At 38.9% G+C, this 57,671-nt stretch carries 54 protein-coding genes, 1 other RNA gene and 1 pseudogene (2 of these 56 cut by a window edge); 39 read left to right on the top strand and 17 right to left on the bottom strand.

The annotated features are described in order from the left end of the window. The 13 genes from pcaF to L3V46_RS15145 all read left to right on the top strand — a co-directional run. Window positions 1-348 carry the 3' end of a 3-oxoadipyl-CoA thiolase gene (pcaF, locus tag L3V46_RS15205; protein WP_239046156.1) on the top strand. The gene continues 861 nt to the left of window position 1, outside the view, so 348 of the gene's 1,209 nt are visible here — the last part of the coding sequence; its start codon lies off the left edge, out of view; its stop codon occupies window positions 346-348. Between the two features lie 8 nt (window positions 349-356). Beyond that, complete coding sequence (gene pcaB / locus L3V46_RS15200; protein ID WP_239046155.1) at window positions 357-1,715, top strand: 3-carboxy-cis,cis-muconate cycloisomerase; 1,359 nt, start codon at window positions 357-359, stop codon at window positions 1,713-1,715. Window positions 1,716-1,723: 8 nt separating this feature from the next. Further along, a complete protein-coding gene (gene pcaD, locus L3V46_RS15195; protein ID WP_034617775.1) occupies window positions 1,724-2,503 on the top strand; it encodes a 3-oxoadipate enol-lactonase in 780 nt (259 codons plus the stop codon). 42 nt (window positions 2,504-2,545) lie between these two features. Further along, window positions 2,546-3,898, top strand: coding sequence for an MFS transporter (locus L3V46_RS15190; protein WP_004819915.1), 1,353 nt, complete (start codon window positions 2,546-2,548; stop codon window positions 3,896-3,898). 44 nt (window positions 3,899-3,942) lie between these two features. Further along, window positions 3,943-4,356 carry a 4-carboxymuconolactone decarboxylase gene (gene pcaC, locus L3V46_RS15185; protein WP_004722141.1) on the top strand — a complete coding sequence of 138 codons (414 nt, stop codon included), beginning with the start codon at window positions 3,943-3,945 and terminating at the stop codon, window positions 4,354-4,356. Window positions 4,357-4,366: 10 nt separating this feature from the next. Further along, on the top strand, window positions 4,367-5,092 hold the full coding sequence (pcaH, locus tag L3V46_RS15180; RefSeq protein WP_239046154.1) for a protocatechuate 3,4-dioxygenase subunit beta: 726 nt from the start codon (window positions 4,367-4,369) through the stop codon (window positions 5,090-5,092). A gap of 12 nt (window positions 5,093-5,104) precedes the next feature. Further along, the gene (gene pcaG / locus L3V46_RS15175) at window positions 5,105-5,734 is read left to right on the top strand and encodes a protocatechuate 3,4-dioxygenase subunit alpha (protein WP_034617756.1); all 630 of its coding nucleotides are present in this window, start codon (window positions 5,105-5,107) and stop codon (window positions 5,732-5,734) included. Between the two features lie 203 nt (window positions 5,735-5,937). Further along, window positions 5,938-6,777, top strand: coding sequence for a type I 3-dehydroquinate dehydratase (gene aroD / locus L3V46_RS15170; protein WP_239046153.1), 840 nt, complete (start codon window positions 5,938-5,940; stop codon window positions 6,775-6,777). A gap of 26 nt (window positions 6,778-6,803) precedes the next feature. After that, window positions 6,804-8,258: a right-handed parallel beta-helix repeat-containing protein gene (locus L3V46_RS15165; RefSeq protein WP_239046783.1), complete on the top strand. Its 1,455-nt coding sequence runs from the start codon at window positions 6,804-6,806 to the stop codon at window positions 8,256-8,258. A 19-nt stretch (window positions 8,259-8,277) separates the two neighbouring features. After that, window positions 8,278-9,603 carry a carbohydrate porin gene (locus L3V46_RS15160; RefSeq protein ID WP_239046152.1) on the top strand — a complete coding sequence of 442 codons (1,326 nt, stop codon included), beginning with the start codon at window positions 8,278-8,280 and terminating at the stop codon, window positions 9,601-9,603. Window positions 9,604-9,619: 16 nt separating this feature from the next. After that, window positions 9,620-12,043, top strand: coding sequence for a glucose/quinate/shikimate family membrane-bound PQQ-dependent dehydrogenase (locus tag L3V46_RS15155; protein ID WP_239046151.1), 2,424 nt, complete (start codon window positions 9,620-9,622; stop codon window positions 12,041-12,043). A 692-nt stretch (window positions 12,044-12,735) separates the two neighbouring features. Continuing rightward, complete coding sequence (locus L3V46_RS15150) at window positions 12,736-13,371, top strand: hypothetical protein (RefSeq protein WP_239046150.1); 636 nt, start codon at window positions 12,736-12,738, stop codon at window positions 13,369-13,371. Further along, entirely contained in the window at window positions 13,368-14,204 is an 837-nt protein-coding gene (locus tag L3V46_RS15145; RefSeq protein ID WP_239046149.1) for a nucleotidyl transferase AbiEii/AbiGii toxin family protein, read from the top strand. Before L3V46_RS15150 ends, L3V46_RS15145 begins: the two co-directional genes overlap by 4 nt. 1,165 nt (window positions 14,205-15,369) lie before the next feature. Here L3V46_RS15145 and cueR read toward each other — a convergent pair. From cueR to L3V46_RS15115, 6 genes are all read right to left on the bottom strand, one after another. Continuing rightward, window positions 15,370-15,834, bottom strand: coding sequence for a Cu(I)-responsive transcriptional regulator (gene cueR / locus L3V46_RS15140; protein WP_034618209.1), 465 nt, complete (start codon window positions 15,832-15,834; stop codon window positions 15,370-15,372). A 21-nt stretch (window positions 15,835-15,855) separates the two neighbouring features. Next, entirely contained in the window at window positions 15,856-18,339 is a 2,484-nt protein-coding gene (locus tag L3V46_RS15135) for a heavy metal translocating P-type ATPase (protein ID WP_239046148.1), read from the bottom strand. Between the two features lie 405 nt (window positions 18,340-18,744). Next, entirely contained in the window at window positions 18,745-19,626 is an 882-nt protein-coding gene (locus tag L3V46_RS15130) for a CopD family protein (RefSeq protein ID WP_239046782.1), read from the bottom strand. Between the two features lie 138 nt (window positions 19,627-19,764). Next, entirely contained in the window at window positions 19,765-20,136 is a 372-nt protein-coding gene (locus L3V46_RS15125; RefSeq protein ID WP_239046147.1) for a copper resistance CopC family protein, read from the bottom strand. 263 nt (window positions 20,137-20,399) lie between these two features. Further along, on the bottom strand, window positions 20,400-21,791 hold the full coding sequence (locus tag L3V46_RS15120) for a heavy metal sensor histidine kinase (RefSeq protein ID WP_239046146.1): 1,392 nt from the start codon (window positions 21,789-21,791) through the stop codon (window positions 20,400-20,402). After that, window positions 21,781-22,464, bottom strand: a complete 684-nt coding sequence (locus L3V46_RS15115) for a heavy metal response regulator transcription factor (RefSeq protein WP_004722117.1) — start codon at window positions 22,462-22,464, stop codon at window positions 21,781-21,783. Before L3V46_RS15115 ends, L3V46_RS15120 begins: the two co-directional genes overlap by 11 nt. A gap of 151 nt (window positions 22,465-22,615) precedes the next feature. On the opposite strand from L3V46_RS15115, the gene L3V46_RS15110 reads away from it, so the two are divergent. After that, window positions 22,616-22,948, top strand: a complete 333-nt coding sequence (locus tag L3V46_RS15110) for a hypothetical protein (protein WP_239046145.1) — start codon at window positions 22,616-22,618, stop codon at window positions 22,946-22,948. A gap of 159 nt (window positions 22,949-23,107) precedes the next feature. Continuing rightward, a pseudogene (gene hfq, locus L3V46_RS15105) lies at window positions 23,108-23,320 on the top strand (RNA chaperone Hfq); the annotation flags it as partial. Between the two features lie 56 nt (window positions 23,321-23,376). Here hfq and L3V46_RS15100 read toward each other — a convergent pair. Beyond that, window positions 23,377-24,509 (bottom strand): IS3 family transposase gene (locus L3V46_RS15100; RefSeq protein WP_225367773.1). Its coding sequence is split into 2 segments (ribosomal slippage): window positions 23,377-24,257 and window positions 24,257-24,509, totalling 1,134 coding nucleotides; the frame shifts between segments, so codons are not numbered across the junction. A gap of 59 nt (window positions 24,510-24,568) precedes the next feature. On the opposite strand from L3V46_RS15100, the gene L3V46_RS15095 reads away from it, so the two are divergent. Then, window positions 24,569-24,757 (top strand): hypothetical protein, encoded by a 189-nt coding sequence (locus L3V46_RS15095; RefSeq protein ID WP_239046144.1) that lies wholly within the window; start codon window positions 24,569-24,571, stop codon window positions 24,755-24,757. 864 nt (window positions 24,758-25,621) lie between these two features. Here the strand turns inward: L3V46_RS15095 and L3V46_RS15090 are convergent. Next, window positions 25,622-26,422 (bottom strand): undecaprenyl-diphosphate phosphatase, encoded by an 801-nt coding sequence (locus tag L3V46_RS15090; RefSeq protein ID WP_004819927.1) that lies wholly within the window; start codon window positions 26,420-26,422, stop codon window positions 25,622-25,624. Between the two features lie 306 nt (window positions 26,423-26,728). Here L3V46_RS15090 and kdpA point away from each other — a divergent pair, with 306 nt between their 5' ends. The 5 genes from kdpA (at window position 26,729) to L3V46_RS15065 (ending at window position 34,763) form a co-directional block, all read left to right on the top strand. Continuing rightward, complete coding sequence (gene kdpA / locus L3V46_RS15085; RefSeq protein WP_239046143.1) at window positions 26,729-28,453, top strand: potassium-transporting ATPase subunit KdpA; 1,725 nt, start codon at window positions 26,729-26,731, stop codon at window positions 28,451-28,453. 10 nt (window positions 28,454-28,463) lie between these two features. After that, complete coding sequence (kdpB, locus tag L3V46_RS15080) at window positions 28,464-30,494, top strand: potassium-transporting ATPase subunit KdpB (RefSeq protein WP_239046142.1); 2,031 nt, start codon at window positions 28,464-28,466, stop codon at window positions 30,492-30,494. A gap of 20 nt (window positions 30,495-30,514) precedes the next feature. Further along, window positions 30,515-31,120 carry a potassium-transporting ATPase subunit KdpC gene (kdpC, locus tag L3V46_RS15075; protein WP_239046141.1) on the top strand — a complete coding sequence of 202 codons (606 nt, stop codon included), beginning with the start codon at window positions 30,515-30,517 and terminating at the stop codon, window positions 31,118-31,120. Window positions 31,121-31,373: 253 nt separating this feature from the next. Continuing rightward, on the top strand, window positions 31,374-34,028 hold the full coding sequence (locus L3V46_RS15070; RefSeq protein WP_239046140.1) for a sensor histidine kinase KdpD: 2,655 nt from the start codon (window positions 31,374-31,376) through the stop codon (window positions 34,026-34,028). Between the two features lie 27 nt (window positions 34,029-34,055). Beyond that, a complete protein-coding gene (locus tag L3V46_RS15065; RefSeq protein ID WP_034618127.1) occupies window positions 34,056-34,763 on the top strand; it encodes a response regulator in 708 nt (235 codons plus the stop codon). A 915-nt stretch (window positions 34,764-35,678) separates the two neighbouring features. Here L3V46_RS15065 and L3V46_RS15060 read toward each other — a convergent pair. Then, window positions 35,679-35,849, bottom strand: a complete 171-nt coding sequence (locus tag L3V46_RS15060) for a hypothetical protein (RefSeq protein ID WP_171077820.1) — start codon at window positions 35,847-35,849, stop codon at window positions 35,679-35,681. Window positions 35,850-36,354: 505 nt separating this feature from the next. On the opposite strand from L3V46_RS15060, the gene L3V46_RS15055 reads away from it, so the two are divergent. Continuing rightward, window positions 36,355-36,576 carry a hypothetical protein gene (locus L3V46_RS15055; RefSeq protein ID WP_004722098.1) on the top strand — a complete coding sequence of 74 codons (222 nt, stop codon included), beginning with the start codon at window positions 36,355-36,357 and terminating at the stop codon, window positions 36,574-36,576. 378 nt (window positions 36,577-36,954) lie between these two features. Beyond that, a complete protein-coding gene (locus tag L3V46_RS15050; RefSeq protein ID WP_004819938.1) occupies window positions 36,955-37,107 on the top strand; it encodes a hypothetical protein in 153 nt (50 codons plus the stop codon). A 59-nt stretch (window positions 37,108-37,166) separates the two neighbouring features. Here the strand turns inward: L3V46_RS15050 and L3V46_RS15045 are convergent, their stop codons facing one another. Next, window positions 37,167-37,931, bottom strand: coding sequence for a helix-turn-helix transcriptional regulator (locus tag L3V46_RS15045; protein ID WP_239046139.1), 765 nt, complete (start codon window positions 37,929-37,931; stop codon window positions 37,167-37,169). 144 nt (window positions 37,932-38,075) lie between these two features. On the opposite strand from L3V46_RS15045, the gene L3V46_RS15040 reads away from it, so the two are divergent. The 3 genes from L3V46_RS15040 (at window position 38,076) to L3V46_RS15030 (ending at window position 40,633) form a co-directional block, all read left to right on the top strand. Then, a complete protein-coding gene (locus L3V46_RS15040) occupies window positions 38,076-39,266 on the top strand; it encodes an MFS transporter (RefSeq protein ID WP_239046781.1) in 1,191 nt (396 codons plus the stop codon). A 456-nt stretch (window positions 39,267-39,722) separates the two neighbouring features. Further along, window positions 39,723-39,938 (top strand): hypothetical protein, encoded by a 216-nt coding sequence (locus L3V46_RS15035; RefSeq protein WP_004819941.1) that lies wholly within the window; start codon window positions 39,723-39,725, stop codon window positions 39,936-39,938. A gap of 230 nt (window positions 39,939-40,168) precedes the next feature. Further along, window positions 40,169-40,633 carry a hypothetical protein gene (locus L3V46_RS15030; protein ID WP_239046138.1) on the top strand — a complete coding sequence of 155 codons (465 nt, stop codon included), beginning with the start codon at window positions 40,169-40,171 and terminating at the stop codon, window positions 40,631-40,633. Window positions 40,634-40,938: 305 nt separating this feature from the next. On the opposite strand, the gene L3V46_RS15025 is transcribed toward L3V46_RS15030, so the two are convergent. After that, window positions 40,939-42,071 (bottom strand): IS3 family transposase gene (locus tag L3V46_RS15025; protein WP_225367773.1). Its coding sequence is split into 2 segments (ribosomal slippage): window positions 40,939-41,819 and window positions 41,819-42,071, totalling 1,134 coding nucleotides; the frame shifts between segments, so codons are not numbered across the junction. Between the two features lie 376 nt (window positions 42,072-42,447). Here L3V46_RS15025 and L3V46_RS15020 point away from each other — a divergent pair. Next, window positions 42,448-42,774, top strand: coding sequence for a hypothetical protein (locus tag L3V46_RS15020; RefSeq protein ID WP_239046137.1), 327 nt, complete (start codon window positions 42,448-42,450; stop codon window positions 42,772-42,774). Window positions 42,775-42,905: 131 nt separating this feature from the next. Here L3V46_RS15020 and ssrS read toward each other — a convergent pair. The 3 genes from ssrS to L3V46_RS15005 all read right to left on the bottom strand — a co-directional run bounded on the left by ssrS (window position 42,906) and on the right by L3V46_RS15005 (window position 44,026). After that, a non-coding RNA gene (gene ssrS, locus L3V46_RS15015) (6S RNA) lies at window positions 42,906-43,087 on the bottom strand. 100 nt (window positions 43,088-43,187) lie between these two features. Continuing rightward, window positions 43,188-43,472, bottom strand: a complete 285-nt coding sequence (locus tag L3V46_RS15010) for a cell division protein ZapA (protein ID WP_004819948.1) — start codon at window positions 43,470-43,472, stop codon at window positions 43,188-43,190. A gap of 2 nt (window positions 43,473-43,474) precedes the next feature. Beyond that, window positions 43,475-44,026, bottom strand: a complete 552-nt coding sequence (locus L3V46_RS15005; protein ID WP_004722081.1) for a hypothetical protein — start codon at window positions 44,024-44,026, stop codon at window positions 43,475-43,477. Window positions 44,027-44,090: 64 nt separating this feature from the next. On the opposite strand from L3V46_RS15005, the gene L3V46_RS15000 reads away from it, so the two are divergent. From L3V46_RS15000 to L3V46_RS14965, 8 genes are all read left to right on the top strand, one after another. After that, window positions 44,091-44,723, top strand: coding sequence for a UPF0149 family protein (locus L3V46_RS15000; protein WP_004819950.1), 633 nt, complete (start codon window positions 44,091-44,093; stop codon window positions 44,721-44,723). A gap of 322 nt (window positions 44,724-45,045) precedes the next feature. Then, window positions 45,046-46,368, top strand: coding sequence for a Xaa-Pro aminopeptidase (gene pepP, locus L3V46_RS14995; RefSeq protein WP_239046136.1), 1,323 nt, complete (start codon window positions 45,046-45,048; stop codon window positions 46,366-46,368). A gap of 26 nt (window positions 46,369-46,394) precedes the next feature. After that, window positions 46,395-46,958, top strand: a complete 564-nt coding sequence (locus L3V46_RS14990) for a GNAT family N-acetyltransferase (protein WP_239046135.1) — start codon at window positions 46,395-46,397, stop codon at window positions 46,956-46,958. Between the two features lie 67 nt (window positions 46,959-47,025). Further along, window positions 47,026-47,877 (top strand): hypothetical protein, encoded by an 852-nt coding sequence (locus L3V46_RS14985; RefSeq protein WP_239046134.1) that lies wholly within the window; start codon window positions 47,026-47,028, stop codon window positions 47,875-47,877. 26 nt (window positions 47,878-47,903) lie between these two features. Further along, window positions 47,904-48,248 (top strand): helix-turn-helix domain-containing protein, encoded by a 345-nt coding sequence (locus L3V46_RS14980; RefSeq protein WP_343212687.1) that lies wholly within the window; start codon window positions 47,904-47,906, stop codon window positions 48,246-48,248. Window positions 48,249-48,557: 309 nt separating this feature from the next. Beyond that, on the top strand, window positions 48,558-49,769 hold the full coding sequence (gene ubiH / locus L3V46_RS14975) for a 2-octaprenyl-6-methoxyphenyl hydroxylase (protein WP_034614245.1): 1,212 nt from the start codon (window positions 48,558-48,560) through the stop codon (window positions 49,767-49,769). Further along, window positions 49,766-51,004, top strand: a complete 1,239-nt coding sequence (locus tag L3V46_RS14970; protein WP_239046133.1) for an FAD-dependent monooxygenase — start codon at window positions 49,766-49,768, stop codon at window positions 51,002-51,004. The genes ubiH and L3V46_RS14970 overlap by 4 nt, the downstream gene beginning before the upstream one ends. A gap of 175 nt (window positions 51,005-51,179) precedes the next feature. Further along, window positions 51,180-51,431, top strand: a complete 252-nt coding sequence (locus L3V46_RS14965) for a hypothetical protein (protein WP_004722066.1) — start codon at window positions 51,180-51,182, stop codon at window positions 51,429-51,431. Between the two features lie 371 nt (window positions 51,432-51,802). Here the strand turns inward: L3V46_RS14965 and rsmI are convergent, their stop codons facing one another. Further along, window positions 51,803-52,648 carry a 16S rRNA (cytidine(1402)-2'-O)-methyltransferase gene (gene rsmI / locus L3V46_RS14960; protein ID WP_004819970.1) on the bottom strand — a complete coding sequence of 282 codons (846 nt, stop codon included), beginning with the start codon at window positions 52,646-52,648 and terminating at the stop codon, window positions 51,803-51,805. Between the two features lie 10 nt (window positions 52,649-52,658). Here rsmI and L3V46_RS14955 point away from each other — a divergent pair, with 10 nt between their 5' ends. From L3V46_RS14955 to L3V46_RS14940, 4 genes are all read left to right on the top strand, one after another. After that, window positions 52,659-53,609 (top strand): penicillin-binding protein activator, encoded by a 951-nt coding sequence (locus L3V46_RS14955; RefSeq protein ID WP_096733564.1) that lies wholly within the window; start codon window positions 52,659-52,661, stop codon window positions 53,607-53,609. 13 nt (window positions 53,610-53,622) lie between these two features. Further along, window positions 53,623-54,039, top strand: a complete 417-nt coding sequence (locus tag L3V46_RS14950) for a YraN family protein (protein WP_239046132.1) — start codon at window positions 53,623-53,625, stop codon at window positions 54,037-54,039. A 105-nt stretch (window positions 54,040-54,144) separates the two neighbouring features. Then, window positions 54,145-54,852 carry a BON domain-containing protein gene (locus L3V46_RS14945; protein WP_239046131.1) on the top strand — a complete coding sequence of 236 codons (708 nt, stop codon included), beginning with the start codon at window positions 54,145-54,147 and terminating at the stop codon, window positions 54,850-54,852. Further along, the gene (locus tag L3V46_RS14940; protein ID WP_034614258.1) at window positions 54,836-55,738 is read left to right on the top strand and encodes an alpha/beta hydrolase; all 903 of its coding nucleotides are present in this window, start codon (window positions 54,836-54,838) and stop codon (window positions 55,736-55,738) included. The genes L3V46_RS14945 and L3V46_RS14940 overlap by 17 nt, the downstream gene beginning before the upstream one ends. A gap of 42 nt (window positions 55,739-55,780) precedes the next feature. Here L3V46_RS14940 and nudC read toward each other — a convergent pair whose 3' ends face one another. Continuing rightward, on the bottom strand, window positions 55,781-56,539 hold the full coding sequence (gene nudC / locus L3V46_RS14935; RefSeq protein ID WP_034614261.1) for an NAD(+) diphosphatase: 759 nt from the start codon (window positions 56,537-56,539) through the stop codon (window positions 55,781-55,783). Further along, on the bottom strand, window positions 56,539-57,671 hold the 3' portion of the coding sequence (locus L3V46_RS14930; protein WP_034614264.1) for a hypothetical protein. The gene runs 511 nt beyond the window's last position; 1,133 of the gene's 1,644 nt are visible here — the last part of the coding sequence; its start codon lies off the right edge, out of view; the stop codon is at window positions 56,539-56,541. Before L3V46_RS14930 ends, nudC begins: the two co-directional genes overlap by 1 nt.

Here is a 57,671-nt window from a genome sequence, read left to right as displayed (position 1 = left end):
GTGGGTGTTGAACCAAGAATTATGGGCTTTGCACCAGCGCCTGCAATCAAGAAACTGCTTAAACAAGCCGATCTTAGTTTAGCGCAAATGGATGTGATTGAACTGAATGAAGCCTTTGCTGCCCAAGCTTTGGCGGTAACCCGTGATTTAGGTTTGGCAGATGATGATGCACGTGTAAATCCCAATGGTGGTGCGATTGCTTTAGGTCATCCTTTGGGTGCATCAGGTGCCAGACTGGTGACCACAGCCTTAAATCAACTTGAACAGATCAAAGGTGAATATGCCCTATGTTCAATGTGTATTGGGGTAGGTCAGGGTATTGCATTAATTATTCAACGTGTTGAGTGAGGTATCTGATGAGCCAGTTATACGCCAGCTTATTTTATCAGCCTGATGTCACAGCAATCTTTAGCGATCATGCCTTATTGGCTTATATGATCCAAGCCGAAGTGGCTTTGGCAAAAGCACAGGCGCAAATGGGTGTGATTCCACCATCCGCTGCCAGCATCATTGAACAAGTTGGACAACAGGCCTTAGCAAAAATTGATTTTGAAGCATTGGCAACCGCCACAGCACTTGCGGGAAATATTGCGATTCCTTTGGTTAAGCAATTTACTGCGATAGTAAAACAACAGGATGAAGACGCAGCGCGTTATGTACATTGGGGCGCAACCAGCCAAGACATTATTGATACAGCCACGATTCTGCAATGCCGTGATGCATTAGGGCTGATTGAAAAACAATTACAACAGGCTTATCAAGTTTCATTAGACCAAGCACAACAGTATCGTGCCCAAGTCATGATTGGTCGGACTTGGTTGCAACAAGCCTTACCAATTACTTTAGGGCATAAGTTTGCGCGTTGGGCTGCGGCATTTAAACGTGATCTTGATCGTCTAAGCGAGATGAAAAGCCGCGTTCTTACCGCTCAACTCGGTGGGGCCGTGGGTTCATTGGCATCATTACAAGACCAAGGTTCCGCGGTGGTTAAAGCCTATGCTGCGGCGTTGAATTTAACCTCACCTGAGTGTACATGGCACGGTGAGCGTGACCGTATCGTTGAAATTGCCAGTGTACTTGCCCTGATCGTCGGTAATGTTGGCAAGATGGCAAAAGACTGGTCTTTGCTGATGCAAACTGAAATTGCTGAAGTTTTTGAACCCACTGCAAAAGGCCGTGGTGGCTCATCCACCATGCCACACAAACGTAATCCAGTTGCAGCCGCTTGCGTCCTTGCAGCAGCCAACCGTGTGCCTGCATTAATGGCGAGTGTCTACCAAAACATGTTGCAAGAACATGAACGTGCTTTAGGTACTTGGCATGCAGAATGGTTGGTGATTCCTGAAATTTTCCAGTTATGCGCAGGTGCTTTAGAACGCACGACAGATGTACTTGAACATATGCAAGTCGATGCAGAAGCGATGCAGCGCAACCTTGAGTGTACTCAGGGCTTGATCATGGCAGAAGCTGCAATGATGGCATTGGCAGCTAAAATTGGACGCTTAAATGCGCATCATTTGGTTGAGCAAGCTTGTCAGCAGGCTATTGCGCAACAGCAGCATTTAAAAACAGTGTTGTCAGCAATGGCTGAGGTGAATGTTCATCTAAGTGCACAGGAATTAGCAGAGATTTTTAAACCAGCCGCTTACTTGGGCAATATTCAGGCACAAATTGATGCCGTACTACAAGCAGCACAAGGAGTGTCTAAATCATGAAAGTCAGTATGAAAATTAAAAATCGTCAAGGACAGCAACTTGCCGTTCAAATCCAAGGCGTAAAAAATGCACCCGTGATTATATTTTCTAACTCACTTGGAACAGATCATGGGATGTGGCAAGCGCAAGTAGATGCTTTGGCACAACACTATCAGATCATTACTTATGATACTCGTGGGCATGGTGCAAGTGATGTGATTGCCAACAGTACGCTGCAAAACTTTGCCGACGATGTGATTGATATCTTAGATACATGGCATATTGAAAAAGCACATTTTTGTGGAATTTCAATGGGTGGCATCACTGCACTCACACTGGCTATTCAATACCCTGAACGCTTTTATAGCATCACTGTGGCAAACTCAGCCGCGAAAATTGGTACAGCTGAAGCATGGAATAGTCGTGCTGATAGCGTAGAGCAAGATGGGCTGGCTGAAATTGTTAAAACCACACATACCCGTTGGTTTAGTGGGCATTTTGATTATGCACATGATGTGCTTGCTCAAAAAACCATACAAAGTTTAGCGGTGACACCTGCACAAGGCTATGCCAATGCCTGTCGAGCTTTGGCAGATGCTGATGTTCGAGATCAGCTCAATCAAATTCAAATCCCAACTTTAATTATCGCAGGTCAATATGACCCTGTAACGACGGTTCAAGATGCAGAATTTATGCATCAATCCATTCCAACGAGTCAACTTGAAATCTTGGCAGCGTCTCATTTGTCCAATATTGAACAACCACAAGTGTTTAGTCAGGCATTGTCTAAGTTTATTCAGAACATATAACCGTCTAGGGTTAGAAAGGAATTCGCCTACAAGGAGGCAACTATGGCACAGGAATTTGCTGCCCCAAAAAACAGTATGGATGCTCAGGCACTCATTAATGATGCACCGATCAGCAAGTATCAATGGATGATTGCAATCATTTGTTTTCTGATTGTATTTGTTGATGGAATCGATACGGCTGCAATGGGCTTTATTGCACCAGCTCTGGCACAGGATTGGGGGATTGATCGCTCTCAACTTGGGCCTGTGATGAGTGCAGCACTGGGTGGAATGATCATTGGTGCATTGGTTTCAGGACCTACTGCGGATCGTTTTGGACGCAAGATTGTATTAACTATTTCAATGTTGATCTTTGGTGGCTTTACCTTGGCATCAGCTTATGCGCCAAACTTAGACAGTTTGGTTGTACTGCGCTTTTTAACCGGTATCGGCCTAGGCGCAGCAATGCCAAATGCCACCACATTGTTTTCAGAATACTGCCCGAATCGTGTTCGTTCACTGCTCGTGACCTGTATGTTTTGTGGCTATAACTTGGGTATGGCAACGGGTGGTTTTGTCAGTAGTTGGCTGATTCCTACCTTTGGATGGCACAGCTTATTTTTGCTCGGTGGTATTTCACCGTTGATCCTGATGCTGTTGGTGATTGTACTGTTACCTGAGTCATATCGCTTCTTGATTGTTAAAGGTCGAGATGCTGCAAAAGTTCGCAAAATTCTAAGCCATATTGCACCTGAAAAAGTACAGCTTGCTGACAGCTTTTATATCCCAGAAGAACAGTCTGCTGTGGCACAAAAGAAAAATGTATTTGGCATGTTGTTTTCGCAAAAATTTGCCAAAGGCACAGTGTTGTTATGGTCAACCTACTTTATGGGTTTGGTAGTGATTTATCTACTGACCAGCTGGTTACCAACCTTGATGCGTGAAACTGGCGCAACCATGGAACGCGCAGCATTTATTGGCGGTCTATTCCAGTTTGGTGGTGTGTTGAGTGCGTTATTTATTGGTTGGGCAATGGATCGTTTTAACCCGAACCGCATTATTTCAGCATTCTATTTTATCGCAGGCTTATTTGCTGTTGCCGTAGGTCAAAGCCTCAGCAACCCAACATTATTGGCCATTTTGGTGTTATGTGCAGGGGTTGCAATCAATGGTGCGCAATCTGCAATGCCAGCATTAAGTGCCCGTTTTTACCCAACTCAATGTCGTGCAACTGGTGTGGCGTGGATGACAGGGATCGGTCGTTTTGGCGCAGTGTTTGGGGCTTGGATTGGTGCTGTTTTACTCGGCAATGATTGGTCTTTTACCGCAATTTTAAGCTTATTGATGATTCCTGCAACCGCTGCGGCTGTGGCAATTTTTGTTAAATCCTTAGTGGCGCATACTGATGCTAGCTAACTTTCTCAAGATCAGAAATAAGATCATAAAGAGGGACAATTTCCATGAATGATGAACAACGTTACCAACAAGGACTACAGGTCCGCACCGAAGTATTGGGTGAAAAACATGTCGGTCGTTCTTTAGAAAACTTGAATGACTTTAACCAAGATTTTCAAAACTTTATTAGTCGTTTTGCTTGGGGTGAGGTGTGGTCACGTGAAGGTTTACCACGGCATACCCGCAGTTTAGTCACCATTGCCATCTTATTGGCATTGGGACGAGAAGATGAACTCAGAATGCATCTACGTGCTTGCTTTAACAATGGTGTTACCAAGGACGAACTCAAAGAACTGATTTTACACAGCTCACTGTATGCAGGACTACCAGCCGCAAATGCAGCAATGCACATGGCTGAAGATGTTTTTAAAGAACTCGGAATAGAAGTGCAACCTGTCGCTGCACAACAACAGGATTAAGGAGATAGGCATGTTAAGTCATACATTGGGTGCATATCCGCAACGGAATACAGAAGATCACCCGCCAGCATATACACCAAGCTATAAAACCAGTGTATTACGCTCGCCCAAAAATGCATTGATCTCGATTAATGAAACATTAACTGAAGTCACTTCACCGCATTTTTCACCTGAAATTTTTGGTGCAAAAGACAATGATTTGATTTTGAACTATGCCAAAGAAGGGCTCCCAGTCGGTGAGCGAATTATTGTGCATGGTTATGTACGTGACCAGTTTGGTCGCCCTGTAAAAAATGCCTTATTGGAAGTTTGGCAAGCCAACGCATCAGGTCGTTATCGCCATCCAAATGACAAATTTATTGGCGCAATGGATCCTAACTTTGGTGGCTGTGGTCGTACCTTAACCGATGAAAATGGTTTTTATATTTTCCGTACCATTAAACCGGGGCCATATCCTTGGCGTAACCGAATCAATGAATGGCGTCCAGCGCATATCCATTTTTCATTGATTGCCGATGGTTGGGCACAACGTTTGATTTCGCAATTCTATTTTGAGGGCGATACCCTGATAGATACTTGCCCGATTTTAAAAACCATTCCATCTGAAGATCAGCGTCGTGCCTTGATCGCATTAGAAGATAAAAACAATTTCATTGAATCAGATAGTCGTTGTTACCGCTTTGATATTCATCTGCGTGGTCGTCGTGCGACTTATTTTGAAAATGATTTGACTTAAGGAACTCAGACAATGAATGCATGGAATTTTCAGGAAATTAAGGAAACCCCATCACAAACAGGTGGTCCTTATGTGCATATCGGTTTATTGCCACAACAAGCCAATATTGAAGTATTTGAACATAGCTTCGATAACCAGTTGGTGAAACAACACACCCAAGGTCAACGTATCCGTATTGAAGGTCAAGTGTTTGATGGACTGGGTTTACCATTAAGAGATGTATTGCTGGAAATCTGGCAAGCCGATGCCAATGGGGTTTATCCAAGTCAGGCCGATACCCAAGGCAAAACAGCCGATGCTCATTTTCAGGGCTGGGGGCGTACAGGCGCAAATTTTGAAACAGGTTTTTGGAGTTTTGACACCATTAAACCGGGGGCTGTCGCAGGGCGTAAAGGTTCAACTCAAGCACCACATATTGCAGTCGCACTCTTTGCTCGTGGAATCAACATTGGTTTGCATACCCGTATTTATTTTGACGATGAAGTTGAAGCAAACGCCAATGATCCGGTACTCAACAGTATTGAGTGGGCAGTCCGCCGCCAAACCCTGATTGCAAAACGCAGTGAAGTAGACGGTGAAATCGTGTATCGCTTTGATATTCGAATTCAAGGTGAAGACGAAACCGTGTTTTTTGATATTTAACAATCCTCAAGATCTCTCTTTTTGAAAGAGAGGTCTTGTTTTGGAATCATCTCAGTCTTGAGATTCGCGATACTCCTCTTTTTTAAAAGGTAAGGAACGATTGAGGTTCCGCAAGGGAGGGATGAGGAGGGATTAAGATCGACGAAAAGCACTTAAATGAAATCGCAATATACAAACGGATAATTTATTCAGGAAGATGAAAAATGAAACTACAAAAACTTGCAGCATTGACGCTTGCACTTAGCTCCATATTTACCTTTCAAATGACACAGGCAGAATCTATTTCACAAAGCCCAGTTGAACTTGCAGAACTGGCAAAACTCCCAGTAAAGACCATCGTCCCAATTACAGCAAAAACCAAAGAACAAGCCTTAGCACAGGCAAAAATCATTGCTAATAATCCAGATGCGGATTTGGCTGAGTTCCGCATAGATCTGCTCAACTTTGCCAGTGACACTAAGCAAGTGATTGCTTTAGGACATGAGCTTAAACAGATTTTAGGGTCTAAACCAGTGATTGCCACTATTCGTACGCATAACGAAGGCGGGCAACTGACCATCAGCGATGCGGATTATGGCAAAACTTATCAGGCCTATTTACGCAAACCCTTTATGGACATGCTGGATGTGGAAATGTTCCGAGATCCGCAAGTGGTGAAAAACATCGTTAAATTGGCACATGAACAAAAAGTATTGATTGTGATGTCCAATCACGATTTTAAAAAGACCCCTGATGAAGCAGAAATCGTTCAACGCTTGCTTAAACAAGATCAGCTTGGCGCAGATATTCTTAAAATCGCAGTGATGCCACAAAGCAAACAAGATGTATTTACTTTGATGAATGCCACTTTAAAAGTCAGCCAGCAATCAAAAAAACCATTGCTCACCATGTCGATGGGCAAACTCGGGACGATTTCTCGAATTGCCACAGCCAATATGGGCGGCAGCTTTAGTTTTGGCATGATCGGTGAGGCTTCTGCGCCCGGTCAAATTGATGTGACCCAACTCAAACAGTTATTAAAAACCGTTCAACCTACACCATAAATTAAAAGGAATTTTTAGACATGAAAATGATTTCATTACGTTTAACGACATTGGCACTTGGCTTAGCGATTTCTGGTTTGGCAATGGCGGAAAGCTATGTGGTAGACCGTTATCAAGATGATCATGAAAAAGGTTCATTACGTTGGGCGATTGAGCAAGCCAACAGTAAGCCAAGTGAAGCCAGTGAGATTTTGATTCAAGCGGTTGGGCAAGCGCCTTATGCCATTAAGGTCAACAGCCCACTGCCAGAAATTAAAGCACCAGTAAAAATCATCGGTACACAGTGGGCAAAAACCGGTGAGTTTATCGCGATTGATGGCTCAAATTATATTAAAGGTACAGGGGTTGAAGCTTGCCCGGGTGCGGTTGAAGGGCAGTTCGGAACCAATGTTCGTACCACAACTTTGCCGGGAATTGTATTACGTGACATCAACGGCGTCAGCATTCAAGGGCTAGAGATTCGTCGTTTTTGTATTGGGATCTTGATGAATCGCGCCAGCAATAACCTGATCCAAAATAACCGTATTATGCACAACTATGGTGGTGCAGGGGTGATGTTGACAGGGGATGATGGTAAAGGTAATCCAACTGCGACCACCACCAATAACAACAAAGTGCTGAATAACTATTTCCAAGACAATGGTGATGGACTTGAGTTAACTCGTGGTGCTGCATTTAACTTGGTTGCCAATAATCACTTTATTTCAACTGCTGCAAACCCAGAGCCATCACAAGGCATTGAAATTTTATGGGGCAATGACAATGCGGTGATTGGCAACAAGTTTGAAAATTATTCAGATGGTTTACAGATCAACTGGGGTAAACGCAATTATATTGCCTATAACGAACTGACCAATAACTCCAACGGTTTTAACCTGACGGGTGATGGCAATATTTTTGACAGCAATAAAGTCCATGGTAACCGAGTCGGTGTTGCGATTCGTTCAGAAAAAGACGCCAATGCGCATATCACATTAACCAAAAATCAAATTTGGAATAATGGCAAAGACATTAAGCGCTGTGAAGCGGGTGGAAGCTGTGTGCCAAATCAACGATTAGGCGCAATTATTTTTGATATTCCGGGATTAGAACATGCGCACTTTGTTGGTTCACGGGGTCATGGCGTAAAAATTGATCCAGCAAACTTACAAAAGACCTGCCAGCAACCCAATGAACAAGGCTGTAATCCACAACCAAATCAAAATATTCAAGCACCTAAATTGACCTTAGCAAAAGGTCAAATTGCGGTAGAAGTAAAAGGACAACCAAATCAACGTTATCAAGTTGAATTTTTTGGCAACTCACAAGCAAGCGCAAATGAAGCCGAGTTTTATTTAGGCTCAAGCACTGTTGCAACCAATGCCCAAGGCACAGCAAGCGTGACTTGGAAACCGACAATGAAAGTTGCATCGATCACAGCCAATATCACAGATCGTCTAGGTGCAACATCTGAACTTAGCTCAGCGGTAAAACTGAAATAACAAATAATAAGGAAGTAATATGAGTTTAAATGGATTATCGATCAAACTGAGCTGTTTAGCCGTTGCATTTTGTATGGCTCAGAGTAGTTTTGCTGAGCAAGCTTGGTCACAAGATCGTCAATGGTTATTGGGCGATTGGAATGGGCAACGCCAACAACTGGAAAAAGACGGTTATAAATTTACGGCCTCTATTATGAGCCAAGCTGCAACCAATTTAGACGGGGGCTATCACGACAACAACAGCTTTGAAAATGCAGCGCAATTGGCGTTGGGTGCAAATTTTGATTTAAATAAAATCGCGGGCTGGAAAGACACCACAGCCAATATCTTAATCACCAAACGTGATGGTAATGCTTTAACTTTAGAAAGCATTAAAGATCCACGTTCTGGTGCTTTAGGCAATTCACAAGAAATTTATGGACGAGGCAAAATCTGGCGCCTGACCCAAGCATGGGTCAAAAAAGGCTTTGCTGACAATACGGTTCAATTCAAGATTGGTCGTATGGGCATGTCAGATGACTTTAATGGTTCACAATGTGAGTTTCAAAACCTATTACTTTGTGGTGGACAACTGGGCAAATCCATTGGTTCGATTTGGTACAACTTACCCGTAGGTTTATGGGGAACCAATGTGAAGTACCAATTTGCACCTGAGTGGACACTCGGTGTCGGTGTTTATGAAGTCAATCCTGACAACATTAAAACTGGCAAAAATGATGGTTTTAACTTGGATATGCGCAATGTTAAAGGTGCCACCATTCCAGTAGAACTGGCATGGCGTCCAAAACTAGCAGCATTTGATGGTTTAGCAGGCGAGTATAAAGTCGGTGCGCTGTACTCGACAGCTGAAGCCAATGATATTGCGATCGCAGGAAAGGTACATGATAGCAAACATAGTTTTTGGCTTAATGCACAACAACAACTGAGCCAAAAAGGGCAGGACCCTAAACGTGGTTTGTTCGTGAGCTTTAATGCAGTTGTCAATGATAAAGCCACCACGGCAGTACAAAGTACCCAACAACTTGCACTCTGGTACAAAGGACCTTTTGACAGTCGCCCTAATGATTCAATCGGATTTGGGCTTGCAAATTATATGGTCAATGATCGTTATAAAGATCGTCAGATTGCCACCAATAACAGCCGTGGTTATGACCAGTACGATAGGTTTGCAACAGATTATGTGCCTGTGCAACGTGATGAGCTCAATGTTGAATTGAACTATACCTATCAATGGTCACCTGCAATCATGCTACGACCAAACCTACAATATATCCATCAGCCTGCGGGTGTAAAAGAAGTGGATGATGCATGGGTTGCTGGTTTAAGCATGCGTGTGAATTTCTAATTTAGGAGTATGACGTATGACTGAATCTACAAGGACACATACCGTATTAAAAATATGGTGTTTTATCTTAGGTTTGGCTTTGCTTGTAACAGGAGCATTCTTTACTGTAGGCGGAGTTAAGTTGGCGACACTGGGAGGATCATGGTATTTCGTGATTTCTGGTGTAATCACATTGGCATCAGCAATTTTTATCTTTAAGAAAAAAGCACTCGGTGTCTGGCTGTTTAGTTTGGTGTTTGTGGGTACCATCATCTGGTCATTGCTGGATGCAGGCTGGGAATTTTGGCCTTTATTTTCAAGACTGATGTTTCCAGCAGGTTTATTCGCTGCATTGATGTTTACTTTGCCCGCGATTCGCCGTTACCAGTTTCAATCGAGTGCGAGTTTGCCAGCTTTTGGCTTAGGAGCACTCACGGTTTTAGGTATGTTGATTGGGCTTTATCAAATGTTCCAACCGCATCCAACGGTTGCCGCATCTGGTCAGGCATTGCCATTGGTTCCTGTTCAAGCAGACCAGCAACAAAGCAATTGGCAACATTATGGTCAGGATTCTGGCGGCAGTCGCTTTGCTGCACTTGATCAAATCACCCGTGAGAATGTCCATCAACTCAAAGAAGCATGGCGTTTTCGTACAGGTGATTTCACTACAGGTTCAGGCAACGGTGCAGAAGATCAAATGACCCCTTTACAGGTGGGCAACAAGATTTACTTATGTACGCCACATAACAATATTTTTGCTTTAGAGGCTGACTCAGGTAAACAGCTTTGGAAAGCCGAAGTAAATTCTAAATCGGATGCATGGGAACGTTGTCGTGGTGTGGCTTACTTCGATTCAACTGAACCTTTAACCCAACCGACGTTGGCAGGTGCAACACCTGTTCAAGCTGTCGCTAACAATACCGCTTGTTTACGCCGTGTGTATACCAACACACCAGATGGTCGTTTAATTGCGGTCAATGCTGACAGCGGTGAGCGTTGTAAAGATTTTGGTGTTGATGGAACGGTTGACTTACTTAAAGGCTTGGGTGAAGGCACTACCGCACCACGTTTTGAAGTGACCTCTGCGCCGACCATTGCAGGTACTGTGATTGTGGTGGGTAGCCGTATTGCCGATAACCTTGCCGCAGATATGCCGGGTGGGGTGATTCGTGCTTATGATGTGATCACAGGTCAATTACGCTGGGCATTTGATCCACGTAATCCTGATCCAAACCATGTGTTAAAAGAAGGTGAAACCTATAAACGCAGTTCAGCAAACTCTTGGGCTGCGATGTCGTATGACCCAAAAATGAACACGGTATTTATGCCGATGGGGAGCTCATCTGTAGATGTGTGGGGAGGCAACCGCCAACCTTTGGATCATAAATATAATTCATCTGTCTTGGCATTAGATGCAAGCACAGGTAAAGAAAAATGGGTCTATCAAACTGTTCATAATGACCTATGGGATTTTGATTTACCGATGCAACCAAGCTTGGTTGATTTCCCAATGAAAGGTGGTAAGAATCAACCTGCTGTAGTGATTGGAACCAAATCTGGACAATTCTTTGTATTGGATCGCTTAACAGGTAAACCATTAACCCAAGTGATTGAACAGCCTGTTAAACCTGCCGATATTCCGGGTGAACAATATAGTTTAACCCAACCACGTTCAGTTGAAATGCCACAAATTGGTAATCAAACCTTGACTGAATCAGATATGTGGGGTGCAACACCGTTTGACCAGCTGATGTGTCGTATCGGCTTTAAATCTATGCGTTATGAAGGCTTATATACTGCACCGGGTACAGATAAATCGTTAAGTTTCCCTGGCTCTTTGGGTGGCATGAACTGGGGCAGTATTGCCTTTGATCCTAGCCATCAATATATGTTTGTCAACGACATGCGTTTAGGTCTATGGATTCAGTTGATCGAACAAACACCAGAAGATTTGGCAATTCAGGCAAATGGTGGTGAAAAGGTTAATACAGGTATGGGTGCTGTACCGATGAAAGGTACACCATATAAAGTCAATAAAGATCGCTTCTGGTCGAAGTTGAATATCCCATGTCAAAAACCGCCTTATGGCACCATGACTGCCATTGATATGAAAACTCGCCAGATCGCTTGGCAAGTACCAATGGGAACAGTGGAAGACACTGGACCTATGGGCATAAAAATGGGATTAAAAGCACCGATTGGTATGCCAACCATTGGTGGTCCAATGGCAACACAAGGGGGCTTAGTGTTCTTTGCTGCAACGCAAGATTACTACTTACGTGCTTTAGATTCATCTTCAGGTAAAGAGTTGTGGAAATCACGCTTACCTGTCGGTAGCCAAGGAACACCAATCAGCTATGTTTCACCTAAAACAGGTAAGCAATATGTGATGGTGACTGCGGGCGGTGCTCGACAATCTCCTGATCATGGTGACTATGTGATTGCCTATAGTCTGAAGTAAGCTAAAACTGTTTAAAAAATGGAACTGCAATCGTTAATCGATTGCAGTTTTTTTATGGGTTTAAAATTGAATAGGCTGGGTGCCAATTAAGTCGCTTTGCTTTTTACATCATTGAATCATACATGGGCTTTCTACCGCATGGCGACAAGGATGTTGACGTTGGGGCGATGGAATTAAGTGAAACACAATTAATTTGAGTAATGGAAAACTCCCTCCTTTGACAAAGGTGAGAAGTATTACTTCGCAAGGGGGAGGATTAAAAATCCTGAAGTGATCAGAATTTCCGCTTTTTACATCATTGATTCATACATGGGCTCTCTACCGTATGCGATATAGATATCGCTGTTGAGGTGATGGAGTGACGTGAAACACAATTAATTTGAGTAATGGAAAACTCCCTCCTTTGACAAAGGTGAGAAGTATTACTTCGCAAGGGGGAGGATTCGCTTCGCAAGGGGAAGGGTTTTTATCTAAGGCATCGCCTACACAAATTAAATTTAAACTTTTCACAGTAAGATGGGGTAGCGCTAACTTGTATCTTAGCTTTTTGACAGGTTGACTATAGTTTGAAATAAGTTAGGTAATGTTAATGTAAAAAACTAAACTGCAATCGTTAAGCAATTACAGTTTTTTTAGTTGTCTTGTAAAAAATGATGATATAATCTGATTTAATTGGATTATGTGTACATTTTATGCAAGATCTTAAATTAAGCGAATTTAAAAATATTCCCATTCATCACGGTACTCTACTATCGCTACTGAAAGAATATCAGAACCCGAATGATAAAATTTCAAGATGGATAAAAGCAGGGACATTAATTCCATTACAGCGAGGTTTGTATTTGGTCGGAGATTTATGGCGCAATAGCACTCCCTGTTTGCCACTTATTGCAAATCATTTATATGGCCCTTCATGTGTATCTCTAGACTATGCTTTGTCATGGCATGGAATTATCCCAGAAAAAGTAGTAGAAATAACATCGGTTACAACTAAACGTTCACTATCAATTGAAAACACCTTGGGAAGATTTTCTTACCATACGATAGCTCAATCCGTTTACCCTATTGGTATCCAGTCACAGTCTTTTGAGCATGGCTATTTTTTATTAGCAAGCCCTGAAAAAGCACTCTGCGATAAACTTCTAACCACTCGTAATTTGCGGATGACCAGCCAGCGGTCGATGCAGATTTTTTTAGAGGAAGATTTACGTATAGATATGGATATGTTGGTTGATTTCGATTTTACAATTATTAATGCTTATATAGCAGCTGGAATAAAAACCCACTTATTTAAGACGTTAAAAGGGTTACTCACGGAAATAGCATGAACATTATTGAGCAAATGTTAAACAGATATGATTTAAAGCCTAATCAAGACAATCAACACGTACTGCGTGAAATTATGCAGGAAATCGCCTTGGCTGGATTACAGCGAGCAGGTTTTTTTAATAAAGCTGCATTTTATGGTGGCACCTGCCTTCGAATATTCTATAACTTACCAAGGTTCTCAGAAGATTTAGATTTTTCTTTGCTAGAGGAAGACCAAACATTTAGCCTTGAGCCTTATTTTAACAGTATCAAACAAGAATTCATTGCGCTGGGTTTTGATGTTGAAATTAGCCAGCGTAACAAAATCCATCAAACAGCCATAGTTTCTGCATTTCTCAAAAAGAACACCAGTATTTATGATATTAAAGTGGCTGGGCATAGAACATTAAAAATCAAATTTGAGGTGGATACCAACCCTCCAATGTTATTTCATACAGAAGAAAAACTCCTATTACAGCCTTTTTCTTTCTACACCAAGTGTTTCACACTTGAAGATCTATATGCAGGGAAAATGCATGCTTTATTGTTTAGAAAATGGAAAAATCGTGTCAAGGGGCGGGATTGGTTCGATTTTGAATGGTATGTACGTCAAAATGCTAAACTTAATCTTGAACACTTTAGCGAACGTGCAAGACAAAGTGGTGATTGGAATAAAGATAATTTGAGCCAGCAAGATTTTTTAGACTTATTGCTTAAACGAATAGATTCAGTTGATTTCGGGCAGGCTAAACAAGATGTGGCACCATTTATTCGTGATCTAAACGTATTAGATATCTGGTCAAATCATTACTTTAAAGAACTTGCAAGACAAATGAAATTTATATCAACCTAAGTGTGAAAAAACGCATCAAATGAAGTTAAGCAATATAAAGCGCAATTCATAAAATACTGATCTGATCATATAGAAGCATTTTTTTATACCCATCAGCACCGCTTTATTTATAACGCAAGGTTTGGCATTCCCCTACGAAAAGTAAGGTATGGTCTACGCAAATATATTTAAACTTTTCACAGTAAGATGGGGTAGTGCTAACCCAAAATTCAGTATAAAAGCCCCTCATCCTAGCCTTCTCCCAGCGGGAGAAGGAACTTCCAATATCAATATAATTTACGCTTTAAGATCATTTTTTGATTTATGTAAGATCTAGAACTTACATAAAATAATTAAAACTTCTCAATTTAAGTTAAAGCTGTGCAAGTACCATTTCATCATTGAATCCTACACGGTGTTTCTACCGCATGGCAACAATGATGTCGCCGCTGGGCGGGGGTATAGGATGTACCCCTCGCCCAGCAAAAGATTTTTGTTACTTTTGATCTTTCAAAAGTAAGGTATCGCCTACGCAAATTAAATTTAAACTTTTCACTGTAAGATGGGGCGGTGCTAACTCAAAATTCAATATAAAAGCCCCTCATCCTAGCCTTCTCCCAGCGGGAGAAGGAACTTCCAATATCAATATAATTTACGCTTTAAGATCATTTTTTGATTTATGTAAGATCTAGAACTTACATAAAATAATTAAAACTTCTCAATTTAAGTTAAAGCTGTACAAGTACCTTTTCATCATTGAATCCTACACGGTGTTTCTACCGCATGGCGACAAGGATGTCGCCGTTTGGCGGGGGTATAGGATGTACCCCTCGCCAGACGAAAGATTTTTGTTACTTTTGATCTTTCAAAAGTAAGGTATTGCCTACGCAACTTAAATTAAACCTTTCACTGTAATATGAGGCAGTGCAAGTCTCTTTTCATCTGAGCAAAACAAAGCATCGCCTACGCAAATGAATTAAAACTATTCACAATAAGATGAGGCAGTGCAAGCCCCATTGCGCTGAAAAAGAAGTGAGTTGCATGAAAGTCAATTCATTCTAGTAATGAAAAGCTCCCTCCTTTTCAAAGGTGAGAAGTATTACTTCGCAAGGGGAGGATTAGCTTTGCAAAGGGGAGGATTTTAAATCCTAAACTGATCAGTAGAGGATTTAAAAAGCTTTAAATCCTATTTAACTTTTTGCTGCGCAAGTGGAGACACAGAGAGAGAATCATTTTGATGATAGCTTTCTTGAAGTTCAATATCTTGCTTTTGCAACCCCTCAAGAATTGGACAATTCGGTCGATGATCACCCGCACAACAATTGATGAGGTTTTGCAAAGTATTGGTCATCTTCTGCAATTCAGTAATACGGATTTCCAATTTTTCGATATGCGAGAGCGCGAGTTGCTTTACATCGGCACTGTGTCGATTTTTATTGTTCCATAAATCCAGAAGATCTGCGATTTCTGCAACCGAGAAGCCGAGCGATCTTGAGCTTCGAATAAACTTGAGCCGTTCAGCATCTTGATCGGAATAAGAACGATACCCAGCATTACTTCGACCCACGGCTGGAATCAGACCAATTTGCTCATAATAACGAATCATTTTGGCAGAGATTCCAACAGTTTGAGACAGTTTTCCAATATTCATGGTGATTCTCTCTACAAGCTTCTACTCGAAAGTAGAAGCGGGTTGAAAACGACGTAAACGTAAGGCATTGGCCAAGACGAATACACTAGATAAAGCCATTGCACCTGCTGCAAAGATTGGCGAAAGCAGGATGCCATAAGCAGGATAGAGTAGTCCCGCTGCAACTGGAATCAACATGGTATTGTACGCAAAGGCCCAGAACAAATTCTGATGAATATTGCCGATAGTGGCTTTTGATAAAGCAATAGCATTAGCAACACCTTGCAAGTTACCTGACATCAATACAACATCTGCCGACTCAATTGCAACATCCGTACCTGTACCAATGGCAAGACCGACATCGGCTTCGGCTAAAGCAGGTGCATCGTTGATCCCATCACCGACAAATGCAATATTGCCATATTTTGCTTTAAGGCTTTGTACCGCTTTGACTTTTCCTTCAGGGAGAACTTCCGCAATCACTTCGTCAATACCGAGCTGGCGAGCAATCGCTTGTGCTGTACGGGCGTTGTCACCTGTCACCATCGCAACTTTAAGACCGAGTTGATGTAAGGCTTTAATGGCACTTGGCGTGGTTGATTTAATTGGATCTGCAACTGCAATTATCCCTGCCAACTTGCCTTGAATTGCCACATAAAGCGGTGATTTACCTTCATCACCTAAACGTTGTGCTGCACTTGCAAAAGGTGAAATATCAATATTGAGCTGGAGCATATAGCGATCTGCTCCAATATGAATCTCTCCATTTTCATCGATATCTGCATAAACGCCCATACCTGTCACAGAATCAAATTGATTCACTTTGGGTAAGGTCAGGTTTTCTTTGATGGCAGCATCTACGATGGCTTTGGCAATCGGATGCTCAGAACGAGATTCAACGGCTGCCACCATACTTAAGACATGATCACGCTGAAAAAATTCAGTGACTTCAAAATCTGTCAGTACAGGATGACCTTCGGTTAATGTCCCTGTTTTATCTACAGCAACAACATTGGCATCTTTCAGGAGTTGTAATGCTTCACCTTTACGGAATAATACCCCAAGTTCAGCACCACGTCCTGTGCCGACCATAATTGAGGTTGGCGTTGCTAATCCCATTGCACAAGGGCAGGCAATAATCAGTACAGCAACGGCATTGACCAAAGCGAAAGTTAAAGCAGGGGAAGGGCCGAAAATCAACCAAATCAAGAATGTCAGTACAGCAGCAGCCATGACAGCAGGTACAAACCATAAAGTGATTTTATCAACCACAGCTTGAATCGGCATTTTCGCGCCTTGTGCTTGCTCAACCAAACGAATGATTTGTGCAAGCATGGTTTCGCCACCTACAGCAACAGCTTTAAAGCTTAAGGTGCCATTTTGGTTAATGGTACCACCGACCACATCACTGTCTATTTTTTTCTCTACAGGGATTGGTTCACCAGTAATCATCGATTCATCAACAAAGCTTTTACCTTCAATGACTTTTCCATCTACAGGAACCCGTTCACCGGGTTTGACAATGATAAAATCACCCACCACAACTTGATCGATTGGAATATCAACGATTTGATTATCACGAGAAACATGGGCCACTTTGGCTTGCAGACTGACTAAGCGCTGAATTGCCTCTGAGGTTCTTCCTTTGGCTTTTGCTTCAAGAAAACGACCGAGTAAAATTAAAGCGACAATAACAGCAGCGGCTTCATAGTAAACATTGACTGTTCCAGCCGGTAAGATGCTGGGCATAAATGTTGCGACGATGGAAAATAGATAAGCCGCCAAGGTACCTACAGCAACCAGTGAGTTCATATCTGGCGCTAAACGCAATAAAGCGGGTAAGCCGTGGATATAGAATCTTCGACCCGGAATCACCAAAACCAGTGTGGTCAGAATAAACTGTAAATACCAGCTATTTTGTATCCCGATGGTCTGAGCGATCAGGTGGTGCATACCCGGAATAAGGTGCGAACCCATTTCTAATATAAAAACAGGTAACGCAAAAATAGTGGCAAGTATAAGGTCTCGTTTTAGCTCAGCGCGTTCTTGATCTTTTTTTTCGAGGTGTTCTGCTTGATCTGGAATAGCGCTTTGAATTTGTTTGGCATCATAGCCAGCCTTGTCTATTGCTGCGATTAAAGCCGCGACATTGGCTGTACCTGTAATGGTTGCGCGTTCAGTTGCAAGATTTACATTTGCCTCTTTAACACCGGGAACGGCTTTTAGTGCTTTTTCAACACGGCTGACACATGAGGCGCAAGTCATTCCATCAATCGATAATTCTGTGGTTTCGTCAACGACATCATATCCAGCATGTTCAATCGCATTGATCAGTGCTTGGCGATCAATGCTGATATTCGATGTAATGTCAGCACGTTCAGTGGCTAAATTCACAGATGCTTGGGTGACACCATCGACTTTTTTAAGTGCTGTTTCTATTCGACTGACACAACTTGCACAACTCATACCCTTGATTTGAAAACTACTTTTCAAATCAGAAACACGATCATGTGATCTATTTTCCATAAGTCATACCTATAAGTCTTATTCCATGATCTAAATGCTAAACTTTGACATAATGGTAAGGTCAAGTAAAACAATTCAAGTTTTTATAACACCTTGTTGTCAATATAAATTTAGTTTATGAACATAGACCAATAAAATATTTTTTGACTTATGGTTTACGCATCTCCTTTATTTTTAATCCTTGTTCATTATTACTTATATATAAGGCTTCTTTTATCAATCATTTTAAAGCATCAATCAACATAAAAGCGCCCTCATCCTAGCCTTCTCCCAAGGGGGAGAAGGGACTTTCAATACCCATATCATTCATTCAACATGATCATTTTTTATCTGGGCAAGAACGATGCATTGTTTTGTTTATAGTGCAAGATAATGCTCTCAATTCAATGATTTATATCCGTATTTTTAATCAATCCCAACCACTGTGGTGATGTAGCTGGTGGTGAGTAGAATCAATAAACCCAAATACATTTCAAATAAAATGGCACAACTTAAATATTGTGCAAATAAAGGTTCCTCAAGTCGTGGAGTAAGAAACCATTTATTGAAAGCAGCAAGTAATAAAATACTGCCCACAAATGCCAGTTTAAGAACAAAACCATGACCATACGAGGTATAGATTAAAGTATTCAAATCTTTAAATAATAACAGTGCAATAGTGATACCACAGAGGATTAAGATTCCGACAACAAAGGCTGCAATTCGCCCAAATGCCTCCATGAGTTTTCTTAATGACCGACCACTGATTTTATGGCTCATTTTCCATAACGGATAGAGTGAGCCCATCCATAATGACATGAAAAAAACATGAATGCTGAGTAGAATTTGAGCAAAAAATGCTAAGTTGGTGACATGCCCGATTTGGGAATAGCTATAAAGAATCGGGATAAGCAATACCGCAAATAGTATTTTTTCAAAAGTGGTAATATGGGTGGTTTTTTTGCCCAATTTGATGGTTAAAAGCAGAAAAATTAAGGCAAAACTGATGATTCTGACAATGTGTATTTGCCCAGTGTCTGTATTCAAAAGAATATTGAGATAGGTTTGATCAAAAATACCGGAAAGTCCTGCGTTGGCAAAGCTACCTACCAAAATAAAAAAGCCTAAAGTGCTTCCAACCAGACCTAATGTCGCACCTAAGTGCATATACTTGAGTAGTGTTACTTTTATGCTGGTATAACGCCAAAGTAAAAAATAACAAAAAGCACCGCCAATCATGAAAGCAGTACTGAGATATAAGGTAATTTTTGTTAGCCAAGTTGACCAGATCCAGAATTCGAACATTATTTTTTTTCCTTTATCCGAGTCTGTTGACAATTCGCCTCAGTTTGCGACAAATCAGACCATTGATGAAATGCCAACACACCCTAACAACAGTTCAGTCGCTTGCTGAATATTGTTTATCAATCTTCAATTTCTTTGGTTTTATTTAATTGTGAAGCTATATTCATTGTTCATGTTATGCCCATCTTTGCCCATTGTTGTCCAAACAACAAAATATTTGCCTTTTTTAAGTGCGGGAACAGGAACATTAAATATTTTTTTTAGATCATGATTCACTTTATAGTTAAGTGGAATATTGGTTCTTTGTGCATCTAGTAACTTAATATTCATTAACATGACTTCTCCACTAAAATTAAGCACTAAACTTTTAGGCGCAGCGGTAATGGATGCATTCATTGCAGGAGTAGTGCTGGTTAAATCAACATGAGCCATGGCATTGGTCGCACTAATGAGTATCACTGTACCCAATAAGGCATTACGTAGTTTGGTCATGTTATTTTGTGAGGATTTCATTGAATGTTCCTTTTACTGGTGTGTTTAGACCTTGATTATTAAAGAGCGTGATAGACATCAGAATGACTTTAAAATTACACTTTTGTTATTTAGAAAAACTAAACAATAATAAATATTAAAAGATTTTTAAGGCGAATTGAATATCTGTTAGTCAGAAAAGTTTAATTATTTTTAATAATGGGTTTGCGATTTAATTTTTACAGCTGTATTTTCAACAGCTGCTTGAAGGTGTGATTTTATTTAAGATACTTTTGCGCTGTAGATCATGTTGGCAGATATTCATTTTTAAAAATCACTGTGAAGATCACTAAACCATCTCGTGATTCTGCTTGGATGCTTGCACCATGTAAGGCCAATATCGACTTGGTAATGGCAAGTCCTAAACCTGTACCATCTTCAACACGTTGACGAGAGGCATCTGTTCGATAGAAACGGTCAAACAGCCGAGATAATTGTTCAGGAGATAAGGTAGGACCTTCATTTTCAACTGAAAAACTGGTGTGATCTGCTGTTTGTTGGCATTTAATCTGAATGACTGAATTCGACTTGCCATATTTAATTGCATTGGAGATTAAATTACTCAGCGCACGGCGTAGCATCGCAATATTTGCATTGACTTTCCCAGTACCGACCAGATGAAATGTGATATGTTTTTCTGCGGCTAAAGCATCATAAAACTCAAATAAAGTATTAAATTCTTCGTATAAATGAATGGTTTGTACGTTTTTAAGGTTAAGCCCATTTTCTGCTTTTGCCAAAAACAACATATCTGAGACGATTCTTGCCAGATGTTCAAACTCTTCTAAATTTGAAAATAAGACTTCTTTATAGGCATCGATATCTCGACTGCGCGACAAACATACTTGTGTTTGCGTCATTAGATTGTTGATCGGTGTACGAATTTCATGGGCAAGATCCGATGAAAAGTCTGAAAGCTTTTCTAAAGCCGACTCTAAACGGTCCAACATTTCATTAAAGGCGATGGTCAGTGATTTTAATTCTGTTGGGGTATGCTCAACCTCTAAGCGCTCAGATAAATTTTGCGCTGAAATCCCTTCTACAACTGTGGCTATTCTTTTGATTGGACGCAATCCTCGCCAAACAGCAAACCATCCTAAAAACATTAAACACAGTGCAGCAATTAAACAAATATAAAATAGCTGATGTTTAAATTCATTTAAAAAAAGCATGTGTTCTGAAGTATCAATCGCAACAATAATTTGGGTAGATTGAGCCTCTTCATCGTCTTCAAAAATATTTTGATAGACCAGTCCACGATAATGTTTATCTTGGACTTCCCATCTAATCCATTGCTCAAGATCTGGGTTGGCAATGACTTGTGGTGCGATGGCCATTTGTGCGGAATTAAATACAATTTGATTCACAGGCCGTTCAACTTGCACAATCAGATTATCATGTCCAATCAGAGAATCTTTTAATGCAACATTAAGTTCTTTAGAGTTAGTTGGATGTTGTTTTAATAGATTTTGTATCAGCTGAATTTTTCCCTCAAGGAGTACTCGATCTTCACTTTCAAAGTGTTGTGTGACTCCGAGGTGTATCACGAAGCCCATGATAATTAAAATCGTTACAGTGGAGAGGGAAAAAATAATGGCGATTCGGAAACTAATCGCATTGAACAGCTTACGCCTCATCTTCTACCTCTAGAACGTAGCCCATTCCTCGAATATTCTGAATCAGTTTAGGTGTAAAGTTACTGTCAATTTTATTTCTTAAACGTTTAATTGCAACTTCGACAACATTGGTGTCACTGTCAAAATTCATATCCCAAACTTGTGAGGCAATCAGCGCTCGTGGCAAAATTTCACCACGTCTACGCATAAATAATTCCATCAATGCAAACTCTTTCGCGGTCAGGTCAATACGTTGCCCCTCACGTGTTACACGACGTTTTCTGATATCAAGTTCAAGATTGGCAATACTAATTAAGTTACTGTCTTCTCTTTGCTGTCCGCGACGAAGTAAGCTTTTTATTCTTGCGAGAAGTTCAGCAAACGCGAAAGGTTTTACCAAATAATCATCCGCACCCAACTCTAATCCTTTTACGCGGTCTTCAATTTGATCTCGCGCTGTTAAGAATAAAATCGGCATGGTTTTTCCATTTTTACGCACAGCTTCTATAATATGCCAGCCATCTACCCCAGGTAGCATCACATCTAATATGATGACATCGTAATCTTCAGAAAGTGCATACTGTTTACCTGTGAGCCCATCTGTAACCCAGTCAGTAATATAACCCGCTTCAGATAAACCTTGTTTAAGGTAGTCCCCAGTTTTTTGTTCATCTTCGACTAATAATATTCTCATGTTTGCTTCCTAGAATACTCTTTAAAAATATAATAGCGTGATAAAACTAAAGAAAGGTATAGATTACATAAATGTCACTTTCAAGTCATCTTAATGTTCAATAGTCCGATTTATTGTACCACTTAAGAATCTCAAGCTTGGAGAGGTATAAATGCGAGCAATTTTACAGCGCAGTTTAATGAGCGTGATCTGTCTGGGTACGCTGATGATAACGACTCAATCTTGGGCAGATGCCTCTAAAATGCCGAATAAAACGGATCCTCAAACCGCAGAAAAAACGCCAATGCAATGCTCTATAAAGCCTTGTAATGCGCAGCATGAAGCCAAAAAGTCTAACAATGAACATGCAGAGCAACAGCATGTACATTCAACTGAAATGGCACAAACGACTCAATCGAGTGGGGTTGATATGGCACATGTGATGATGAAGATGGATCATTCAAATATGACGATGCCAGCTATTTCTACGACAGTAAGTAAGTAACACCATAAAAGATTCATGTTGAAATTCAAAGCTTAGGGGATAGATGGCAAAGTTGATTCATCTATTTTGAAAGAAATTAAAATTCGCAGGATGCGTTTAATTATAAATTTTATTTAAAAACGATATTTTTTAAGTATTTAAAAGTTTTGGGAGTGTCATATGTCTAAAATTCAAACCTTACAAGATCCGCTGTTAAATTCTCTCCGAAAAAAACATATTCCAGTTTTTATTTTTCTGACCAATGGGATTAAGTTACAGGGGCATATTGAATCTTTTGATTCATATGTCGTGTTACTAAGGAACAGTGTAGGGCAAATGCAAATTATCTATAAACATTCAATTTCTACTGTTCTGCCTACACGCCATCAGAGGTGGTCCCACATGTTTGAACAACTAAAAGCTTATTTATAAGTGATACTCTGCTCTAGTTAAGCTACCTTATTTTGTTGTGGTAGCTGGTCATAGTAAAACTCATCTGGAGTCATTTTGTCCAGACTCGAATGAGGTCGTTTCAAATTATAAAATTCAAAATATGCGTTTAATTGCTTCTTCGCATCCAAAACATTGCTGTAGGCTTTGAGATACACCTCTTCATATTTAACGCTCCGCCATAATCGTTCAACCATCACATTATCAACCCATCGACCTTTACCATCCATGCTGATTTGGATGTCATTTGATTTCAATACATCAATAAATGCATCACTGGTAAACTGACTGCCTTGGTCTGTATTAAATATTTCAGGTCGACCATATTTTTCAATAGCTTCATTTAATGTTTCTATGCAAAATGTAACCTCCATACTAATCGATACTCTATGCGCAAGTACCTTGCGGCTATGCCAATCAATCACAGCACATAAATAAACAAAGCCTTTTGCCATAGGGATATACGTTATATCCGTAGACCACACTTGATTACTGCGCTGAATAGCCAATCCTTTGAGCAGATATGGATATTTGCGGTGAGCTTGATTAGCCTGGCTTAAATTTGGTTTGCAATATAACGCATTAATGCCCATTTTCTTCATTAAAGTACGTGTATGACGTCGTCCTATATGATGTCCTTGACGATTCAACAAATCACGCATCATACGGCTACCTGCAAAAGGGTATTGCATATGTAACTCATCCATACACCGCATCAGCTTCAGATCTGATGCACTCACAGGTTTTGGGCGATAGTAATAACAACCACGGGAGACTTTCAGCAGCTGAGCTTGCTTAGATACTGAAATCTGAAGTGAGTCATCGATTAACTTTTGTGGTTGAAGCGGCCCAGTTTCTTCAACACACCTTCTAAAAAATCAATTTCTAATGCCTGCTCACCGATTTTTGCATGTAGTTTTTTTAGATCGATGGGTGGTTCTGTTGGAGCTTTTGATTGATCGAAAGCTTGCGAGGAAGCTGAAATCAGTTGATTTTTCCAGTCGATAATTTGGTTTTGATGAACATCAAATTCAGCACTCAATTCAGCAAGTGTTTTTTCTGCTTTAATCGCAGCAAGTGCTACCTTAGCTTTAAAATCATTTGAATGATTTCTTCTTGGTCTACGTGCCATAAAATACTCCATATATTGATGTTTATAACATCATTTGGGGAGCAAAATATCACTTATAAGTGTTGTTCAAATTTCCTGATCCACCTCTGATCAAAGCCTCTCTTGCAAGATTTGATCATCAACACAGTTACAATACCTTTGAAAATGATCGTGAATATTCATTTGATAGCCAAAATGACTTTGGTTATGAAAATGGTTTTAATGATGAAAAACACTTTGAAGATATTTCTGAAGATGAAAATACTTAAAAATTAGATCATCCAAGGCCCGATCAAATATATAAACAATTGAGTGGCTTTATCTAAGTGATCCTTTGTCTATATATAGACAGCATAAGGATTTTAGTCTGGTTTTTCAGTCTTTAACATTTCCTGTTAAATATTAGGCTTCTTTATATAAGGCCTTTTAAAATCCATAGAGCAAGATGAAATCGCCCTCATCTTATAGTCAAACCACTTAATTATTCATACAAGTGATTTATATCAAATCACTGATCATAAATGAAGCTCATGTTTTTGTATGAATTTTTAGAAACTATTGATTATTCCTTCGGTTTTTGTACTTTTGAATCCTAGATGGTTATCCTATCGTGGGGCGACAGGGATATCGCCGTTAGGCGGGGGTACAGGACGTACCCCTCGCCTAACATGAGCAAAAACAAAGCACTGCTTTGTTTGCAGCGTAAGGTTTGGCATCCCCTGCAAAAAGTGAGGCATCGCCTACGCAAAGCTATTTAAACTTTGAACGTAATGTGTGGCATTGCAAGCTTTTTTATAATCAAATAATTTAATTTTCTATGTAATTAATTTAATTGAAAAATATTGATTAAGAGAAATTATATTCTTGTTTTTGAGTTTTTTGAGTTTTTTGAGTTTTTTGAGTTTTTTGAGTTTTTTGAGTTTTTTGAGTTTTTTGAGTTTTTTGAGTTTTTTGAGTTTTTTGAGTTTTTTGAGTTTTTTGAGTTTTTTGAGTTTTTTGAGTTTTTTGAGTTTTTTGAGTTTTTTGATAGGTTGACTATATTTAAGAGATAAAAAAAGACCCACAAGATAAGTGGGTCAATACGATAAAAAAACATAGGCAGATTTAAATTTAGCTGCTTTCAATTCACATAATTATAAAAATACAAACAGTAAAATAATACCCAATACCACACGGTACCAAGCAAACACTCTCAACGTATGTTTTTCAACAAATTTGACCAAAGCTTTGACCACCAAAAGCGCAGCAATAAATGCAGCCACAAACCCTATTGAAATATTAATCAGGTTGTCTGAGGTTAAAACATCTGCATTTCGAATTAAATCATAGGTTGCAGCACCTAACATGGTTGGCATTGCAAGGAAAAAAGAAAATTCAGTTGCCGCTTTACGTGATAAACCAGACAACATCCCGCCAATAATGGTGGCGCCTGAACGTGATGTTCCCGGAATCATGGCAAGACATTGGGCAAATCCAACTAAAATTGCCTGTTTTAAGGTAATGTCAGTGGCTTCAATAGTTTTAGGTTCAAACTTTCTGGCTTCTACAGCAAAAATAATGAAGCCCCCGATGATTAAAGCAAAAGCCACAACCAAAGGACTAAATAGCACTTGTTTAATAAAATCTACTGCTAAGACCCCAATCACCACCGCAGGAATAAATGCAACTAAAACATTAATCGCAAAACGTCTGGCTGCAACATCGCCTGAGAAAAAGCCGCGAATTAATTCGATAATTTTTTGTCGATACAGCCAACATACGGCCAAGATAGCACCCAATTGAATCACCACCTCAAACACACGTCCCGAATCTGAGTGAAAATCAATGAGATGACCAAATAAGATCAGATGTCCTGTGCTTGAAATCGGTAAAAATTCAGTTAAACCTTCGATTAACCCCAAAAACAATGCTTTAAGCAGTTCAAAATTTTCCATAAATAAAATAAACAAGCGTTCTAAAATTTGAACCTTTGTAATGTATTTAACGCTGTTTATAAATCAAAAAAGACAAAATTTTACGAAATTTTTACGCGGCTGATCTGACTGTAAATAGAGAGTTTACGGGGTATTTTCGGATACTGAGTTGTGGAATATCCCAGCGTTTAGGATGAAAAAGATGAGTGCTAAATATATAGCGCATCAACAAGTACAGCATCCAAAATTATGCGTACTTCAAAAACATATAAATCATTGCAATATCGACATTTTTAATTTGAGCCAATCAAGTTGGGGGGGAATGTCATGTTAGAGTTTATCTTAGTCTTGGTGATTGTGGTGCTTTTGGCTTTTCCTTTAGGGAAATATCTTGCCTGTATTATGCAAAACCGAGAGATGAAAATTGATCCAATTTTTAACTGGATTGAAAAACCGATTTATCGTGTTTTGGGTACACATCCTGATCAAGGGATGAATGCAAAAACCTATTCACTCAGCTTTGTCGCGAGTTGTATCGTCATCGGATTGGTCACTTGGCTGTTGTTTATGTGCCAAGCAAGTTTGCCACTCAATCCAAATAATGCGCCAAATATGTCATGGGATTTAGCCCTGCATACTATGGTTTCATTTCTGACCAATACCAACCAACAGCATTATTCAGGTCAAGCGCAACTGTCATATTTATCACAGATGGTTGGTATTGTTGGATTGCAAATCATTACGCCAATGATGGGCTTGGCAATGGTGGTCGCAACTGTCCGTGCCTTGTTTTATCCGCAATCGAATGCTTTGTCAGAAGCAGATCAAAACCTAAGCTTTCAAAATAAAGTTGAAAAAATCAATGTCGGTAATTATTGGGCCGATGTGATTCGTCCAACCTTTCGGTTTTTAATTCCGCTATGCATGATTTGGTCATTATTACTCAATAGCCAAGGTGTGCCATCAACTTTTCAAGGTGGTCCAGAAGTTCAAGTGATTGATCAAACCACTGAATTAAAAACTCAAAAAATTCCACTGGGTCCTGTTGCACCGATGGTTGCGATTAAGCAATTGGGCAGTAATGGTGGGGGGTGGTATGGACCTAACAGTAGTGTGCCATTGGAAAATCCAACACCATTTTCAAATTTCTTAGAAATGATTGCGATTTTACTTATTCCTGTCGCCGTGATTTTTATGTTGGGTTTTTTAACCAAACGCGCAAAATTTGCTGGTTTTGTTTTTGGCTCAATGTTGCTGATGTCGGTTGTTTCAGCCACGGCGGCAATTTGGTCTGAAAGCCTGTCATCTACCGCGATGCAAATTTATGCCATGGAAGGAAAGGAAGTGCGTTTTGGTGAAGCATCTTCCGCATTGTGGGCCGCCATAACCACACAGGTCAACAATGGTTCCGTCAATATGATGCATGACTCTGCATCGCCATTAACAGGTTTAGTGGCGCTGGCGAATATGCTAGTTAATGCGATTTGGGGCGGGATCGGCTGTGGCTTACAGCAATTTATGATCTATCTGTTTTTGGCTGTATTTATTGCAGGTCTGATGACAGGGCGTACACCTGAATTATTTGGCCGCAAAATCGAAGCAGGGGAAATTAAATTACTTGCTGTGGTGATTTTGATTCAGCCAATTACGATTCTCGGTTTAAGCTCAATCGCTTTGTTTTTCCCAGAACTTACAGGCAATAGTAATCCGCAATACCATGCCATTTCGCAAGTGTTGTATGAGTATGTTTCGGCCTTTGCCAATAATGGTTCTGGTTTTGAAGGTTTAGCAGACAATACTGTGTGGTGGAACGTGAGCTGTGTGATTGCTTTATTGCTTGGACGTTTTCCAACATTGATCATTCCTTTAATGATTGCTGCGCGTTTAGCTGCAAAGCGTCAAGCTCCTGAAAGCAGTGGTAGTTTAAAAGTGGAAACACCAACCTTTGCTTTCACCCTGATTGCCATTGTGGTGATGTTGACCTTATTACAATTTATGCCAGTCCTTGTTTTAGGACCGATCGCTGATCAGCTGTTATTGGTACAAGGCTAGGGTGAATAATATGAACCATTCAAAACAATCTACGCAAAATAAATCATCAACTTTATTCCAAGGTGAAGCTTGGAAAAATGCCTTGATTAAGTTGTTACCACAACATGCGATTAAAAATCCAGTGATGGCGATCGTATGGCTGGGTACCCTCATCACATTGGTCAGTACTTTAACGGGCCAAGCCGATACTGTATTTGGTTTAGCGGTGACCTTGATTTTATTTATCACTGTATTATTTGCCAATTATGCTGAAGCGATTGCCGAAGCCAAAGGTCGAGGTCAAGCCTCCTCCTTAAGACAAGCACGTCAAAACTTAACCGCACGTCGACTCAGTGCTAAGGATGATCTAGAAGGCGTACAAGTCGCTGCAACTTTATTAAAAATGAATGATCTGATTGAAGTCCGTGCAGGGGAACTTGTTCCTGCGGATGGTGAGATTATTCATGGTTTTGCGACCATTAATGAAGCTGCGGTAACCGGTGAGTCAGCGCCAGTTTTACGTGAAGCAGGTACCGATAAGTCCGGTGTGATTGGGGGAACTAAGGTTTTAACGGATCGTATCGTGGTACAGGTGACGGCCGAAGCAGGTAATAGCTTTCTTGACCGAATGATTGCTTTGGTTGAGGGCTCCAATCGTCAAAAAACACCAAACGAAATCGCACTAGGTATTCTACTGACTGTGATGACCGTGACCTTTATCGCGGTGGTGGTGAGTTTACCTTTTATTGGGCATTTCTTAAAAATTGAAATTAACCCGATTTTATTGGTGGCTTTATTGGTGTGTTTGATTCCAACCACCATTGGTGGCTTGTTGCCTGCAATTGGTATTGCGGGGATGAATCGGGCATTAAAAGCCAATGTGATTGCCAAATCAGGTAAAGCTGTCGAAGTCGCGGGTGATGTGGATGTATTGTTACTCGATAAAACAGGAACCATCACCTATGGTGATCGTCAGGCAACAGCATTTTTCCCACTGACTGGGGTGACTGAGTCGGAACTACGGCAAGCTGCGATATTGACCTCACTTGCAGATCCAACACCAGAAGGTAAATCCATTGTGGTTTTGGCAAAAGAGCAAGGTGAACATATTGTTGAACCTGAACAGGCCGAGTTTATTGCCTTTAATGCCGCAACGCGAATTTCAGGTGTAAATTTACTCAGTGGTCAGCAAATCCGTAAAGGGGCAGTAGATGCGATTGTTAAATTCGCTTCACAGAATATTGAACATCATAGTGAGCTTAAAACGCGGGTAGAACAGGTTGCTTCAAAAGGTGCAACGCCGTTAGTGGTGGCAAAGGATCAAAATATTCTGGGGGTGATTGAACTTTCAGATGTGATTAAACAAGGCATCAAGGAAAAATTTGCTCGCTTACGTGAAATGGGTATAAAAACGGTCATGGTCACAGGGGATAACCCGCTGACTGCTGCTGCCATTGCAGCTGAAGCAGGTGTCGATGACTACATCGCTGAAGCGAAACCTGAAGATAAGTTAAATTGTATTCGTCATGAACAGAATAAAGGTCATTTGGTTGCTATGGTTGGTGATGGAACCAATGATGCACCTGCTTTGGCACAAGCGGATATTGGTTTGGCAATGAACTCAGGGACACAGGCTGCAAAAGAAGCGGGCAATATGGTGGACTTGGATTCAGATCCAACCAAATTATTGTCTGTCGTTGAGATTGGTAAACAGCAGTTAATTACCCGTGGTGCATTGACCACCTTTTCATTGGCCAATGACGTTTCCAAATACTTTGCCATTTTACCTGCTTTATTTGTTGCAGCCATTCCTCAAATGCAAGCCTTAAATGTGATGCGCTTGGGAAGTTCAGAAAGTGCAATTCTCTCAGCACTGATTTTCAATGCCATCATTATTCCATTATTGATTCCAATTGCTTTACGTGGAGTGAAGTTTAAGCCTTCAACATCAACGCAATTGTTACGTCGAAATATGCTGATTTACGGTGTGGGTGGTGTGTTGTTGCCATTTATTGCGATCAAGCTGATTGATCTGATGATCAGCCCTTTATTGGCGCTTTAGAAATTTTGAGGATGATTAAAATGAATACTGAAAATAATCGATTGGTTGAGTCATCATTCGCTGGACTAACACGGGCATCGCTGGGATTAACCATTGTCGCATTGGGTCTCTGTGGCTTTGTCTACAGTGCTGCGGCAACAGGGCTGGGACAAGTTTTTTTTGATCAACAAGCCAATGGCAGTTTGATCGTAGAAAATGACCGAGTTGTCGGTTCTAAACTGGTTGCACAGCCTTTTGTACAAGCGCAATATTTCCATCCACGACCTTCTGCTGCCAATTATGATCCAATGGCCATGGCAGGAAGTAATATGGCACGAACTAATCCTGATTTACATAAAGCAGTAGAGGAGCGTTTAAACAAAATTGCAATACAGGATCACATTGAAAAAAGCGCGATTCCTGCGGACTTGGTCACGGCTTCAGGCAGCGGAATTGATCCTGAAATCAGTGTGCAATCTGCAATGATTCAAGTAAAACGCATTGCCAAAGCAAGACATTTGCCTGAACAGGATGTGCTAAGGTTGCTGCAAGAAAATAGTATACAACCGACATTTGGAATTTTAGGGCAAGCCAGAGTCAATGTACTTGAATTAAATTTGGCTTTGGATCAAATTGGAACTCAATAAAGGGGTTGCAATCATCAATGCAAAATGAATCTGTGTTGATGTAATTGATTCTCTATGATTTTTGAAAAGCGGGCATTATTGAGATTTTATTCTCTTATAAATTTACAATATTCCCTCTTTGATATTGCAGATGATTCAAGCTAAATCAAACGACGGTTTTTTCTGTGTTTCTTTGCTGGCCTGTGTTTTTTGCTGTATTGAATGGTCGCAAAGAAACACCACAGTGATGTAATTTTTAAACAAGCAGACGGCGATGAGCGATTATAGAAATAATAAAGCAGATGTTTTACTGCAACACACTCAGCGTTATCAATCTGGGCGCCTTACTATATTTTTAGGGGCTGCACCTGGTGTGGGGAAGACTTTTGCAATGTTAGTGCGCGCGCATGAACTGGCCTTGCAAGGGATCAATATTGTGATTGGCTATGTTGAAACCCATGGTCGCATTGAAACTGAAAACCTCATCTCAGGTTTGGTGATTATTCCAAGAAAGACGATTGAGTATCAAGGGCATGTTCTTGAAGAAATGGATCTTGATGCTGTGCTGGCAAGCAAACCCAGTATTGTTTTAGTAGATGAGTTTGCACATAGCAATATGCCAAATAGTCGTCATGAAAAACGCTGGCAAGATATTAACGAATTACTGGATGCGGGTATTGATGTATTTACCACAATGAATATTCAGCATCTCGAAAGTTTAAATGATGTGGTCTATCAAATTACGGGTATTCGGGTGACTGAAACCGTACCTGATCGGGTCTTTGAGCGGATCCGTGATATTCGATTAATTGATTTACCTGTTAATGAATTACTTGAACGTTTAAATCAGGGCAAAGTCTATGTGCCTGAGCAAGCTGAACAGGCATTACAACGATTCTTCAACAGTTCAAATCTGACCGCATTGCGTGAATTGGCAATGCAAACGGTTGCCAGTCATGTCGATACCGATGTTCGAGAAAATTTTGCTATACAAGGGCTAGTCCCCATTCCTTTAAAAAATCATATTTTAATTATGATTGAGGGCAATGGGCAGGCGGAGGCTTTGGTTCGCGCAGGTTGTCGTATTGCCGAAAATCGGCAGGCAAATTGGACAGTAGTGGTCTTTTCTAAAGATTCAAAAATAACCGAAAAACAAGACAATTTATCTGGTCGAGAAATTGAACGCGCTTTAAACCTCACCCGTCAATTGGGCGGGATGACGGAAATCCTTTATGGTCAACAACATGCAAAAACGTTGTTTGATTATGTGATGGATCGAGGGATTTCAACCTTGGTGTTGGCACAATCGCATCGTAAAGCCTTTGTATGGGGTGTAAACGTATGGGGTGTAAATTTTGTTGATCAATTACTTAAGTACCAGCCAAGTTTTGAATTGAGTATCGTCCCGATTCTTGCAGAACATCGCCAGCAATCATTTTTTCAGGATACGCATTCATTTCTAAATCTTAGAGAAATATTATTCGTTATATCAACCACAGTGGTCAGTATTGTGATTGCCAGCTTAGGTGAAAAGTATTTAGGAATCGAAGAGCTTTCGGTGATATTTATCACTGCTGTAGTTTTTGTGGCATCTAAGACACGCATGCTGGCTGCGGTATTTTCGGCACTGTTGTTCTTTTTGGCTTATAACTTTTTCTTTATTTCACCCAAATTCACTTTGCAAATTTCTGCACATCAGGGCGTGATAACCGTGGTTGCCTTTTTAGGCGCAGCGTTGATTTCAAGCCGTTTGGCATCAAGACTGAGAGAACAAGTGACTGCTTTAAAGGCTGCCAATAGCTATAACAGCATTATGCAGGATTTAGGTCAAAAGCTGTCTATCGCAATTGATTTAAAGCAAGTGCAGGAGATTGCAGAAAACAGTTTAAGTAAAAACTTAAATGCCGAAATCTGGTTTTATTTCCCAGAATCGTCAACGTCATCACTTGAGGTGATTAACAGTAAAGAAAAAATTTCAGCAGATTGGACATTTAAGAACCATCAACCATCGGGACGGTTTACCCAAACCTTGACTGAAAATGATTGGTGGTTTTTACCATTATTGGCGTCTAAGCAGTGTTTTGGTGTAGTCGGGGTTAAGTTTCTTAAAAATGTATCGGTTTTAAATACAGAACAGAAGCAATTGACTGAAACCATGGTTGAATATATTGCTCAAGCGATTTCTCGAACCCAACTCACTAAAGCATTGGAAATCGCCAATGTCAGTTCAGAAACAGAGAGATTGCGTTCGGCCTTGTTATCCTCCGTCTCTCATGATTTACGTTCACCTTTAGCCTCTATGATTGGTGCAGCTGATACTTTGAGTAATTATCGGCATTCGATGGATGAACAAGATCAAGATAGTTTGTTGGAGGCGATTCATTTAGAAGGCGAACGGCTGGATCGTTATATTCAGAATTTATTGGATATGACACGCTTAGGCCATGAAGGTTTAAGTCTTAAACGAGATTGGATTGGTGTCGATGAGTTGATTGGTTCAGCGGTACGCCGTTTAAAACGTTATATGCCGCATAGTCTTGTTGAAGTGGATTTACCAGAACAAACATTGAGCCTATTTGTGCATGCGGCTTTGATTGAACAAGCGATTTTTAATGTGTTGGAAAATGCAGCCAAGTTTTCTCCAGAAAATAAAGCGGTAACGATTAAAGTTTTACAACTCAATGAAAACGAAATTGAAATTTCAATTAGCGATCAAGGTTTGGGTATCCCAGAAGATGAACGAGAGCGAATTTTTGATATGTTCTATACTATGGAACGTGGTGATCGCGGGCAGTATGGTACGGGATTGGGCTTAACCATTGTTAAAGCCATCATTGGTGCACATATGGGTAAAATTTCGGCATCTTCAGCCAAGAATAATCAAGGCACCTGCATCCGTATGCAATTGCCAATTCAGCAGATTGGATAAGCGCACATATTGATTTTAGGAAAAAGCATGCCAGAACATAATGTATCGACAAGTTCCATGACCAATGTATTGATTATTGATGATGAAACTCAAATTCGTAAGTTTCTCGATATTGCGCTTAGAGCACAAGGGTATAAAACCCTACTGGCTGAAAATGGTCAAAAGGGCTTAGAGCTTTTGGCTTTGCAAGGTGCTGATTTAATTATTTTAGATTTAGGGCTACCTGATTTAGATGGTTTAGAAGTTTTGTCTGAGTTGCGAGCGTGGTCACATGTCCCTGTGATTGTTTTGTCGGTTCGTTCTAATGAGGAGGAAAAAGTTAAATTACTGGATGCTGGCGCCAATGATTATGTGACGAAACCTTTTAGTGTTCAGGAGCTGATGGCACGGATCCGTGTATTACTCAGACAATTTCAAAATATTGCTGTAGAGTCCGCTTTTTTTGATGATGGATTTTTAAAAATTGATTTTGCCCAAAGACAGGTGTTTCTTAACCAACAACTGATTTCACTGACACGTAAGGAATATCAATTGCTGACTTTATTGGCGCAACATAAAGGGCAGTTGATTACTCAACCACAAATTCTCAGTGATTTATGGGGTCCTACTCATCAGGAAGATACCCACTATTTAAGAATTTTGGTGGCCAAATTGCGTGGAAAACTGAATGATAATGCGGTACAACCCAAATATATTGTGACTGAACCGGGTGTGGGCTTACGCTTTGTAGGCTAAGCATGGCTAAATCTTCTTTGAGATTATTGGTCTCTTACCGTATTTACAGTAGATGGTTAAAATTAAACTAAAAGATTCTTTGTAAAGTGCAGAGTAAGGGGCTTTTTATAGTCAACCTGTCAAAAAACTCAGACACAATAATATAATTATCCGTAATCAATATTTTTAATTTAATCAATAGTATGTAAAAGTTATTTGATTAAAAAGTTAGCAATGCCACACTTTATATTTAAAGTTTAAATATCTTTGCGTAGGCGATACCTTACTTTTGAAAGATCAAAAGTAACAAAAATCTTTCGTTTAACAGGGCTCTTGCGCTGCAAACAAAGCAGTGCTTTATTTTTGCTCATATACCCCCGCCCAACGGCGACATCCATGTCGCCCCACGGTAGGATACCCATCTATGATTCAAAAGCACAAAAAACGAAATACTGACAATAAATATAGTTTATTTATTAAATCAAACAATTAAGTGATTTATTCAGACTTGAACGAGCACCTGTATTTTAAATTTCACTAAGAGTTTTGGCCTTATATTGATAAAACTTTATGATTTGAATTTAGAATTATGAGGATTGAATAAATAAAGCGTAATCAAATATATTTTATCCGCTTTCACCTGCTGATCTGTGTTAACTTAGCTTTGATCGAATCCGTAAGCGAAACGGAAGTGTTTAGGTTGTTACAGGAATTGCGTATTCCCTCTAAATAGATTTAAAACCTAAGCAGTTAACGCTGAGCATGAGATCGCAGCATGCCGATCTAAAAAGCCCGCACTATTGTGGGCTTTTTTACATCATGAAGAAAACTGAATATTTTAGTAGTTAACGTCTAAATTTATATGACACACAATAAAAAAAACTTACCAAGTATCGGTAAGTTTTTAGATAAAGCTGTATAAATTAAACGTTAATATTATTTAGGTTTATTTTCTTCAGCTGGTTTAACTTGATTATTGTCCTGATTTGGATTCGGCGGTGTCACACCGGGAGTTGCTTGTGGTGCATCTTTAGCAGGAGTTTGCTCAGCATTTTTAGTATCAGAATTTGCTTGAGTTGAATTTTGCGAAAAACTTTTAAATGACATTATAATCTTCTTAACTGTGAAGTGAGTCTGAATAATAGCCTTTTAATCCACTTACACTAAGGTAGTTGTGAGAGCCATATGTGGAGATATGTTGGCTAAACTGAGTTTATATCGACAAAATATATTTATAAAAATATCAAATATTTGTATGGTGTTGTTTTAAATGGTGATATAGAAAATCTTTAAATCTAGGCCTGTACATAAACATCACAAAGCCATTATATAAAGAAGAACTTTTAATTTAAAATAATAAAATGTTATTTAAGTTGCATAATCTGCTGAATAAGCGTATTATGAAAAATACTAAAGCAGATGTGCTTAATATATAAGCAAGACTTGAAGGTTGGCTTCAACTCTGACTTCTGCAATATCAAGCTGATGTAAATATCAAAAGTTTAAATTAAGGTTAGATGCCTTCTTATCGTTAGTTCCAAAAATATATCTGTTGGTCTTAATAGTTAAATACTTCTCTGTTTGCAAAAGCTCAAAACAATTGAGTGAAAAAATGAATATTTTAAATGGCTGGACAATAGCCTCTGCAGTAAATGGCGATGAAATTCGCGTAAAGATCGTTCCTTTAAAAAGACAACAAAGCAACCGTACTGGTATGAGTTGGGTCGAAGTAGGGAAAAAGATTGAATTAGAATCTGGTGACGATCGTCAATTTAATATTGATGGTTCATCTTTCTATCTTAATCAAAATCAACTTTATCGTATTGCGATATAAATCGTAATCAATGTTTTAGAAAAGCTCATCGTAAGATGGGCTTTTTATATGGGTGAACGAAAATAAAAGGTAATATAAAAGGTATCGAAAGTTAAAGAATGATTTCTGATCTGTGTTGATTGATCGATACTCGATAATTTTAAAATGATTAAATGGAATTAAAATCTCATAATAAAAACTTACCATGTGACTGTTTGGTTAAATACCGAAATAGATTAAATCAGCCATAAGACTGAAATTTCGATGATTTATCTGAATCTTTGAAATCAAATGTAATAAAGTTTCACATAAACTTGCATAACTCACATATCGAAATACTTTATTAGAAATTTGATGTTATTCCTAATAGACGTTATTCAATTCAGTATGAGGTACATCATGTTAAAGACCGTAGCATTATTAGGGACTGGAATTGCAATTGCTTGCTACTATCAGTCACATAAAAATAATCCTCAGAAAACCAAGGGTAAAAATTTAGCCAAAACCAAAGATGATGATCATAAAGAGTCCTCAGCAGAAGCAGTACATTAAATTTTAATGAAAAACCACCGATTCGGTGGTTTTTTAATATGAACAGAGCAATAAAAAAATTATTTAAAACTTTGAGGTGGATGCCCTAAGTGCCGTTTAAACATCGCACTAAATGCACTCTGGCTGGTATAACCTAATGAAGCGGATATATGAGATATACTTTTGCCTTGAGCCAGTTGGCTTAAGGCCAAGACAATGTGCATTTGTTGAATCCACCCACGATAGGACAAACCTGTTTCTTTTTTAAATAATCGAATTAAGGTTCTTGGACTCGTGCCAATTTCATCAGCCCAGATATTTAATTCCTTAGCGTTGTTCGGATTATTAATTAAATAGTCACAGATTAAGATAAGACGTTTATCTTTAGGTTTGGGAATTTCTATTGGATATGTAGGTGCCTTTTTTATTTCATCAAAAATTAGCAGTTGTAAGGATTTCTCTAAATCTTCGCTGTATGGCGTTTCGTGATCTTTCATTGTATCTAGTTGATTAAGCCTAAGAACTAATTCACGTAAAAGGTTACTCATTCTCACTAAAAAACATTTTTCTCCCAAAATATCTGCAGCATTTTTTTCAACTAAAGCCGTACTTAATCTGACCTCGCTTAATGAAATCACACTGTGTTCAACAAATGCAGGGATCCACAGTGCACATTGCGGAGGGATAAGCCAGATATGATCAGCCGTTTGAACACGTATTGCACCTTGAGACGCATAGAGCAACTGCGCGCGGCTATGCATATGTGGTGCGATAACACTTCCATATTTATGCTTGGAGCCTTTAGAAATAACCAATGTGGTTACCGAGTCTGAGTTTACTGGCATCGATATACACTCTTAAAATTTGTCACTTAGGCGATAATTTTTGGAATATACAAGTCAATATGACAATTTATACTAAACCATAAAGTTTCATGTAATAAAGGTTTGTTTATGCAATCTAGTTCACCAACACATCAAGATCATCGGATGGATGCTCCAAACGTCCCTAAGATGGTACATCACATTATTTTCGCAGTTGCTTTCGCTCATTTATTAAATGATTTAATTCAAGCTTCGCTTCCCGCAATTTACCCATTACTTAAAGATAGTTTTTCATTAAATTTCACTCAAATCGGAATAATTTCACTGGTTTATCAAGTTACCGCTTCATTATTACAACCATGGATTGGATTGCATACCGATAAATATCCTAAACCTTATCTTTTGCCATTGGGGATGATAATTACACTGATTGGCATATTCATGCTGGCTTTTTCTAATAGTTTCTATATGTTGCTGTTATCAGCATCTTTAATTGGAGTTGGATCTTCAACATTTCATCCTGAAGCCTCACGTGTTGCGAGAATGGCCTCTGGAGGAAAGTTTGGTACAGCTCAGTCAACTTTTCAAGTGGGTGGAAATACAGGATCAGCGATAGGTCCTTTACTTGCTGCAATCATTATTGTTCCAAATGGTCAGGCTTCAACAGCATGGCTGATGTTATTTGCCTTAATCGCAATTTGGATTTTATTTAAAGTAAGTAAATGGACAATAAATAATGCACAAAAACAACTCAGCAAAAGTATATCTTTACCAAGTTTTAAATTACATGGCCGTACTTTATTTCGCGCACTTAGTATTATTGCTATATTGATGTTTGCTAAGTTTACTTATATTGCAAGTATAAGTAATTATTATACTTTTTACTTAATTGAAAAGTTCCATCTTTCCATTCAAAGTGCTCAGTTATATCTCTTTGCTTTTTTAGCTACTGTTGCAATAGGAACTTATTTTGGTGGGCCTATTGGTGATCGAATTGGGCGTAGAGCAGTGATTTGGATATCTTTCTTGGGAATGATACCGTTTGCACTGGCTTTACCTTATGTAAATTTATTCTGGACTTGTACTTTCGCAATGATAGCTGGATTAATTATGTCGTCAGCATTTTCTGCGATGGTTGTTTATGCACAAGAAGCTGTGCCTGGTCGTGTAGGAATGATTGCGGGACTGATGTTTGGTCTCATGTTTGGAGTAAGTGGTATAGCAGCAGCGGGGTTAGGCTATCTCGCAGATAAAAATAGCATAGATTGGGTATTTCAATTATGTTCATTTTTACCACTATTAGGTTTTGTGACCTTGTTCCTACCAAATACTCAAGTTAAACATCAATCAAGCTAAAAAGTAATTATGTTTTTTAAGAATATCAAATGTTTAAAATATACATTCGATATTAAATCTCATGCTCACACCTGATTTCAGTGAACTGAGTGTGTTGTCTAAATTTTTAAACCAAAGTGACGGTGGATGAAGTTGGTAAATCTGTGGATTGCGTAAATCTCACCGACTTTGGTTTTAAATGATGGATAAAGCGCGGAGATGAGCAAATGTGAAATATGTTTGATCTGTCTCACATTCTAGATATGGCTTTATTGGGTTTTAGGCATAAGAAAAAAGTTAAAAAATTAAATAAAAATGTCAGCTTTTATAGAAATCCATATTTTTTTTAAGGTTTTTGTAAATATACCTCAAAATAGGGGCTGTTTTACATCAAAGTGCTTTGCTTAATTTCTAAAAATAGGACATAACTATGAGAGTAAATACAGTAAAAATTTTTAATTACAAGGGGAATAAAAAATGCTTTTAAAATTTGCCACTCGATTCGCAAGTATTTTGTTTGGAATATTGGCTTTAATTGCGATCGTGATTCATTTTGTTTTTTCCAATAAGCTATCCATTGATCTATGGATTGTGTTTTTCCCAGTGATTTTAGCGGTTCCAATTTTAACAGCAGTTTTGATGACTGGTGATGATGAGTTAGGCGTTCAATCTGGTGAGTGGAACAACTCATAACTTTAAATCTAAGCTCATCGAAAGATGGGCTTTTTAGTATATGAAAGAATTAATTTTGAACCTATGTCATTATCTCACTTTTTCTTTTGATGGATAAAGGAGGGATATAGGCAGTAAGTACCGACAAATTTGTGGTTGTATAGCGAGTCTAGTTATCGTTATGCACTCGCTTAAACTTGTATTTGCAGTGTTTTGTTTCAACAGCTGGATCGTTGATGAGGAGAACTACGTTGCGATATTTATTGTTTATACTCAGTTTTTTACTATGTGCTGAATTGAAAGCGCAAAGCCCATTAGACGAACCTTTTTTGCAAGTTGGTGCGGTTGATGATCAATTCAATATCATTAATCTCGAATTGTACAATGGCTTAGTCAAAGTGATTAATCACAATTTTTCGAACATTAAGCCGAATCAATCAGATGATTTAACAAACATTTCTAGAATTAGATTGACCGGCAATGGATTGTTGCTTGTATCTGATTTAAAGGGGATTGAGTCTGCAGAAGATCTAAGAGCGAAATTTGATGAAAACAAGTATAAAAATCTGACCAAAAACAACATCTGTAGTAAAGGTGATTTGTTTGAGTCTGAAGTATTTAAAAAAACAACACGAGGCAATATTGTTTATCAATTAAATAATGCTAAAGGTGAGTTTTTGAAAAGTTTTACAATGAACTATAAAGAATGCTTGTAGATTTTATATTTTAATTTGATTTCTATGTGCTTAAATGGTTTTTTTCTTAGTCGTCTTTTTTGGAACTCAGACTAATTTATAATTTTTAAATTAAACCCAAAAAAGTAGAATTCCTTAGCCATTTCTAAGGGATAGCAAAATGTGGAATTTCATCAAAAGCTTTAATTGTATAAATGTATGGTTAATCATATCTTTGATTACGCTTGGATTGGTATTGTTTCTATATTTTTCTTAGGCTTAGATGAGAGGTGGTCCCACATGTTTGAACAACTAAAAGCTTATTTATAAGTGATACTCTGCTCTAGTTAAGCTACCTTATTTTGTTGTGGTAGCTGGTCATAGTAAAACTCATCTGGAGTCATTTTGTCCAGACTCGAATGAGGTCGTTTCAAATTATAAAATTCAAAATATGCGTTTAATTGCTTCTTCGCATCCAAAACATTGCTGTAGGCTTTGAGATACACCTCTTCATATTTAACGCTCCGCCATAATCGTTCAACCATCACATTATCAACCCATCGACCTTTACCATCCATGCTGATTTGGATGTCATTTGATTTCAATACATCAATAAATGCATCACTGGTAAACTGACTGCCTTGGTCTGTATTAAATATTTCAGGTCGACCATATTTTTCAATAGCTTCATTTAATGTTTCTATGCAAAATGTAACCTCCATACTAATCGATACTCTATGCGCAAGTACCTTGCGGCTATGCCAATCAATCACAGCACATAAATAAACAAAGCCTTTTGCCATAGGGATATACGTTATATCCGTAGACCACACTTGATTACTGCGCTGAATAGCCAATCCTTTGAGCAGATATGGATATTTGCGGTGAGCTTGATTAGCCTGGCTTAAATTTGGTTTGCAATATAACGCATTAATGCCCATTTTCTTCATTAAAGTACGTGTATGACGTCGTCCTATATGATGTCCTTGACGATTCAACAAATCACGCATCATACGGCTACCTGCAAAAGGGTATTGCATATGTAACTCATCCATACACCGCATCAGCTTCAGATCTGATGCACTCACAGGTTTTGGGCGATAGTAATAACAACCACGGGAGACTTTCAGCAGCTGAGCTTGCTTAGATACTGAAATCTGAAGTGAGTCATCGATTAACTTTTGTGGTTGAAGCGGCCCAGTTTCTTCAACACACCTTCTAAAAAATCAATTTCTAATGCCTGCTCACCGATTTTTGCATGTAGTTTTTTTAGATCGATGGGTGGTTCTGTTGGAGCTTTTGATTGATCGAAAGCTTGCGAGGAAGCTGAAATCAGTTGATTTTTCCAGTCGATAATTTGGTTTTGATGAACATCAAATTCAGCACTCAATTCAGCAAGTGTTTTTTCTGCTTTAATCGCAGCAAGTGCTACCTTAGCTTTAAAATCATTTGAATGATTTCTTCTTGGTCTACGTGCCATAAAATACTCCATATATTGATGTTTATAACATCATTTGGGGAGCAAAATATCACTTATAAGTGTTGTTCAAATTTCCTGATCCACCTCTGATGATTTATAGCAACTCAGAGGTAGTAACATAAGTTTGAAGTATCGAGCTTGTATAGAGCATAGCGATATTTTAGCTCTAGTGGATGGGAAGTTTGATGATGCAGATTTATGGGTTTTAATAGAATAATGAAAAAGAAATTATGCTCTTCAATAAAAATAAATATCTAATTCATATCGTGCATAAACGATGATGTTTGTGATTTTAATAGATCGTTTGGAAGCATGGCGCTAGATGATCTCTATGCATATAATCAATGTAATTAGAAAAATTCTAAGGACTATAAAAATGAAATTGAGAATTTTATTGCTTTTATCATTTAGCCCGGAAATTTATGCAAATCAAATAGATCACTGCAAAATTATTGCAGAAAGTGCTGGAATGATCATGCAGTTAAGACAGTTTGGTGTTGATTTAAATACAGCATTTAATTTAAAAGGCGAACTAAGTAATAATGCAAAAAATTTAGAAGTCATCATTGCTGATGCAGAAGCAAAACCCGTGTACGCCACAAATTTAGGTAAACAAAAAGCAGAAGAAGAATTTGCAGCTGAATGGAAAAAATTGTGTTTGGAATCAGTTCAGTTTTTGAATGATGGTGCAGGTCCGACTTAATCAGTTTATCGCGTGGATCAAAGAGAATAGATAGTTGTTTCGCTATGACCTATAGGTAGGGCTATATTTTTGGAAATGGAATTAAAGGCATCTTCAACATATATTTATAATTTTATAAGGATTTGAAAATAAAACACTCCAGAGATGCCGCTGCATGGTCGTTACCCTGAACCCGATGAGTTCAAGGTGGACGCGACGTACACTTAATGGGTTTCCCACTCAAGGTGGGCATACACTCAAAATATACAGAACACATCCATAAGTTTAAGTATCGGCAGGGGAATAGACGTACTGGCGAACACCCTAGAGTTGTATTAAGTATACATAATTTGGAGATTGTGGCAAATCACCAACGCTCATAATTTATAAATACAGCATAAAAAAACCAATCAATTGCACGAAAAAAAAGCGGTTTATCCCGCTTTTTCAACATCTTCTAACATGGTCGCTAATAAACGTTCGCATTGTGCATATTCTTGTAACGATTTATTCATGCCTAAAACTTCTTGCATCAGTTCTAAAGCCACCATGATCACCAATTTATTGTGTTCAACATTAGGGGCTTTACGGCGAAATTCTTGAAACTTTTCATTTAAAAGTCGACCAGCACGTTCGAGTTCTGGTTGCTTATCTGTTGTGGTGCCTAAACGGAAACTTTGCTCGATTAAGCGTAATTCTACAGTCACATGTTCAGTCATACTCATACTTCCTCATTAGACTCTGATGGATGAGCAAGCTGTTGGATTTCTTGCGCATGATGATCTTGTTCAGTCCCTAAAATCGAAAGGCGTTGAATAATGGCTTCCACTTTTGTTTTGGCATGTTCATTTTTTTGAATTAAACGTTCACGCTCATCTTGAAGACCTTTGATGTCTTGTAAGTGATGGCGCTGTTCATTTGCCATTTTTTCTTTAACCACACGCAATTCATTACGTTCAGCCAAAATTTCCTGAAAACGATTTTTTAAATCGGTACAGCTTTTTTCCAAACGCCCATAACGCTCAGCTAAAGACGTGGCATCTGTATTGAGCTGTTGAAATTGATTTTGTAACTGAGAGAGTTGCTCAGTGAGCGTATCAATTTCATCTTGTTTTTGGGTGATAATGCTATTTTTATGGCTAATTTGAGCATGAGATTGCTCTTCGCTGTTATCCTTTTCTTTTAACAGCGATGCATTTTCTTTCTCAACAGTTTCAATTCGTGTTTTTAAAACACCAATATGCGTCTGTAGACGCTGTAATTGTTCTAACATAACGGGTCGCACAGATTTGCAATCAAAGGTAATATATACAGAAGTATAGAGATTGGATAAACGAATGCAAGACGATATTTCAGGTTGGTCAGATTGGAATCAAAATTTTGAGGGGATTGAGGAAATTTCAAGCCCGAGTGAGTTACATGGCTTACTGACAGGTATAGTTTGTGTTACTGAAGTTCCGACTCGAGATGAATGGTTACAAATTTTATCTACGCTTGATGTGCCAAAATTAGACGATGAAGCGCTTGCGCTATTGTCTGATGAAGCTGAGGACGTATCACATGCGCTTTCAGACGATGATTTAGACTATCTTCCAATGCTTCCAGATGATGAGCATACATTGGCTGAGCGTGTGCAATCACTGGCAGATTGGTGTGCAGGGGTTGTGCTTGGCTTTGGTTTGGCTTCTGGGCATATTCGCGCAGATGAACAAGAACTCATTGAAAGTTTACAAGATGTCGCATCTGTTGAGTTTGATGAATCAGATGACGATGATGAGGGTGAAGCAAGCTATCTTGAGTTGTATGAATTTGTACGCTTGATCCCTGTGTCATTATCAATGGGACGAAAAAAAGTTCCAGTATCTGAAAGCCCTTTATTGCAAAATTTTCATAGCAAAATGAAACAAGCAATTGATGCTTCTGAAAGTAACAATGTTGTAGAGATGTTTACTCCACATCGCCCAAGCTAAAACTAAGAAAAAAGCTAAGAAACTTAAACTTTGAGAACATCTATGTTTGATGAGCAGCCAGTTTTACAGCGCCCTTTACCGTGCTTTTTATTCACTTTAAAAACATCGAAGTTGAATAAAGTAGTGATGTAAAGGGTTAAATTTTTTTAATTTGGAATGATTTGCTTGTTCTATTGTCGCGATTGAGCGGAGAACAGGAGAAATAATAAAATTATTTTAAAATATGCAAATATTGAGTCATCAGTATTTGCATTCATCTAAGCGTAATTGTAAGTTAAAGCTTCTTCCAAATTAATCATCTGAAATACAAGCTGAATAGAGAATGAAATTAACTCAAGCAGATTTTCAGGAACGTCGTGACCGCCTCGCTGAACAAATGGGTCCCAATAGCATTGCAATTATCTCAACCAGTCCAGAAGTCATGCGTAACCGAGATGCTGATTATAAGTTTCGTGCAGACAGTAGCTTTTTCTATTTAACGGGTTTTGCAGAGCCACAAGCAGTTGCAGTCATAGAAACAGATGAAACTGGTGAGGAATATATCTATAGCTTGTTCTGTCGTGAACGTAATCGTGAGATGGAAATCTGGAATGGTTACCGCGCTGGAATCGATGGTGCGGTTGATGATTATGAAGCAGATGAAGCTTATGCGATTGATCTGCTTGACGAAGAAATTATTGCCAAAATTTTAAATAAAGAAAAATTATTCTATCGTATTGGTCAACGTGCAGATTTTGATGCCAAGGTCAGTACTTGGATCACCAAAGCCAATGAATCTGGACGTGGTTTTGGCGTTCCAACGCAGTTGATTCAACTTGATCAAATTTTAGATGAAATGCGTTTGCATAAGTCCGATCAAGAAATTGAATTGATGCAAATCGCCTCAAATATCAGCGCAGACGCGCATACGCGTGCCATGCAAAAAGTTCATCCTGAGATGATGGAGTATGCTTTAGAAGCTGAGCTGAATTATATTTTTGGTCAGAATGGTTGTGTACCTGCTTATAACAGTATTGTGGGTGGTGGAAAAAATGGCTGTATTTTACATTATGTTGAGAACAACCAACCGTTAAAAGATGGTGATTTGGTGTTGATTGATGCGGCCGCTGAGTATGAATGCTATGCCTCAGACATCACCCGTACTTTTCCTGTAAATGGTAAGTTTAGCTCTGAACAAAAAGCGCTATATCAAATTATTTTAGATGCACAAATTGCTGCGATTGATGCAATTCAAATCGGTCATTCTTATAAAGAACCGCATAATGTTGCAGTACGGATCATGGTAGAAGGTTTGGTCAAGCTTGGTATTATGCAAGGTGATGTTGATCAAATTATTGAATCTGAAGGCTATCGTCAGTTTTATATGCATGGTACAGGGCATTGGCTCGGTATGGATGTGCATGATGTTGGCGCATATAAAGATGAAAATGGTCAATGGCGTAGCTATGAGCAGGGTATGGTTGTTACTGTTGAACCAGGTTTATATATCGCACCTGATGATGAAACAGTGGATGCAAAATGGCGTGGTATCGGTATTCGGATTGAAGATGATGTGGTTGCAACTGAACAGGGGCCATTGGTCTTGACCAAAAATGTGGTGAAATCGATTGAAGATATTGAAGCATTGATGGCAAAGTCAGTATAAGTTTTTAATTTGAAAGGTGAGTATGTATGGATACTTACACCGTTTTAGCTAAGCCAGTAGAAACAAATCGTTTGATTTTACGCAAGTTTGTTCACGGTGATGAAATCTCACTTTTTCATGAGTATTGCGGAGACAGGGAGTCTTCGAAATACTTACAAAGGCGACCACATGTCAATATTGAGCAAACCAAGTGTATGTTTGAAAATTGGAGTGGTACAAAATGGGAAAATAATGATAAAGATTTTGCTTGGATTATTGGCGAGCGCAAAACCAATTTAGCCATGGGGCTTGTGATGTTTATTCACAAGGGAGATCACGGTGAAATTCATTTTGGGCTTGGAGGTAAATTTCAAGGGCAGGGCTTTATGAGGGAAGCAATCACTGCTGTCATTGCTTATTTAAAAAATAGCAGTAGGCTTAAAAGAATAGAGACTTTTTGTGATGCAGAAAATGTGAAATCACGAAACGTTCTGATTGAAACAGGATTTACTGAAACAACCTTGTTAAAGCATTGGGCTATATTTCCAGCTTTAGGAGATAATAAGAGAGATTGTGTGGGTTTTATGATTGAAATAAATAAAAATATTTAAATAGAAATAAGGGTAAATCATAGTGATACATATGAGATTCAGTTTTATTTCAACTTTTTTGACGGTAATGTCCTGTTCTTTATTGGCATGTCAGCCAAGTAACATCACAAATAAGAATACTCAAGTCACGAGTCAGCAATTAGACGTTATCGATCTACATTTTGGTGAGCAAGGCCTAAAAGATTTTATTCAATATAGCCATACTCCTATAGATCGCCAATCTGCTGGAATGAATTTTTTATCACTTGATTGGACTCCACCACAACTCGGTAAAGTAAAAGTTGTAACTGGGAAGAGTAACTTTGAAATTGACAATGTCATAAGCGTCATGGGAACACAAATTGCGAGACGCAGTAATGACGGTATTCAGATTATGGATATCAATGCCAGTTTACATCAGAATGAGTATACCAATAGCCAAGAAGCATATACTGCGTATACAAAGATTATTGATCAAATGAATACTCAGCAATGGAAGCAGTATTTTTTACCTTATGCAGCTCGCATAGATAAAAAAGAAAATCTCAAATATATGGATCAAAATATGGGAGACGTAGTTGATCCTACAGTTAAATTAAGCCCTAAGGAATTACAAGAAATTTTATCAAAGACTAATAGGTTAGTTTTTAATTTATACAATAATGATGTTCGAGTAGATATTGTGATTAATAGAACTTATAAAGATGATAAAAAAGAACAATATATGGTGAGATATAGTTTTGAGCATTTTAGATATGCTGGACGAAATGCTATTTCTGATTCAGATACAATGAGTTCTGAGCAGTTACAACAAGCTTTTTTAAGAGAGCTAGATGAAAATAAGAATGATCGAAGAATGAAAGAGAGTAGAGCAAAGATAGCAGGTTATCAGATTGATGAAACTTATAAAGATCCTGATATTTGGCAATATGTTCAATAAATGTATGTAAAGATTATTTCAAATTCATACAATATCGCTCAGGTTGCCCCGTTGAAGAGGTATTTGTGCAATTAGCTGGTCGTTGGAAAATGATGATTTTGTCCTTTTTACTAGAGAAACCCCGACGATTTAGTGAGATTAAAAATAATATTCCGAATATCTCGCAACGAATGCTTATTTTAGAATTAAATTTTCTTGAAAATAAAGGGTTTATAGAAAGGAATGTCTATGAGGGAAAACCTGTAAAAGTTGAATACTCACTGACAGAAGAAGGTCAGTATCTCGATCGATTTATACTCATGTGTAGAGAGTATGGTGAGTGGATAAGAGAAAGAGAAATGATGCGAGACAGTTTTAATCACTGTTTATGAAATGTTACATTTTTTTTAAATTGATTATGGCTATATCGTAAAGTTATCAACGACATTTTTCTATTCTTCTTGTTTGATATTTAAACAATACCTTTAAGGTGCCATATCGACCGAGCTAAATAATATGCTTAATTCTTGGCTAGAATTTTTAATTTTCATAGTTATGTTAAAAATAGCGTATTGATTCAGTACAAATACAGCCAACAATTTCCTATTTCAATATAAAAATGACTTTGCTTGATGTAATATGAAATCAATCAAGATTATAAGTATTCAGTACGCTGAATCACATATAGAAAGGATAAAAGCATGCAACAAGAAGTCATCATCGTCGGCGGTGGAATGGTTGGGCTGAGCTTGGCTCTGATGTTGGCAAAAGCCAATATTGCGGTAAAGCTTTTAGAGGCTGTGAAATATCCAAATTATGATGATGCCAATCTTGCACCCTATCATTCCAGTTTTGATGCACGAAATACCGCGCTATCACGTCGTACCGTGCAAATTTATCAAAAACTCGGTCTTTGGGATGCTTTGCAAGAACATGCGACTCCTATTCTCGAAGTACATATCACTGAACAAGGCAGTTTTGGTAAAGCACGTTTAGTTGCAGATCAAGAAAAAGTCGAAAGTTTTGGGCAAGTGATTGAAAATGCATGGCTAGGCCGTGTACTACTGACTCAAGTTCGCCAGCAAGCTTTAATTGAATTGATCGACGGTGTACAAGTCACCTCACTAAAACAAGAGGGTGACTATGTATATGTTGAAGCCAATCGAGGTGAAGAATATACCCATTCACTTAAAGCCAAATTGTTGATTGCTGCGGATGGTCGTGATTCTTTCTGTCGCCAAGCTTTAGGTGTTGGTGTGGATGTGCATGATTATGATCAGGTGGCAATTGTCACAACAGTACAAACCTCTAAACCACATCATCAAGTGGGCTTTGAACGCTTTAGCCATTTAGGTCCATTGGCATTGCTTCCATTGCCGGGGGAATGTCGTCGTTCAGTGGTTTGGCCAGTGAAAAAAGGCACAGAAGATGAATGGTTGGGTGATGAAAATGACCAACATTTCCTTGATGCTTTACAGCAAACTTATGGTGATCGTGCAGGTAAATTCCAAAAAACAGGTAAACGTTTTAGCTTCCCATTGGCACAAGTGCTTGCTGAAAAACAAGCGGTGGGTCGGGTAATTTTGATGGGTAATGCTGCACATACGATTCATCCTGTCGCTGGACAAGGTTTTAACTTGTGTATGCGTGATGCAGATGTGCTGATGCGTTATATCACAACGCAAATTGCTCAATCTGATGATATTGGTCAACCTGAGATGTTAAAGGCCTATGAACAATCTCGCCTAACTGATCAGCAACGTGTGATTAAATTCTGTGATTCTGTAGTGCGTGGATTTAGTAATCAAAATCCAGTCTTAAAATTATTGCGTAATACTGGCTTGGTGGCTTTTGATGTGATTCCGGGGATAAAACCTTTGGTTGCCAATTATGCGATGGGATTAAAAGCATGACACAGCAAGATATGTTAGATGTGGTGATTGTTGGTGGCGGTCTGGTGGGTGGCTTAACCGCATTACTTTTAGCACAGGGCGGTGTGCAAGCCACAGTTTTAGATGCAGCCCCTATTTTAGATGCTGAAAAGACTTTAGCTGTTGCTAATCCGCGGGTTTTAGCCTTGAGCCAAGCCACGATTCACTTGTTAAAAACGGTGAATGTATGGGAAAAAATCGCTCGCCAAATGCCCTATACAGGCATGCAAGTCTGGAATAAAAATGGTTATGGTGAAATTAACTTTGGGCAAGCCTCAGAAAACTTTCCTACAGCTGAGCAAAGCTTAGGTTCAATGGTTGAACCAAGTTTATTAAACCTTGCCATCCAACAGGAAATGTTGGAGCAACTGCAAGATTATCGTACTCAAGTTAAAGTTGTGCGAGTAGAGCAGGGGGTAGGTTGTTGGATCATTAAACTTGCAGATGGGACTGAGCTAAAGACCAAGTTAGTGATTGGTGCAGATGGTGCAAATTCATTTGTTCGTGATCAAGCATTTATCGATCTTGATGTTTTAGATTATCAACAGGCAGGTTTGACCTGTGCGATTCGTACCACACAACCACACCAATATGTGGCTCGTCAGATTTTCCATCCGACAGGCCCATTGGCATTTTTACCGATGGCGAGTTTAAAGCCAGAACAAGCTGAACACTGGATTTCAATCGTTTGGACCTTACCTGATGATTATGCAGAAGAATATGCGCGCTTAGATGATGCTGATTTTTGTGAATTATTGACACGTGAAAGTCATCATATGTTGGGCAAGATCGTTGAAGCGACACCACGGGCTCAATTTCCACTTAAGGCGCGTGCGGCACAACGTTATGTAAAAGATGGGCTGGCCTTGATTGGCGATGCAGCGCATGTAATTCATCCTTTAGCTGGGCAAGGCGTAAATATCGGGTGTTTAGATGCTGCTATTCTGTGTGATGTATTACTTAAAGATAAACAGCGTGGCGTATGGGCACATGAACAAACCTTAAAGCGTTATGAACACCAACGTAAAGGGCAAAATGATGCCATGATGCATAGCATGTCGATGATTGGTTTTGTAGAAACTGCGGAAATATTTCCATTGGTTTGGGCGCGTAACTTTGGCTTAAAACAAGTTGAAAATAAGCCATTTTTAAAAGATCAATTTATGGCACAAGCCAATGGGCTGGCAACTTTAAAAAGCACGCAATATGCCATTTAATTGGATTTCTGATATTTTTTAACCAATCATTTAAACAACATTACGAATTTGATGAAAAAAAACACGATTTTGTGTATCTAGATACTAGTCGAATGGCGAAGAGCTTGATACATTTCTCTGTAAAACATCACCATTTTTCGGATGGTACATTGACGTCATTGATGGGGAGTTAAAGATGACAGATACAAATGATTATGATGATAATTCAGAAGATCATGCAGTAGACGATGATGAAGCTAAAGCGGCTGAAAAAGGCGCTGCGGCAAGTGACTCTACAGTTTCAGATACAGATTTGGCTGAAGCTGAAACACTCACTGTGACAGCGAAAAAAAGACAGCGTGAAGCGTTGGAAGATGAAGTCGCTGCATTTTTAGCGCGTGGTGGGAGAATTACCGAAGTTCCACCAGATGAATCTGCTAAAGATTGATTTTAAAAGCACCGAAAGGTGCTTTTTTAAATTTGGTTGGAATGCTGTCTATTTTTAGATGTTTAAATCTCAATCTTAAAAAGTTTTAGTGTTTGTGACTTTTTACTTGAACTTTTAATGAACTATTTTATTTTTATGGATCCTTGCTGCTTGCTTTAAGTGTATGACTGATTAAATCATTAGGAATGTTGTACTTTTGATGATTTTTTTGCATCAGCTTTTATACGTGCCAGATTGATCAGTGTGGGATTAAAACTTATTGTGTTTTAATAGATTAAGGCAGGGGAAAAAGTAATCAGAGCAATCAGTTGCTTGTAGAAAAGCAGATTGAGAAATGCTTATATATGCATTTCTCAACTCAAGAAATAAAATTATTGTTGATTAGTCAGTTCTAAAGCACGTTGATAGGCGATTTTCTTTTTGATGCCGGTTAGATCTGCAGCAAGTTGTGATGCCGCCTTGACCGATAAATCTTGTAATAAGCGATTTAAAAGTTGATCTAACTTCTCTTGTTCCACATCTTGATCTTTGGCATCTGGTGCACCACCAATAACTAAAACAATTTCACCTTTTTGCTGGTTGCGATCATTTTCAATAAATGTCACCAACTCGCCCAAAGTCATCTTTTTAATCGTTTCAAATGTTTTGGTAATTTCACGTGCAAAACCCACAGGGCGATCTGCACCAAAAACATCAGCCATATCTTTGACACTGTCTAAAATACGATGAGGCGCTTCATAGATAATCATGGTTTGTGATTCATGTTTTAATTTTTCTAATTGAATCAATCGTTGTGATTGTTTTGACGATAAGAAGCCTTCAAAGCTAAAACGATCACTGGGTAAACCCACAGCACTTAGCGCAGCAATAGCAGCACATGCACCCGGCACAGGAATGACGCGAATACCATTCTCCTGAGCAGCACGGACCAATTTAAAACCCGGGTCACTAATCAATGGTGTACCAGCATCACTGACCAGCGCAATATTCTGACCGCTTTTTAATTTTTCGATAAGTATATCAATTTTGTTACTTTCATTGTGATCATGACACGCTGTGAGCGGAGTTGAGATATTATAGTGCTTTAATAATTGAGCAGATTGACGTGTATCTTCTGCCGCAATAACAGAAACAGACTTTAAAACTTCAATAGAACGAAAAGTCATATCATCTAAGTGCCCAATTGGGGTCGCTACGACGAATAATTGAGCACTCATAAAGGTCTCCATGAAGAATAAGTTAGTGTTGAACAGTATTAAAAGAGTGGTTGTGTTGGGAATGGTTGGATTTACAATCCAAGTTCACGCAGAAATTCTGGTTATATTACCTGAAACAGGCCCTATGTCGCGAGCGGGTTTGAGTATTAAACAAGGAATATTAAGTGCCGCGCAGGCCTCAAAGAATGAAATACCCTTAAAATTTGTCGATTCAGATCAAAAGACCATCAAAGCGCTGTTAAAGCAGCATGTCAATAAAAAGACTAAAATGATTATTGGGCCTTTGGCTCGGCCTGATGTTGAGGCTTTAATTAATTTAAAGCCTAAAGTACCTGTATTGGCACTTAATGAAGTTTATCCAAGCTATAAAAGTGTTTGGCAATATAGTCTTTCTAAAAATGACGATGCATTGGCGCTGCTTGATTATATCCAGCATGATAAAGTCAGCAAACTCTATGTGGTGCGTGAAAAAGGCACAGAAGCAGAATCTATTAACTTTTTAAATGCATTATTTGCCAATTATATGGGTGAAGTTGATCCTGTAGAGCATATGCCGAAGTCGATTTCGGATCGAGAGGGTATTTTACTGTTAGGTTCAAACCAATGGTTGACCAGTTTTCCTAAATTACAGAAGAAAAAAATTTATACCCAAGCCATTGCCGTTGATGAAAAAAAGGCCTTGCCTAAAGGGATGAAATTCTGTGATGTTCCAGCCTTATACATCGCCGAATGGGATGATGTGGTCAAAGCTTATAAAGATAAACCGACCTCGTTACCGTATCAGCGTTTATATGCCTTTGGTGGAGATGCTTGGCATATTGCTGAGCAATTTGTTTTGGATCCGAATGTAAAAAGCTTAACCTTTAATGGACGCACTGGAAAAATTAAAATTGATGGAAATCGTGTTGAACGTATTCCGCAATGTTTTGAACGTTCAAAAAATAATTTAGTGCCTTTGTGATGACAGGTTTCTCATGGCAAAAAATAATTTAGGACAATGGGCGGAGCAAGAAGCAGTGAAATTACTGCTTCAACATGGCTACGAGATTGTAAAATTGAATTATTTCTCGCGCTTTGGTGAAATAGATATTATTGCGCAGTCTAAACAAGAGTTAATCTTTGTTGAGGTGAAAGCAAGGACCCCGACACAAATGGGGCATGCTTTTGAAACGGTAAATCAATCAAAGCAACAAAAAATGATTAAAACGGCGTTTAAGTTTTTACAAGAATATCCACAATATGAACAATATTATTGCCGTTTCGATGTGATTGGTTTTGATTTACATCATAAAATTGCAAAAAACGTACAGCAAGACCTCAGTAAAATCTCTTATGATCAATCTTGGATTGAAAATGCATTTACTTTAGATGCAGACTTGATTAATCTGTGACTGAAATTTATGTACGGTTATTTCAAAAATAAATATATTTTCCAGCATGTTAACGACGTTTAAATGGGTTGTTTAGCAGGCTGAAATTAATAGGAGTCTTGCTGAGTGTTAAAACGTATTGTCATCACCATGATGTGTGTAGCAAGTTTGTCTGGTTGCGCGAGTTTTATCTCAGGTGGTACTGGTTCTTCACCAGTGGGAACAGATAGTGGTGTTCGATCTTTAGGACAAGTGTTTATTGATTCTTCTATTGAGCGAACTGCAAAAATCAACTTGTATAAGTTGGATGCTCGATTTAAGCAATCTCGTGTCAATATTAATAGTTTTCATAGCAATGTGTTACTGACAGGGCAAGTGCCAGATGCACATTTAAAACAGTTGGCAGAAGATAATCTACGAGCAATGAGCGATGTACAAGCAGTCCATAATTACCTGACTGTAGGCAATCAAATCGGTTATAGCACCATCATGCAAGATGCATCAGTTACTGTGAATACTCGTGGTTTAGTGATGAAAGCGCCTGTGGTTTCAGACAATAAAGTCTTGATCCATACAGAAGACGGCGTGTTGTATGTTTTAGGTCGTTTAAACAATGCTGAAATTGCAGATTTAAATGATGTTTTACAAAAAGTTGGAAATGTGACTAAAATTGTGACCTTGATTGATAACATCGAACAAGCAAATAATTCAGTCCAAACTTCATCTTTCACAGCACCTGTGGTAAATAATGTACAACAACAACCTGATGTACAGACACCTGTTGCGATTGATCCTAATGCTACAGAGCCAAATAATAATGTTATTCAACAATAGGTTAAAAGTTTTAAAAGTTAGATTTGGAAAGCAGTTTGAACACCTAAAATCTCAATTTAAATCGCACTATCAAGATTTTCGTTTATACGATTTAGGCAGTATTACCATTAATGGCTTGACCCCTAAAAAGGGCTATTCCATTCAGCATAATATTGCCTATGGCTTAAAGGCGAGACAACGTTTAGATTTATATATTTCTAATAAAAAGCAACAAAATGCGCTGATTCTTTTTGTTCATGGTGGGGCATGGAGTCATGGCGATAAAAGTGCTTATAAATTTGTAGGCGAGGCGTTTAGCCGTTTTGGTTATAACGTGGCAGTGCTGAACTATCATTTGGCACCTGAGCATAAATTTCCAAGCTATATTGATGATCTTGCTGTTGCATTGAATTATTTGGAGCAACAACAAGCACGTTTTGGTATTTCAATGGATAAAATTGCCTTGATGGGGCATTCAGCAGGCGCATTTAATATTGCGTCTTTGCTTTATCATCCTAAGCACTACCAACTGGCCATCAAACAAAATATTAAAGCTTTGATTGGAATCGCTGGACCTTATCATTTTGATTATAAAGGCGATGCTTTAGCCGAGAATGCGTTTGATCAAAGTATCCCTTATCAACAAGTAATGCCGTATTATTTTGTTGAAAAAAATGAGGTAAAGCATTATTTGTTCTTGGCGGAAAATGATCAGATCGTTAAAGCTAAAAACTCTTTAGATTTTAAACAGCAATTACTTGAACAAGGCAATCATTGTGAAATTTACACGATTCCTAAAACTGGTCATATTTCAATTATGGGCAGTGTTTCAAGTCTGTTTAGTCGATTCTATAAAACCCGACCTGAAATTATTAAGGTTTTAAATGAAGCAATGAAAAATGCCTAGCATTTGCTAGGCATTTTTGATTTGAACATGTCTCAATCAAGATCAGTCTTTATGCATTGGTCTATTGTGAATTACATGTTCAATCATGGCATGGGCGATACTGCCACTAAAAGGCGTTTCGGGTAGCTGATCAAACTTAAAGAACTGAGCCTCACTAATTTCTTCTTCTTGCAAGACGATTTCACCAGATTCATATTCAGCCTTAAAGGCCAGCATAAGATTACTTGGAAAAGGCCAAGGTTGGCTGGATAAATATTGGACATTTTTGACATGTAGGCCAACTTCTTCCAACGTTTCTCTTTTAACCGCTTCTTCCAGTGTTTCACCGACCTCAACAAAACCCGCAATAAGACCATACATCTTGCTTTTATTCTTAGCATTTTTTGCCAATAGAATTTCGTTATCGCCACGAGTAATCACGGTGATAATACACGGTTGTACACGCGGGTATTGATGATAACGACAGCTAGGGCAGACCATGGCATATTCAGTGGGATGAACCTCGGTTTCGTGACCACAGTGGCTACAAAACTTATGGTTTCTTCGCCACTCTAGCAACTGTACTGCACGACTGGCTTGTTCAAACTCAGATTTGGTCCATTGTGAAATCAATTGACGAATCGGGATCAGTTGATATCCCGCTGGAATTTGATCTTCGATAAATAGATCTCGGGCAATAATCTGATCACCCGAGTTAAAGCTGATATCACTTGCTAACTTTTCAACTTTAGGCAGTTGTAAATTTTCATCCACTAAAAGTTGTTGATGGTGAAAGATATATGCAAGTGATAATTCTGACATTAGGCTACCGATTTTAAATTTTGACTACTTGTTAATGCTACATCAAACATGGCTTGTAAAACAGGTTGTTTATTTTGTAGATTTTCAATCATCATGTCTGCACTGGCTAAAACATCCAGCAGTTTATTGACTTGTGCAAGGTTAAACACGTGTTCTTTGTTAAGACCCGTTTGAATAAACTCCGCAGAGAGCAGCAATGCTTTTTGACCATCTTTTGCTGCAAGGAACAACAGCGCACCACCAATTTCACTTAATTGTGATGGCAGTTGGTCTAAACTTGTGCTTTGAGGATCTTGTAAATATTGCACCAATGTTTGTGAGCTTAAATCAACCAGCGCTTTGGTCTCAGTCAATAATGCTGCATGTGCTTCATCTAGACGATCTAATGAAATCTGCAAGTTATTCACTTTTAACTGTAAACGACTCGATGTGTAATTACGCTCTAATATACCAATCGAATTCATCGCTGATAAAATACTGTTCATCAACTGTTGCGCATAATTTTCATCTTTGAGCATGTTGTCTTGAGACAGTAGGTCAGCCTGTTGTTTCAGTCCGCTATAGGCTTCATTAAGATTCAAGACTTTAAATACATGCGCAAGATCGGTCAGTTTGCTTTTCAATTCTTGCGTTTTTTCATCACTCATATTTTTGTAGTTAAACTCAATATCATTACGGATTTGCGACATTTCGTCCGTAATCAGTTGGCTCACACTATGAATGGTTTCAAAGTCAGGGCCATATAAATGGCGACTAAATATTTGTAGTTGAGTGTCAGTCAGAATATCTTCGCCAACATTAATCTGTTCGCGGATGTGTTGTGATATTTCATCTTCTTGGCTGATACAAATACTCAAAATATTGGCTGTATCTAATAAAGATGGATTGAATCCGCTTAGATCTTTAAAGAATAAAGACATATTGGTTTCAATACTGATTAGCGTTCTGAGGCGTGTGTCATTGAGAATGATGTTTTCGATGTGATTTAAAGCAACTGAAACCAAAGCCCAGTATTGTGCACTTGCTTGGCCTTTGGCTGCATTTGCCAAATAAGTCCCAACCAGCTTGATGCCCTGTAAATCTAAATCTGTTTCTTGCTGTTTGAGCAGCTTGTGTAAGCATAATTTATACA

Source organism: Acinetobacter sp. AG3 (genome assembly GCF_022343575.1).
GTDB lineage: Bacteria > Pseudomonadota > Gammaproteobacteria > Pseudomonadales > Moraxellaceae > Acinetobacter > Acinetobacter guillouiae.
The sequence above is the reverse complement of the archived record's forward strand: the minus strand, read 5'-3'. Positions and strand labels throughout refer to the sequence as shown.

Bases quoted from the DNA above. Each gene is read 5' to 3' on its own strand.
- pcaB (WP_239046155.1), top strand. From the start codon at position 357: ATGAGCCAGTTATACGCCAGCTTATTTTATCAGCCTGATGTCACAGCA.
- pcaD (WP_034617775.1), top strand. From the start codon at position 1,724: ATGAAAATTAAAAATCGTCAAGGACAGCAACTTGCCGTTCAAATCCAA.
- L3V46_RS15190 (WP_004819915.1), top strand. From the start codon at position 2,546: ATGGCACAGGAATTTGCTGCCCCAAAAAACAGTATGGATGCTCAGGCA.
- pcaC (WP_004722141.1), top strand. From the start codon at position 3,943: ATGAATGATGAACAACGTTACCAACAAGGACTACAGGTCCGCACCGAA.
- pcaH (WP_239046154.1), top strand. From the start codon at position 4,367: ATGTTAAGTCATACATTGGGTGCATATCCGCAACGGAATACAGAAGAT.
- pcaG (WP_034617756.1), top strand. From the start codon at position 5,105: ATGAATGCATGGAATTTTCAGGAAATTAAGGAAACCCCATCACAAACA.
- aroD (WP_239046153.1), top strand. From the start codon at position 5,938: ATGAAACTACAAAAACTTGCAGCATTGACGCTTGCACTTAGCTCCATA.
- L3V46_RS15165 (WP_239046783.1), top strand. From the start codon at position 6,804: ATGATTTCATTACGTTTAACGACATTGGCACTTGGCTTAGCGATTTCT.
- L3V46_RS15160 (WP_239046152.1), top strand. From the start codon at position 8,278: ATGAGTTTAAATGGATTATCGATCAAACTGAGCTGTTTAGCCGTTGCA.
- L3V46_RS15155 (WP_239046151.1), top strand. From the start codon at position 9,620: ATGACTGAATCTACAAGGACACATACCGTATTAAAAATATGGTGTTTT.
- L3V46_RS15150 (WP_239046150.1), top strand. From the start codon at position 12,736: ATGCAAGATCTTAAATTAAGCGAATTTAAAAATATTCCCATTCATCAC.
- L3V46_RS15145 (WP_239046149.1), top strand. From the start codon at position 13,368: ATGAACATTATTGAGCAAATGTTAAACAGATATGATTTAAAGCCTAAT.
- cueR (WP_034618209.1), bottom strand. From the start codon at position 15,834: ATGAATATTGGAAAACTGTCTCAAACTGTTGGAATCTCTGCCAAAATG.
- L3V46_RS15135 (WP_239046148.1), bottom strand. From the start codon at position 18,339: ATGGAAAATAGATCACATGATCGTGTTTCTGATTTGAAAAGTAGTTTT.
- L3V46_RS15125 (WP_239046147.1), bottom strand. From the start codon at position 20,136: ATGAAATCCTCACAAAATAACATGACCAAACTACGTAATGCCTTATTG.
- L3V46_RS15120 (WP_239046146.1), bottom strand. From the start codon at position 21,791: ATGAGGCGTAAGCTGTTCAATGCGATTAGTTTCCGAATCGCCATTATT.
- L3V46_RS15115 (WP_004722117.1), bottom strand. From the start codon at position 22,464: ATGAGAATATTATTAGTCGAAGATGAACAAAAAACTGGGGACTACCTT.
- L3V46_RS15110 (WP_239046145.1), top strand. From the start codon at position 22,616: ATGCGAGCAATTTTACAGCGCAGTTTAATGAGCGTGATCTGTCTGGGT.
- L3V46_RS15090 (WP_004819927.1), bottom strand. From the start codon at position 26,422: ATGGAAAATTTTGAACTGCTTAAAGCATTGTTTTTGGGGTTAATCGAA.
- kdpA (WP_239046143.1), top strand. From the start codon at position 26,729: ATGTTAGAGTTTATCTTAGTCTTGGTGATTGTGGTGCTTTTGGCTTTT.
- kdpB (WP_239046142.1), top strand. From the start codon at position 28,464: ATGAACCATTCAAAACAATCTACGCAAAATAAATCATCAACTTTATTC.
- kdpC (WP_239046141.1), top strand. From the start codon at position 30,515: ATGAATACTGAAAATAATCGATTGGTTGAGTCATCATTCGCTGGACTA.
- L3V46_RS15070 (WP_239046140.1), top strand. From the start codon at position 31,374: ATGAGCGATTATAGAAATAATAAAGCAGATGTTTTACTGCAACACACT.
- L3V46_RS15065 (WP_034618127.1), top strand. From the start codon at position 34,056: ATGCCAGAACATAATGTATCGACAAGTTCCATGACCAATGTATTGATT.
- L3V46_RS15060 (WP_171077820.1), bottom strand. From the start codon at position 35,849: ATGTCATTTAAAAGTTTTTCGCAAAATTCAACTCAAGCAAATTCTGAT.
- L3V46_RS15055 (WP_004722098.1), top strand. From the start codon at position 36,355: ATGAATATTTTAAATGGCTGGACAATAGCCTCTGCAGTAAATGGCGAT.
- L3V46_RS15050 (WP_004819938.1), top strand. From the start codon at position 36,955: ATGTTAAAGACCGTAGCATTATTAGGGACTGGAATTGCAATTGCTTGC.
- L3V46_RS15045 (WP_239046139.1), bottom strand. From the start codon at position 37,931: ATGCCAGTAAACTCAGACTCGGTAACCACATTGGTTATTTCTAAAGGC.
- L3V46_RS15040 (WP_239046781.1), top strand. From the start codon at position 38,076: ATGGATGCTCCAAACGTCCCTAAGATGGTACATCACATTATTTTCGCA.
- L3V46_RS15035 (WP_004819941.1), top strand. From the start codon at position 39,723: ATGCTTTTAAAATTTGCCACTCGATTCGCAAGTATTTTGTTTGGAATA.
- L3V46_RS15020 (WP_239046137.1), top strand. From the start codon at position 42,448: ATGAAATTGAGAATTTTATTGCTTTTATCATTTAGCCCGGAAATTTAT.
- L3V46_RS15010 (WP_004819948.1), bottom strand. From the start codon at position 43,472: ATGACTGAACATGTGACTGTAGAATTACGCTTAATCGAGCAAAGTTTC.
- L3V46_RS15005 (WP_004722081.1), bottom strand. From the start codon at position 44,026: ATGTTAGAACAATTACAGCGTCTACAGACGCATATTGGTGTTTTAAAA.
- L3V46_RS15000 (WP_004819950.1), top strand. From the start codon at position 44,091: ATGCAAGACGATATTTCAGGTTGGTCAGATTGGAATCAAAATTTTGAG.
- pepP (WP_239046136.1), top strand. From the start codon at position 45,046: ATGAAATTAACTCAAGCAGATTTTCAGGAACGTCGTGACCGCCTCGCT.
- L3V46_RS14990 (WP_239046135.1), top strand. From the start codon at position 46,395: ATGGATACTTACACCGTTTTAGCTAAGCCAGTAGAAACAAATCGTTTG.
- L3V46_RS14985 (WP_239046134.1), top strand. From the start codon at position 47,026: ATGTCCTGTTCTTTATTGGCATGTCAGCCAAGTAACATCACAAATAAG.
- ubiH (WP_034614245.1), top strand. From the start codon at position 48,558: ATGCAACAAGAAGTCATCATCGTCGGCGGTGGAATGGTTGGGCTGAGC.
- L3V46_RS14970 (WP_239046133.1), top strand. From the start codon at position 49,766: ATGACACAGCAAGATATGTTAGATGTGGTGATTGTTGGTGGCGGTCTG.
- L3V46_RS14965 (WP_004722066.1), top strand. From the start codon at position 51,180: ATGACAGATACAAATGATTATGATGATAATTCAGAAGATCATGCAGTA.
- rsmI (WP_004819970.1), bottom strand. From the start codon at position 52,648: ATGAGTGCTCAATTATTCGTCGTAGCGACCCCAATTGGGCACTTAGAT.
- L3V46_RS14955 (WP_096733564.1), top strand. From the start codon at position 52,659: ATGAAGAATAAGTTAGTGTTGAACAGTATTAAAAGAGTGGTTGTGTTG.
- L3V46_RS14950 (WP_239046132.1), top strand. From the start codon at position 53,623: ATGGCAAAAAATAATTTAGGACAATGGGCGGAGCAAGAAGCAGTGAAA.
- L3V46_RS14940 (WP_034614258.1), top strand. From the start codon at position 54,836: ATGTTATTCAACAATAGGTTAAAAGTTTTAAAAGTTAGATTTGGAAAG.
- nudC (WP_034614261.1), bottom strand. From the start codon at position 56,539: ATGTCAGAATTATCACTTGCATATATCTTTCACCATCAACAACTTTTA.